This is a genomic window from Pseudoalteromonas sp. P1-11, from assembly GCF_001399995.1.
Taxonomy (GTDB): Bacteria; Pseudomonadota; Gammaproteobacteria; order Enterobacterales; family Alteromonadaceae; genus Pseudoalteromonas; species Pseudoalteromonas atlantica.
Genome location: NZ_LJSP01000002.1, coordinates 385,816 through 443,486 on the forward strand (window position 1 = coordinate 385,816; position 57,671 = coordinate 443,486).

General features: G+C 41.2%; 42 protein-coding genes, 4 tRNA genes and 1 pseudogene (1 of these 47 running past the window's edge). 11 read left to right on the forward strand and 36 right to left on the reverse strand.

Annotation, left to right across the window (positions count from 1 at the left end):
- Positions 1 to 251, forward strand: a 251-nt coding sequence (locus AN390_RS19855; protein WP_236695074.1) for a hypothetical protein, incomplete at its 5' end; no start/stop codon positions are given.
- A gap of 96 nt (positions 252 to 347) precedes the next feature.
- On the opposite strand, the gene AN390_RS04445 is transcribed toward AN390_RS19855, so the two are convergent.
- The 12 genes from AN390_RS04445 to AN390_RS04500 all read right to left on the reverse strand — a co-directional run bounded on the left by AN390_RS04445 (position 348) and on the right by AN390_RS04500 (position 21,185).
- Entirely contained in the window at positions 348 to 3,305 is a 2,958-nt protein-coding gene (locus AN390_RS04445; RefSeq protein WP_055253067.1) for a TonB-dependent receptor, read from the reverse strand.
- Positions 3,306 to 3,905: 600 nt separating this feature from the next.
- Entirely contained in the window at positions 3,906 to 6,953 is a 3,048-nt protein-coding gene (locus tag AN390_RS04450) for a TonB-dependent receptor (protein WP_055253068.1), read from the reverse strand.
- 78 nt (positions 6,954 to 7,031) lie between these two features.
- Positions 7,032 to 9,767, reverse strand: a complete 2,736-nt coding sequence (locus AN390_RS04455) for a poly(beta-D-mannuronate) lyase (RefSeq protein WP_055253192.1) — start codon at positions 9,765 to 9,767, stop codon at positions 7,032 to 7,034.
- A 523-nt stretch (positions 9,768 to 10,290) separates the two neighbouring features.
- A complete protein-coding gene (locus tag AN390_RS04460; protein WP_029772406.1) occupies positions 10,291 to 11,253 on the reverse strand; it encodes a class 1 fructose-bisphosphatase in 963 nt (320 codons plus the stop codon).
- Positions 11,250 to 12,332 carry a class II fructose-bisphosphate aldolase gene (gene fbaA, locus AN390_RS04465; RefSeq protein WP_055253069.1) on the reverse strand — a complete coding sequence of 361 codons (1,083 nt, stop codon included), beginning with the start codon at positions 12,330 to 12,332 and terminating at the stop codon, positions 11,250 to 11,252. Before fbaA ends, AN390_RS04460 begins: the two co-directional genes overlap by 4 nt.
- A 13-nt stretch (positions 12,333 to 12,345) precedes the next feature.
- Positions 12,346 to 12,963 carry a bifunctional 4-hydroxy-2-oxoglutarate aldolase/2-dehydro-3-deoxy-phosphogluconate aldolase gene (gene eda / locus AN390_RS04470; RefSeq protein ID WP_024034155.1) on the reverse strand — a complete coding sequence of 206 codons (618 nt, stop codon included), beginning with the start codon at positions 12,961 to 12,963 and terminating at the stop codon, positions 12,346 to 12,348.
- Positions 12,964 to 13,027: 64 nt separating this feature from the next.
- Positions 13,028 to 13,960 (reverse strand): sugar kinase, encoded by a 933-nt coding sequence (locus tag AN390_RS04475; protein ID WP_055253070.1) that lies wholly within the window; start codon positions 13,958 to 13,960, stop codon positions 13,028 to 13,030.
- Positions 13,961 to 14,018: 58 nt separating this feature from the next.
- Complete coding sequence (locus AN390_RS04480) at positions 14,019 to 15,326, reverse strand: MFS transporter (RefSeq protein ID WP_055020381.1); 1,308 nt, start codon at positions 15,324 to 15,326, stop codon at positions 14,019 to 14,021.
- A gap of 3 nt (positions 15,327 to 15,329) precedes the next feature.
- Complete coding sequence (locus tag AN390_RS04485; protein ID WP_004589273.1) at positions 15,330 to 15,674, reverse strand: cupin domain-containing protein; 345 nt, start codon at positions 15,672 to 15,674, stop codon at positions 15,330 to 15,332.
- A gap of 5 nt (positions 15,675 to 15,679) precedes the next feature.
- Complete coding sequence (locus tag AN390_RS04490; protein ID WP_408003167.1) at positions 15,680 to 17,899, reverse strand: heparinase II/III family protein; 2,220 nt, start codon at positions 17,897 to 17,899, stop codon at positions 15,680 to 15,682.
- Positions 17,900 to 17,901: 2 nt separating this feature from the next.
- Positions 17,902 to 20,160 (reverse strand): chondroitinase-B domain-containing protein, encoded by a 2,259-nt coding sequence (locus AN390_RS04495; RefSeq protein WP_055253071.1) that lies wholly within the window; start codon positions 20,158 to 20,160, stop codon positions 17,902 to 17,904.
- Between the two features lie 146 nt (positions 20,161 to 20,306).
- The gene (locus tag AN390_RS04500; protein WP_024034160.1) at positions 20,307 to 21,185 is read right to left on the reverse strand and encodes an NAD(P)-dependent oxidoreductase; all 879 of its coding nucleotides are present in this window, start codon (positions 21,183 to 21,185) and stop codon (positions 20,307 to 20,309) included.
- A gap of 939 nt (positions 21,186 to 22,124) precedes the next feature.
- Between AN390_RS04500 and gloA the strand changes: the two genes are divergently transcribed.
- Complete coding sequence (gloA, locus tag AN390_RS04505; RefSeq protein WP_004589277.1) at positions 22,125 to 22,523, forward strand: lactoylglutathione lyase; 399 nt, start codon at positions 22,125 to 22,127, stop codon at positions 22,521 to 22,523.
- A gap of 37 nt (positions 22,524 to 22,560) precedes the next feature.
- Here the strand turns inward: gloA and AN390_RS04510 are convergent, their stop codons facing one another.
- From AN390_RS04510 to AN390_RS04520, 3 genes are all read right to left on the reverse strand, one after another.
- Positions 22,561 to 22,827, reverse strand: a complete 267-nt coding sequence (locus tag AN390_RS04510) for a DksA/TraR family C4-type zinc finger protein (protein WP_024034161.1) — start codon at positions 22,825 to 22,827, stop codon at positions 22,561 to 22,563.
- A 504-nt stretch (positions 22,828 to 23,331) separates the two neighbouring features.
- Positions 23,332 to 23,407: transfer RNA gene (locus tag AN390_RS04515), tRNA-Glu, on the reverse strand.
- A gap of 36 nt (positions 23,408 to 23,443) precedes the next feature.
- Positions 23,444 to 23,519, reverse strand: a tRNA-Ala gene (locus AN390_RS04520).
- Positions 23,520 to 24,469: 950 nt separating this feature from the next.
- Between AN390_RS04520 and AN390_RS04525 the strand changes: the two genes are divergently transcribed.
- From AN390_RS04525 to AN390_RS04540, 3 genes are all read left to right on the forward strand, one after another.
- Positions 24,470 to 24,536: transfer RNA gene (locus AN390_RS04525), tRNA-Val, on the forward strand.
- Between the two features lie 344 nt (positions 24,537 to 24,880).
- A tRNA-Val gene (locus tag AN390_RS04535) sits at positions 24,881 to 24,956 on the forward strand.
- Positions 24,957 to 25,492: 536 nt separating this feature from the next.
- A complete protein-coding gene (locus tag AN390_RS04540; protein WP_024034162.1) occupies positions 25,493 to 27,133 on the forward strand; it encodes a response regulator in 1,641 nt (546 codons plus the stop codon).
- Positions 27,134 to 27,188: 55 nt separating this feature from the next.
- Here AN390_RS04540 and msrB read toward each other — a convergent pair whose 3' ends face one another.
- The 7 genes from msrB to AN390_RS04575 form a co-directional block, all read right to left on the reverse strand.
- Complete coding sequence (gene msrB, locus AN390_RS04545; RefSeq protein ID WP_004588868.1) at positions 27,189 to 27,629, reverse strand: peptide-methionine (R)-S-oxide reductase MsrB; 441 nt, start codon at positions 27,627 to 27,629, stop codon at positions 27,189 to 27,191.
- A gap of 341 nt (positions 27,630 to 27,970) precedes the next feature.
- The gene (locus AN390_RS04550) at positions 27,971 to 28,411 is read right to left on the reverse strand and encodes a hypothetical protein (RefSeq protein WP_055253072.1); all 441 of its coding nucleotides are present in this window, start codon (positions 28,409 to 28,411) and stop codon (positions 27,971 to 27,973) included.
- 11 nt (positions 28,412 to 28,422) lie between these two features.
- The gene (locus AN390_RS04555; RefSeq protein WP_004588866.1) at positions 28,423 to 28,929 is read right to left on the reverse strand and encodes a DUF2919 domain-containing protein; all 507 of its coding nucleotides are present in this window, start codon (positions 28,927 to 28,929) and stop codon (positions 28,423 to 28,425) included.
- A 9-nt stretch (positions 28,930 to 28,938) separates the two neighbouring features.
- A complete protein-coding gene (ligA, locus tag AN390_RS04560; protein WP_055253073.1) occupies positions 28,939 to 30,957 on the reverse strand; it encodes an NAD-dependent DNA ligase LigA in 2,019 nt (672 codons plus the stop codon).
- Between the two features lie 72 nt (positions 30,958 to 31,029).
- Positions 31,030 to 31,785 carry a cell division protein ZipA gene (gene zipA, locus AN390_RS04565; protein ID WP_004588864.1) on the reverse strand — a complete coding sequence of 252 codons (756 nt, stop codon included), beginning with the start codon at positions 31,783 to 31,785 and terminating at the stop codon, positions 31,030 to 31,032.
- 71 nt (positions 31,786 to 31,856) lie between these two features.
- Complete coding sequence (locus AN390_RS04570) at positions 31,857 to 35,252, reverse strand: chromosome segregation SMC family protein (protein WP_055253074.1); 3,396 nt, start codon at positions 35,250 to 35,252, stop codon at positions 31,857 to 31,859.
- A 67-nt stretch (positions 35,253 to 35,319) separates the two neighbouring features.
- Positions 35,320 to 36,051: an RNA methyltransferase gene (locus AN390_RS04575; protein ID WP_055253075.1), complete on the reverse strand. Its 732-nt coding sequence runs from the start codon at positions 36,049 to 36,051 to the stop codon at positions 35,320 to 35,322.
- Between the two features lie 162 nt (positions 36,052 to 36,213).
- Between AN390_RS04575 and AN390_RS04580 the strand changes: the two genes are divergently transcribed.
- The 3 genes and pseudogenes from AN390_RS04580 to AN390_RS04590 all read left to right on the forward strand — a co-directional run bounded on the left by AN390_RS04580 (position 36,214) and on the right by AN390_RS04590 (position 38,734).
- Positions 36,214 to 37,323 carry a YjgN family protein gene (locus tag AN390_RS04580; protein WP_055253194.1) on the forward strand — a complete coding sequence of 370 codons (1,110 nt, stop codon included), beginning with the start codon at positions 36,214 to 36,216 and terminating at the stop codon, positions 37,321 to 37,323.
- A gap of 9 nt (positions 37,324 to 37,332) precedes the next feature.
- Entirely contained in the window at positions 37,333 to 38,355 is a 1,023-nt protein-coding gene (locus tag AN390_RS04585) for a M48 family metallopeptidase (protein WP_029772728.1), read from the forward strand.
- A pseudogene (locus AN390_RS04590) lies at positions 38,342 to 38,734 on the forward strand (DoxX-like family protein). The gene AN390_RS04585 and the pseudogene AN390_RS04590 overlap by 14 nt, the downstream one beginning before the upstream one ends.
- A 53-nt stretch (positions 38,735 to 38,787) precedes the next feature.
- Here AN390_RS04590 and speB read toward each other — a convergent pair.
- Together speB and speA are read right to left on the reverse strand one after the other, a co-directional pair.
- Positions 38,788 to 39,711 (reverse strand): agmatinase, encoded by a 924-nt coding sequence (gene speB, locus AN390_RS04595; RefSeq protein WP_055253076.1) that lies wholly within the window; start codon positions 39,709 to 39,711, stop codon positions 38,788 to 38,790.
- 3 nt (positions 39,712 to 39,714) lie between these two features.
- On the reverse strand, positions 39,715 to 41,628 hold the full coding sequence (speA, locus tag AN390_RS04600; protein WP_055253077.1) for a biosynthetic arginine decarboxylase: 1,914 nt from the start codon (positions 41,626 to 41,628) through the stop codon (positions 39,715 to 39,717).
- Positions 41,629 to 41,879: 251 nt separating this feature from the next.
- Between speA and AN390_RS04605 the strand changes: the two genes are divergently transcribed.
- Together AN390_RS04605 and AN390_RS04610 are read left to right on the forward strand one after the other, a co-directional pair.
- Positions 41,880 to 42,743 carry an alpha/beta hydrolase gene (locus AN390_RS04605; RefSeq protein WP_055253078.1) on the forward strand — a complete coding sequence of 288 codons (864 nt, stop codon included), beginning with the start codon at positions 41,880 to 41,882 and terminating at the stop codon, positions 42,741 to 42,743.
- Positions 42,744 to 42,745: 2 nt separating this feature from the next.
- Positions 42,746 to 43,351, forward strand: coding sequence for a TetR/AcrR family transcriptional regulator (locus AN390_RS04610; RefSeq protein WP_029772734.1), 606 nt, complete (start codon positions 42,746 to 42,748; stop codon positions 43,349 to 43,351).
- Between the two features lie 43 nt (positions 43,352 to 43,394).
- On the opposite strand, the gene AN390_RS04615 is transcribed toward AN390_RS04610, so the two are convergent.
- From AN390_RS04615 to AN390_RS04635, 4 genes are all read right to left on the reverse strand, one after another.
- Positions 43,395 to 43,727, reverse strand: a complete 333-nt coding sequence (locus tag AN390_RS04615) for a YnfA family protein (RefSeq protein ID WP_055253079.1) — start codon at positions 43,725 to 43,727, stop codon at positions 43,395 to 43,397.
- Positions 43,728 to 43,846: 119 nt separating this feature from the next.
- Positions 43,847 to 44,716, reverse strand: coding sequence for an MYG1 family protein (locus AN390_RS04620; protein ID WP_055253080.1), 870 nt, complete (start codon positions 44,714 to 44,716; stop codon positions 43,847 to 43,849).
- Between the two features lie 268 nt (positions 44,717 to 44,984).
- Positions 44,985 to 45,455 carry a GNAT family N-acetyltransferase gene (locus AN390_RS04630; RefSeq protein WP_055253082.1) on the reverse strand — a complete coding sequence of 157 codons (471 nt, stop codon included), beginning with the start codon at positions 45,453 to 45,455 and terminating at the stop codon, positions 44,985 to 44,987.
- Between the two features lie 158 nt (positions 45,456 to 45,613).
- Entirely contained in the window at positions 45,614 to 47,878 is a 2,265-nt protein-coding gene (locus AN390_RS04635; protein WP_055253083.1) for an EAL domain-containing protein, read from the reverse strand.
- A gap of 386 nt (positions 47,879 to 48,264) precedes the next feature.
- On the opposite strand from AN390_RS04635, the gene cysZ reads away from it, so the two are divergent.
- Entirely contained in the window at positions 48,265 to 48,978 is a 714-nt protein-coding gene (gene cysZ / locus AN390_RS04640; protein ID WP_004588849.1) for a sulfate transporter CysZ, read from the forward strand.
- 40 nt (positions 48,979 to 49,018) lie between these two features.
- Here cysZ and AN390_RS04645 read toward each other — a convergent pair whose 3' ends face one another.
- The 8 genes from AN390_RS04645 to AN390_RS04680 form a co-directional block, all read right to left on the reverse strand.
- Positions 49,019 to 49,549: a hypothetical protein gene (locus tag AN390_RS04645; protein ID WP_055253084.1), complete on the reverse strand. Its 531-nt coding sequence runs from the start codon at positions 49,547 to 49,549 to the stop codon at positions 49,019 to 49,021.
- Positions 49,550 to 52,864 carry a PKD domain-containing protein gene (locus AN390_RS19580; protein ID WP_095206727.1) on the reverse strand — a complete coding sequence of 1,105 codons (3,315 nt, stop codon included), beginning with the start codon at positions 52,862 to 52,864 and terminating at the stop codon, positions 49,550 to 49,552.
- Positions 52,865 to 52,881: 17 nt separating this feature from the next.
- The gene (rlmM, locus tag AN390_RS04655; RefSeq protein WP_004588846.1) at positions 52,882 to 53,967 is read right to left on the reverse strand and encodes a 23S rRNA (cytidine(2498)-2'-O)-methyltransferase RlmM; all 1,086 of its coding nucleotides are present in this window, start codon (positions 53,965 to 53,967) and stop codon (positions 52,882 to 52,884) included.
- Positions 53,968 to 53,984: 17 nt separating this feature from the next.
- Complete coding sequence (locus tag AN390_RS04660) at positions 53,985 to 54,353, reverse strand: DUF423 domain-containing protein (RefSeq protein ID WP_024034182.1); 369 nt, start codon at positions 54,351 to 54,353, stop codon at positions 53,985 to 53,987.
- On the reverse strand, positions 54,350 to 54,985 hold the full coding sequence (locus AN390_RS04665; RefSeq protein ID WP_024034183.1) for an alpha/beta family hydrolase: 636 nt from the start codon (positions 54,983 to 54,985) through the stop codon (positions 54,350 to 54,352). Before AN390_RS04665 ends, AN390_RS04660 begins: the two co-directional genes overlap by 4 nt.
- 2 nt (positions 54,986 to 54,987) lie before the next feature.
- On the reverse strand, positions 54,988 to 55,884 hold the full coding sequence (locus tag AN390_RS04670; protein WP_004588843.1) for a transcriptional regulator GcvA: 897 nt from the start codon (positions 55,882 to 55,884) through the stop codon (positions 54,988 to 54,990).
- Between the two features lie 127 nt (positions 55,885 to 56,011).
- A complete protein-coding gene (gene kdsA, locus AN390_RS04675; RefSeq protein ID WP_024034184.1) occupies positions 56,012 to 56,866 on the reverse strand; it encodes a 3-deoxy-8-phosphooctulonate synthase in 855 nt (284 codons plus the stop codon).
- Between the two features lie 9 nt (positions 56,867 to 56,875).
- Positions 56,876 to 57,671 carry the 3' portion of a DUF819 domain-containing protein gene (locus AN390_RS04680; RefSeq protein ID WP_004588841.1) on the reverse strand. It continues 458 nt past the right edge of the window, so only the last 796 of its 1,254 coding nucleotides appear in the window; its start codon lies beyond the right edge, outside the window; it ends in the stop codon at positions 56,876 to 56,878.

Genomic DNA, 57,671 nt, shown 5'->3' on the forward strand with positions numbered 1-57,671 from the left:
TTACCTACATCCATGTAGGCAACAAAGAGTTTATCGCCCCTAGGCAGAACCCAAAGGGCAGCGCATGTTTGGCATTTATGCTACGATATCGCCTATTTATGGGGAATAACCACACTTCACAGGCTCTGCCTTGCCTAAAAACCAAACACACGGGAATGCGCTACAACCAACAAGTAATACAACACACACTTTATTTTTTGCAAACAGGTGCATTTTTCCCCCCAACACAAAGAACCACGGCCCATTATTAACCACCTAACTGCGGCTAATTTTAGGTAAAAAAAAAGCAAGCCATGTGGCTTGCTTTTTAGTGCCCGTTCAAAGGCTACACACTCTCAACATACTTTTTAAAAACGGTAACTTGCACCCAGTGTAATACGACGGTCAGTTAAACCTTGGAAACACAATAGTGCGCTTTCGTTTACACATGATTGGCTAATTTCAGATTCAGTAATATTTACTGCCTCTAAGCCAATATTAAGTTGCTCGTTCACATCGTAACTAATACTTGCATTAAGCTGGCCACGGTCTTCTTGTACCACTGGGAAACCCCAAGGGAAGCTAGACGTACTACCAAAGTCATTTGAACGATACCCTTCACGCCACGTGTAACGCATACGTGCTGATAGGCCAAATTTTTCGTAGTACAGCGTAAAGTTATACGCGTTTTCAGAAAGGTTAAGTAAGCCTTGAATTTCACTTACTTCAATACCTGGCGTACCGGTGGTTGCTGCAAATACATTACTTGCTCTTGAGGTTGCTGAATTTTCGGTTTCACCACCTGAGAACTCTTGAATTGTATAGTTAGCTAGCACACCAAAGCCAGATGCCCACCCTAGGTCTTTTTCAAAGCCTGATAGGTCATATTGAAAGGCAAACTCAATCCCTTTTTGGGTAGTTTCACCACTATCGTTTACTTTTGTTTCTGTGCCAACACATACGCCACGGCCATTCTCAGGGCCAAATACATTTATATCTGCAATGGGGTTAAATATACCGCCACCTTCACATGGGTCTGTTAAGTCGCGATACCCTGTTACAGGGTCTTCAACTGGCGAGGTTAGCTGATTTACGTGTAAGTCTTTACGTGTTTTATGAAAAATACCTACGCTAAATACACTTGCCTCTGCAAAATACCACTCTGCCGATAAATCGTAAGACAGTACTTCTTCAGGTTTCAGTGCTGGGTTACCAAATTCAACTTCGTCATTTGGGCTTGTGCTGTAAGTAATAGACGTTGATAAGTCGTTATAATCAGGGCGACGAATATCTTTACCTACACCAAAGCGCACAAGTACATCTTCTGATACATCAGCCACCAGGTTTAAACGAGGTAAAATAAAGTCATAGTCTGATTCATTGGTAATACGCGTTACCAGTTCATTACCACTACCATCTTGAGTAACCGAGTTACCGGTAGACTCTACGTCTGTTTGAATGTAACGCACACCAATATTACCGCGTACCATTTCGTACTCAAAGTTAGCTTGTGCATATAGCGCATGAGTGGTTTCTTCTATATCAAAAAAACCTGCAGAACTTGAAGTAGGTGCATTTAATGTTTTGCTTGAACCATGCGCAGTCATCGCTGCTTGTAATGTGGCAAGTACCGCATCAGGGTCTGAGGCCACAAGTTCTGGATCAATAAGTAAAAAGTCGCCTATGTATAACGAGCGGCCATCAGCTTCGTTAAAGTTATCTGGGCCTGCCACTAATAAGTCGGCAAATAAATCACCCGACGGGCTATCAGCCATGGTTCTTAAACCAATGCTTGAGGTAATTTCGTTTTGTTTGCTTTGTGATTTACTGTAGCGGTAACCAAAATCAATAGAGGTTACAATTGAGTCTGTGTAATAGGTTGAATCAATACGGAACGCATCTTCAGAGTTTTCAACGGTATCTTGACCAATATTTACATCACGTAGCACTACATTTGCAGGGTCTAGTAGTTGTTCAACCGTTGGCGCGTACTCTGCCCCCTCTGCAATACCAAATGCCAATGCGCCACCTGATAAGTCATACTCAAACGGCACACTATTATCATTACCGCCACCGGCATCTAACGGCACATTAGGGTTAATAAAGTTAAGCGTTGTATTAAAGCTAGGCGTAGTTGTATCTGAAGATGATGATGCAATTTCAGCACTAACAAACCACTTATCGCCTTGCCATTCGCCACCGAGTCTAAAAATATTACTGTCGGTAACACGCGAGTTTGTATCACTTGAAAAACGAAGGTTAGGATCGTCATCATCGTTTTCTAAATTAACCGGAATGACACCGCGTAAGGCCGCTTGAATAGACCCAAGGTTGGTACCGCCAAGTGAGCCTAAGTTTACGGTTTCAAATTCATCAGGAACCGAAATATCATTAAGCGCACTTACACCAGAAGCCTGTACACGAGAGCTTTCTTGGCGACGTTCTTGATCGTTAACCACAGCATCAAAATAAAACTTTGTGTTGTCGTTAGGCGCCCATTCAATGGTACCTACAAAGTTTTTAGTTTCGTATTCGTAGTTATCGTAATCTTGTACAAAAAATTGAATCGGTAAAAAGTCAAAAGACTGAGCGCTGGCTACACCGCTATCTGCAGTGATAATGTTATCTCTATCTGCACGTGGGCGAAACGCCGTTACATCTTGCTCTGCGTAGCTGCCGCTCACTAACACACCAAATTTACCGTAATCACCTTCCCAGTTATCAGCAAAAGTTCCAGAAAAACGTGGTTGCAAACCGCTATCAGTGCTTAAGCTACTGTGCTCACCTTGCACTCTAATAGTGGCTAGCTGCTCACCTAAATGCAGTGGGCGAATCGTTTTAAGGTTAATAGTACCGCCTACAGAGCCCTCTATTGTTTTCGCTTCAGGCGACTTTATTACCTCTAAGCTTGAAATAATTGACGCTGATACATCTTCAAAGCTAATACCACTTCGACCAGAGCCTGAGCCCACCGTTGATACACCGTTAATTTCGGTACGGTTAGCATCGGTACCACGAATTTGTACACCTGTGCCTACACCCGCTTGGCGTGTAATTTGAATACCCGTTACGTTTTCTAATACTTCAGCGAGGTTTTGATCGGGTAATTTACCAATATCTTCTGACTGAATAATTTCAACTAGGCTATCTGCAGAGCGTTTTTCAGCAAGTGCATTAGTAAGTGATTGACGAATGCCAGATACTTCGATGATCTCTACATCATCTTCTGCAATTGGCTTGGCTTCCTGTGCGTGTGTGGACATAGAAAGGTTTAATGCTGTGGCAGATATAACTGCTAGCGTAATTTTTGATAACTTGTGATTCATAGTTTTTCCTGTGTGTGTCAGTGCTATGTGTAACTCGCTATATATTTTTTATTAAACGCCTTACCATTTATCTAAATGGTTAACTTAATATTTACAGCAAAAGCACCAAAGGTCAACCTATTGGTAAACCATTTTTTGTAAAAAAAGCAAAAACTGTCATTACCAATAAAAGCCAATTCGGCATGACAAAAATACTTTTATTACTGACCATAATATAACCACTTGTATTTAATGTGCTTTTAAATCTCAATTAAGGTTAAATAACACACAAAGATAGATTAAAACTCCCTCAATCTCCCCGATATATTTTTTTTATATATACAGCGCTATTTTTATATTTAGCCGCTTTTACCGAATTAATTGGTCAACCAAGATAAAGATAGTAAACTTTTGACTAACTAATTCGCTGCCAATAACGCAGCGTTACTAAAACTGAGTTTAGTAATGCTGCGCTTTAGGTAAAAAGGTTTAGCCAAGATTTAGTTAAGAGAGTACGCCGCGATTCAAAAAGCTTAGGTTTAATAGCCCACACACATACAAAAAAACCCAATTAGCGGCATACGCTAATTGGGCTTTAAAGTGGGGATCACTGGTTTTCTGTTATAGCTTAAAGCTCATTCCTAAGAATAAACGTGGGCCGTAATCGTTTACTTCACCTAGGTTATCTTCCACAAAGAAGTCTTGTGACTTAGGTGCGCTAAACAAGTTAATGGCTTCAGCTTTAACTCTAAAGTGCTCGTTAATTTTATACGATGCACGCATTTCCCATACACCTACGGCATCAACATAACGTAAGCGGGTACCATTACTGGTATATGGTTGGAAGTATTCACTACGGTATTTATAAATAATGGCCGTATCAAAGTCACCAATTTGGTAATACAGTTGGCTGCTAAATACATGCTCTGAGAACCCCGGCACCGAACCAGGTTCAATAATACCGGCAGTTAATTGAGTAGTATTGCCATCTAGGTCGGTAACGTATGTATCGCCATATAAGCTATCTTCAAACTCAAAGTCAGTATCTGCAAAGTTATAGCCAAATTTTACACCAATACCATTATCCCAACGGTACGAGAACGATGCTTCTAAACCCAGTATATCGCTATCATTATCGGTTGTTACCGAATTTGTCACTGGTAATGATACCGTTTCACCGCCAACCACATAGTCTTCAATTACAGTTTGTTGCTGGAAGCCACCTTGGAACTGTTTGTAGTATAGGCTTAGTGCTAAAATAGAATCTTCATTAGGGTACCATTCAAAGGCTAAGTCGTAGTTCCATGACATTAATGGTTGAGTATCAGGGTTACCTGAACCATCTACGGTTAATAAGTCAGAAAGCGATAGCGCAACAGATTGATCGTCTGTTACAAAGTCGCGATCATAGCCTAAATCAGATGGGTCAGCACGTGACATACCACGGTAAATACCCGCACGCAGTAAAATATCTTCACTGTAATCAACTACTAAGTTAAAGCTTGGTAAGTATTTGGTATAGCCACCGCCGCTTTCGGTTCTTTCTAGTGAATCCCCTACATCGAGGGTTACAGCGCCTGTAGTTTCATCTACATCTACAGTGTAATTTGTTCTAAAGCCTACCGAGGTTACATCAGTATCAACTATACGTAGGCCGAAGTTACCACGAATAAACTTACCAAATACTTCGGTGTCGTAGTTTGCCATTAAGTACACTGAGGTGGTTTTTTCAGTAACATCTATGGTACCGGCATTTTCGTACTCAACATCAGGGTAACCAAATTCACCTGTATAATCAGTGTCTGTAGCCGCTACAGCTTGAGAGAAACACACGTTATCGTAGGTCGCCCACGAAGAACCTGTCCCAGAGCTTATTACATTACCGCTACTATCTACATTTGTTACTAAGTTGCCATCCGATACGCTAGATAAAAAATCAGATTCTGGGAAGTCAATTTGACAGCCTTGAAGTATCTCCAATGCTGAGTCATCGCCTATAGTATACTCAGTACGAGACCCATTACCTTGGCTACCACCAAACTGTATAAAGCTTAGTTCTGAGGCTCTAATACCCCCTTCAATACTGGTAAATATATCGCCCTCTAACGCGTAGTCAAAATCAATACGCGCCGATTTAACTACGTTTTCGCGAACGTTTTCACGATCTAAACGTGTACGTAAGCTATCTGTAAAGTTAGAAATATCAGTTACATCAAAGTCCGTTAACGTGAAGTGAGGAATTTCATCGCCCATATCCCAGCTAAACAAATTACGGTCTGCGGTTCTACCACGGTTAGAAATTTGTAGCTCTTCACGCTCAGTTTTTGAATACGCTAAATCAAGATTTACAGTAAGGCGGTCGGTTACCGTGTGCTCAATATTAATGCCATAACCTTGGTAGTTTTCTTCACGAGAGAATTGCTCGCCCGCCGATTCAATACGTTCTTCACCTTCCCAATGTAAAATTCCGCCTACATCGTTAGTAACAAGCGTTGGGCCTGTTAAACCAGGTGTTGCGCGTTTTTGTAAAAAAATTAAATCGTGGCGTGCTTCTCTTTGTATTCTGTCAGAGATTTGTGCATCAAAGTTAACATCCCACTCAGACGACGGCTGGTATTGCATTGCAATAAATACTGCATCACGCTCATCTGAGGTTTCATTTTGACGATAGCTGCGGCTACTGCCTGTCCATGCGTATGGAGTGCCATCGCTTTCGGCTTTGCCTGTTTCTGGGTCGATGTTTGTTTGATAACCTTGATTGTTACTGCCATTTACTTGGTCTTCACAATCACCTGCGCTGCTTCTGTAAAACCCTTCATTCGTATTAGTTGGGTCATTTAAACACGCCCAAAGTGAAGAGCCCGATGGGCTTGAGCTTCTGTACTCTGCTTCTGGTTGGCTAATATCTTGGCGCTGCACACCAAAAGACACACCCACTGCTTGGCCATTATCAAACTCAAATTGGTCAACATAACTAAACGTACCACGATAGCCTGTATCACTTTGCAGTGAGTTTTCTACATTACTTTCATCTGGGTTGTAATTTAGTTTTACTTCGCCTTGTACGCGTTGTTTGCCGTAATCTAGCGGGGCAATCGTTTCAAGTGCTATCACACCGGCTACGCCACCTTCAATCATTGAAGCATCTTGGGTTTTGTAAATAGCGACCTTTTTTACAAGCTCTGATGGAAACTGCGAAAAGTTAACCGAGCGGTCACCACTACCATTGGTAGCTTCACGGCCATTAATATGGGTTGCGCTTAAAAATGGGCCTAAACCACGAATGGTGATTTCGGTAGCGCCCCCGTTTTCACGGTGAGATGCGGCACCGGTAATCGACTCAAGCGCTTCACCAATTGACAGCGCGGGTAAATCACCAATATCTTCTGCAGATAAACCATCGACAACCGTTGTTGCCTCACGCTTAATTGCAATTTGATCTTGTATGGTTCTACGAGTACCTGTAACGCTGATGATTTCTACATCTTGCTCTACTTCAGTCACTTTTTCTTGGGCTTCTTGCTGAGCAAAAGCATTAAATGACAATGAGCCTGCCATACCTGCAAGTAAACTTGCTCTAATTAACTTAGCAGCAGGTGAAAGTGCAAAATGATTACAAACAGAGCTGTTTGTAGAATGTTGACGTCTTCGATCCATTTTTAACGACATGCCGCGTTCTCCTTTATCATTGTGTGTGTTGTGCGTAGTTTGCTATTTTTATAAGTATTAATAATGTGCAGTGTAGGCTTATTCATCTTGTGCCACCCACGTAGAGCCTGCACCTACATCAGTGCTTTGGATGTAGTATAAGTTTCTTGCACCTGCTAAGGCTTGTGCTCCATTTGAGTCAGTCTCAAGCAGCGTACTTGTAGCAGTGACAAACTCTGGGATTTCTTTACCATTTGCTTCTGGGTTTTGGTCAATAGCGCCATCGGTGTCGTATTCACCATTGCCATTTAAGTTTCTAATATCAACCCATAGGTCGCTCGCATCGCCCGACTCATAACTGTCACTAAAGCCAAAGCTGTTAGAGAACAGTGATTCAGTATGGTTAATTAGGTCACAGTCGTATTCAAAAGAGTGATCGCTCGACAGCTCGTTAGGGTAAAAGAAACCATAAACAAGCGCGCTGCTTTCAATGGTGTCTTCATCAGTTTGATCGCCCACCCCATTAGCATTTAAATTACCGTTGAAGTTAATTTCAAACGCATTTTTAGTTAAACCATACAGTACAGGGGCATTTTCTGCGGTAAGCTCATCACAATCTCCAACAGGTGCCTTTGAACCTATTTCTGTACTAAATACAAATGGTTGCTGTGAGTTAAGTACCGTATTGTTAGTAACATTAAGGGTAAAGTCGCCTGCGCCATCAAGCACAGCTTGGTTACCTCCATTTGGCACCCCGCCATCAGCTTGTGAAAATGGGTTAGCGGTAAATACAATACCACCGGCTTCTTTATTACCTGAGCGAATACCAGCGATGTAGTTATTGCTCACAGTGTGACCTAAAGGCGTAACTAGCACGCCAGCAGGACGATCGCTTGAACTTGCAATATCAGTGGTACGAATAATAATGTTGTCTGATACCGTATTAAATCCACCATCTTCAAGCGAAATACCGCCATTAGGATTTAAAATGGTATTGCCTTTAATCGTCGCGCCAGAGGTTTGTACGCGTATTAAACGTCGGCCTGTAACAAAGTTTTCTACTCGGTTATATTGAATAGTAAAGTTTGCATCATCAGCAGAGCCTATACCTGTTGTACTACCTGCGTTAATTAAGTGAAGACTAGAGTTACCAAAATTTGGGTTGCTGCTGGTACCTGTGAAAAGGTTATATTGAATAACGTGGTTAGTGCTCGATGAAGACATTTTTATCACCGAACCATTTTCTGCTTTATCGCGGTTGGCAAAGGTATTACGCTCAACCATTGCGGCGTCACCTTTAAGCATTAACCAATGGTAGGTAGAATTATTTAACGTCTCTGCTTCACCATCGATAGTATTTTGTGTAAAGGTGAAGTTGTCACCCTCAGAATAAATAACGGCATCTTCTTCGGTTTCACAAAAGCCACCCGATTTAGTATCAATATTTTTAAATGTAAGGCCTTCAATACCCGCGCCATCAACCCCACTGGCTACATGAATACAAAGCTCGCCACTAATTACCGGGCTTTGTCCTTCAACAGCTTTAAGTGTTGCTGCGCTGGTTAGCATAATGGCATCAAGATCGGCATATACACCGGTATTTAAACCAAGCACATCGCCATCACCAAGCCCTGCATTAATAGCACCTAATAGCGCATCCGCATCGCTTATCACTTGCGTGTACACTACTGTATCGGCGGCGCCCGTAATTGTGCTTGAAAAGCCATCGTTATCGGTATAACTCGCAGTGACCGATATAATCGCGCCAGCTTGATTAGTTGGCGTAAATGTTTTGCTGTTGGTATCGGCAATTGCTACGCCATCAGCAAGCCAAGTGTAGGTAACGTTTTGCTCATCTACCCCATTGTTATCGCTAATTTCAGCGGTTAATTCGCTAGTCACTAAATAAGGCGTAGCCCCTGAGATGGTGATACTACCCGCTTCATCTACAGCCTCTGCAGAAACAGCAATGGTTGCCTCAGAAAGGTTGTCTTCGGTAAAACCGTGATCGTCCGTGTAGGTAACCTGCACGGTAATAAATTGCCCTAATAATGACTCATCTACAACGTAAGTGCTTTGCGTAGCACCACTAATTGCAACCTCATCAGCAAACCACTGGTAAGTAATTGTGCCGCTTGCGCCATCTTCATCTGTTATTTCGGCTGTAAGTGTATTACCCACCGTAGGTGTGCCAACAATAGCCACCGACCCTTCTGAATTTGCACGCTCTACTGGCGCTGTGGCAGTTGATGTAGCTGACTCTGCAAAGCCTCTGTTATCTTCAAATGCTGCATTTACAGTTATAACTTTACCTAGTTGCGATTCGGTAATAGTGTAGGTTGCTAAGGTTTCATCGGCAATTTCAACATCATCTGCAAACCATGTATATGCTACAAGCGCCGGATCAAAACCATTTTCATCCGCTACATTAGCACTTAGTTCATTACCTATAATTGCATCACCGTTAATTTCTACCGTGGCCGCAAAAGGAATAGCTGACACTTCATCGGTGGGCTCACTTAAATGTGACTCATTAACACCGCTGTCATCTGTATAAAGTGCTTGTGCTGTAATTGCAAAACCAATTTGCTCATCTGTTAATGTAAAAGTTGCGTCATTAGCGCCACTTATAACTTGTCCGTCGGCGTACCAGTAGTAGCTTACTTCGCCAGAAATACCATCGGCATCATTTACGCTGGTCGACAATGTTTCGCCCGTTAACGCTGTGCCTGATAGAGCAATAGAGCCCAATGTGTTGTTATTATTATTTGAATCCGTGTCACAACCTATAATGGCAGCTGCAACAGCACATAATGCAAAATGTTTTAATTTCATCATGGCTCTATTCTCCTTAATTGTGTGGTTTAGTATTTAGCAGGTGTTATGTGTGATTTACCAAATACCCAGTGTGTTATTACCAAATTATTTTATTTTTACGCTTCATTGTTAACCAACTTGGTAATATAAGCATAATAAAAACACTTTTACCACTATATTCGTTCAAAATTCATCATATTTTATTAACTGAAAGTTAACTTACGTCTATACCCAATAACGCAGCGTTATTACCAATATTAATTTCACGAATAGATAAACAAACAACCTTTATGAACAATTGGTTTTACCGAAAGAATTACGCTGTATTAATACTTAGCGCGATAAGCACATTAAGAATGGAGGGTGGGGATACAGGTGTGAAGCTTTAGCTGTAATAGCCTATAGAAATGAATTTTTGATGTGTATATAAAATAACGTAGCCACTGCGTTTAACTCACTATTAGTCAGCAGTGGCTTACGTTTTATTTAAAAGGCGTAAGGGCACAATAACCGCCCTTTTGTACTGGGGCCTTAGTCAGATTTAATAAACCGTAGAATTAAAGTAAGTCACAGGTTCACTAGAGCCTAAAATAACAGGCACACGCTGATGCAGCTCATCGGGCTGAATATCTAAAATACGCATGCCTTTAGAGGTGGCTATACCGCCTGCGTTTTCAGTGAGCATTGCCAGCGGGTTAGCTTCGTAAAGTAAGCGTATTTTACCGTTTTCATTACCCGCGCGCGTATCTTGCGGGTACATAAATACCCCGCCACGGCATAAAATTCGGTGCACATCGCCAACCATGGCTGCATTATAGCGAATTGAGCTTTTAGCAAATTCTTCTGATGTATACAGTAATTTATCAAAGTAAACTTGTGTTGCTTCATCCCAGTATCGGTAATTTGCCATATTAACCGAGAACTCACGGCTTTTACTCGGTACTGCAAGCTCTGGTTTTGTAAGCAAAAAGCCACCGTGGGTTAAATCGTGTGTATAACAGCGGGTTGGCCCACCTGTACTCATTACTAGTAACGACGATGGCCCATACAGCACGTAGCCTGCACAAACCTGATTAGTACCGGGTTGATTGAATTGCTCATCACTATCGTAGGGCACATCTGCTTTAGCTGGGTAAATGGTAAAAATAGTGCCTATTTGCCCGTTAACATCAATGTTTGATGACCCATCAAGGGGATCAAATGCCACAATATATTTACCATCGGGGTGGGCGCCTACTGCATTATCTTCTTCTTCAGATGCCACTGTTTTTACAAGATCATCATCAATTAAGGTATCTTTTAACAGTTGATTGGCAATGACATCTAACTTTTTTTGCACCTCGCCCTGGATATTTTCGTTAAGGGTAGAGCCTAAAACACCCGCAAGCTCACCTTGGCTTACTCTAAACGCTATTTCTTTTGTGGTTGCTAATAGCGTGCGAATTAACATGATAAGGTCGGTTTCAACCCCATCTTGCTTTAATACTTTATTCAGTCTTTTCATGCGCTATACCTGTTCACACAATTAAGGTCGTCAAAACATTGGATCAGGCGAGCCACCATATGCTGCTCCGACTGACGTAACCACACACGTGGATCATAGTATTTTTTATTGGGTTTATCTTCGCCATCAGGGTTACCAATTTGGCCTTGCAAGTAGTCTTGTTTTTCTTGGTAGTAGTTTAATACCCCGTTCCAACTCGCCCATTGGGTGTCGGTATCAATGTTCATTTTTACCACCCCGTAGGTTAGCGACTCAGCAATTTTACTGTGCTCAGAGCCACTCCCACCGTGAAATACAAAATTAATAGCGTTATGCTCTAAATTAAATTTTTCAGCTACATAGGCTTGCGAGTCGCGTAATATGGTAGGTGTTAATACCACATTGCCAGGCTTGTATACGCCGTGAACGTTACCAAAAGAAGCAGCAATGATAAAATTAGGGCTTATTTTACTAAGTCGCTCATAGGCGTAGGCTACATCTTCTGGTTGAGTGTAAAGCGCAGAGCTGTCGAGGTGCGAGTTATCAACCCCGTCTTCTTCTCCGCCGGTACACCCGAGCTCTATTTCAAGTGTCATGCCTATTTTTGCCATCCGCGCTAAATAACGCTCACAAATTTCTATATTTTCTTCCAGTGGCTCTTCTGACAGGTCAATCATGTGCGATGAAAAAAGCGGCTTACCTGTTTGCGCAAAATACTTTTCGCCTTCATCTAATAAACCATCAATCCAAGGCAGTAGTTTTTTTGCTGCGTGATCTGTGTGCAGCATGACAGCAACGCCATAGTGCTTCGCCACGTTATGCACATACTGTGCAGCACTTATTGCCCCAACAACGGCAGATTGCTGGCCCTCTAGTGCTAAACCTTTACCACAAAAAAACTGCGCTCCCCCATTAGATAGTTGAATAATGACCGGCGACTTCATTTTTTTTGCGGCCTCTAAGGTGGCATTAATTGACGATGTGCTCACCACGTTTACAGCAGGCAATGCATACTGATGCGTTCGTGCGTGTTTATACACTTCGCTTACTCCATCGCCAACAACAACGCCTGGTGCAATGGTTGGGGCTAAATAATTCATTTTTTGCTCCTTGCTATTTTAAAGCCTCGATACAAGAGTCTGTAATGGCTTGCCAATTACCCTGCGTTACCCATTCTTTTTTAGCAACCCAGGTACCGCCTACTGCAAATACATTGTTTAACGACAAGTAATCCATTTTATTTTTTTCGCTTACACCGCCGGTCGGGCAAAAGCTCACTGCACGAAATACAGATGAGACAGCAGAGACAAACGGCGCACCACCAGCAAGTGAAGCAGGAAAGAGTTTTTGCTCTTCAAAACCATACTCAAGTGCCATTAATATATCGCCGGTATTTGATACACCTGGCAATACTGGCACATTACACTTAACCAGCTCACTTAATAGTGTAGGCGATACAGCGGGAGTAACTATAAAATCTGAGCCTGCTTCTAGCGCTTGCTTTAAAATTGTTTCGTTAATAACGGTGCCTGCGCCCACTTTTAGCTGTGGAACCTGTTCTTTAATGGCTTTAAGCGCATCAATTGATGCATCTGTTCTAAGAACAACTTCTACCAAAGTTAGGCCTGCCTCTGCCATTGCTTTAGCAATGTTTACACCTTGCTCTGGCGTGTCTGCTTGAATTATAGGTAGCAGAGTTTGCCCTGCCATTAGTTCAGAAAAGCGAGTCATGCGTTATTTCCCTTATTTTAAGTAATCGTGCTACTTAGTGTTATAAATTGAGTAAATTAGCCAGTTAGAGACCTGATTTGGCCATGGCTTGTTGAAAAACATCTTTTGGTGCAATAGCACCGGGTTGCTGAATAACAGCGCCGGCAGCCTGCGCGCCCAGCTTAACCGCTTCACTTATAGGGCGCCCATCTAAGCGCGCTCCTAAATACACGCCGTTAAAGGCATCGCCTGCGGAGGTTGTATCAACAACGTTTTTAACCGGCGTAATACTGTGGCTTTGCACTGTATTAGCCTCTTTTGTAATGACTGAATCGGGGCCGTTTTTTACTATAATTTCGTTAATGTTGTACGGACCCAAATAATCAATTACCGCTTCTACACTTTGCACGTTGTAAAGCGTTTCTAAGTCTTCAACGCCGGGTAACGTAATATCGGCTAAGCTAAATGCACTATGGTATTGCGCTTTAGTTTGCTCAACGTTATCCCAAAGTCGCGCACGGTAATTTGGGTCAAATACTATTTTTACACCCGCGGCTTTAAGTTGCTTTACTATGTCCCAAAACTGCGATCTTGCTTGCTCTTCTATTACGGCTAAAGAAATACCCGAAAAGAAAAACATATCACCCGATGACAGCTGCTTAACGAGCTCAGGGCTGATAAATTCAACCACCTTTTTGGCTGCTGAATCATCACGCCAGTAAATAAAACTGCGCTCACCTTGCTCGTCCGTTTCTATGTAATACATACCTGGGACTTTACTGTTATGAGCAAATACATAGTCTGTATTTAGTTGCTCACTTGCAAAACGCTCACGCATTTTTTTACTTAAGTTATCTTCCCCTAAAGCGGTAATAACTGAGGTGCTGATTTGTGGGAAACAACGCTTTAAGTAAACTGCCGAATTATATACGTCACCTGCAAATGACTGATGCAATGTAGAGGGAACAGTCGCTCTTAACTCAATCATGCACTCGCCAATAAAGTAAATATTTTTCATTATTATCACTTACCTTAGGTAGTAAATGGCTGTGAGAAACACAGCCATTGCCAACAAATTAGTTAGGCTTTTTCAATGGTTCAATTTTTGGAATTAAAATCCATACAGCTGCCATTGCAATAATCGCTAAAGACGCGCCTATCACAAACGCCGGTGTATAATTACCATCCGCTGTTAAAATAGGTACCAATGACGTAAGGCCTACAGCACCTAATTTTGCGGCCATGCCAGAGAAGCCCGACAACGTACCTACCGCTTTTTTACCCAGTAAGTCGCTTGGTAAGGTTTGCACGTTACCAATGGCGGTTTGAAAACCAAATAAAATAACAGCCATAATAAGTACCGCAATTACCGGCTCGCCTGGGTTTGCCATTGCAAGCAGCGCCGGCAACATAATTAGACACCCTAATGTGATGGTCAGCTTACGCGTTTTATCGGTATTCCAGCCTGCTTTAAGGCGGTTTTGGGCAAGTAAGCCACCAAACCAAGCACCAAACATAGCGCCTACATACGGAACCCAGCCATAAATACCAATCGATTTAACATCCATGCCATACACTTCGTTTAAGTAAATTGGTATCCAAAAAACAAATAACCACCAAATAGGGTCGATAGCTGCAGAGGCTATAATTACGCCCCAGCTTTGCTTACGAGAGAGTAACTCGCCTGTAGACGGGTTATATTCTTCTTCGTCATCGCTTGTTACATCGCCGTTATCATCAACGCGTCTTTGTCCGGTAAGAATGTACTCACGCTCTTCTTCACTTATCCAAGGGTGAGAGCCTGGAGGCGCTTTTACCAATATAATCCAAGGAACTAACCATAAAAAACCTAAGGCACCAACAAATACAAACACCATTTGCCAGCTAAAGTACACGGTTAAATAAGCAATAAGCGGGATAGCAATAATGCCACCAATGGCTGCGCCAGAATTAAATATACCTTGCGCTAAAGCACGCTCTTTTGTTGGAAACCACTCGGCATTACCTTTAGCTGCACCGGGCCAGTTACCAGCTTCGGCTACACCTAAAATTGCACGGAAAATACTTAAACTAAGCACCCCTTGTGCAAAAGCATGGGCAACAGTGGCTAATGACCACACACCAATTGAAAGCACAAAACCTAAACGCGTGCCAACCCAGTCAAAAATTTTGCCAAAAATAGCTTGGCCAAATGCATAAGCAAATACGAATACTATAGAAATATTAGCGTAAATTTGTTTACGCTCTAACGCAGATTCATCAGGGAACATTTCTTCTACAATGTCTGGCCATAAAACGCTAAGCGCTTGACGGTCGATGTAGTTAATAATGGTAGCAAGTGCAATTAGCACTATAACCCACCAGCGTAAGCCTTGAATTTTCATAGGTTATTCCTCAAGAAAGTCTTCGCGAGCTGGGCTAAAGGTATCAATCAGTATACCGCCAGTTGGGCACGTTGCACCGTGATCAGCAAAAGGAGGAATAAAACAGCTATCACCCGCTTTTAAGATTTTAGTTACGCCATCAATGTTAAAGTGAAACTCACCCTCAACCACATACGTTACTTGCGAGTGCCTGTGTGCATGGTTATAACCAATAGCCCCTTCTGAGAACCAAATTTTCACGGCCATTAGCTCTTCGTTATAGCCAAGCATTTGGCGTTTTAAGCCATTACCTAAATCTTCAATCTCGGTTTCGTTACCAAATGAAAAGTGTGCACTTTGCTTTTGCATCCTGTTTACTCCTGATTATTCTTCATCGCATAAACGCCAAGGCGGCCATTTAAGGTGAATGCTTTATTTTGATATGTGAATGTGTGTTTAGCTGCTTTATCGGCTTTGTTGACAGCAACCAAAAAGGTATTATTTTTTACTTTAACTTCAATTAGGTCTAAGTGCTCTTGCGCGTCATACTTAAGTGACGATACACGGCTAACAGCCTCTAGGGTATATTCTTTACTTGGGTTGTATTCACCGTGAGGCTCAAGTACTGAAATAAATTTATGCTGTTTTTTACCTTCTACACGGCGAATGTAGCCATTTTCGTTACGAAGATTAAAGTGTGGATCGTTTGCCCCTATTTGCGTAAATAAGAAAGACTCATCCCCTTTCACTAGGCTAGTTTGTGTATAAAAACGGCCGTTGTCGTTTAACCACGTTACCTTTGCTAGGCCTTCATCTGGTTGTGCCTGTGCTTTTAACCATAAATGTTGATAGCCATTTTTATCACCCAGCGCAGCTAAGCTTTTGGTGTTACCAAGTAACTCAAAGCTGGTATCAATTAATTGGCCTTTGTAATGCAGTGGTAAATCAATTTTATGGGAGGAATCTGCAGTCACATTAAAAATATCAACTGCAAGCGTGCTTTCAAGCATAGGTAAATTAATTAACGCTAACGTGCGTTCAAGCTCAACACCTTTGTAAGCGGTGCTTATTTGCCCACTTGACACCGTTCCGTATTGGTTTGTTTCAAAGAAATTAAGCGTAGGATGATTGTTATTACCCACTTTAACATTTGCATTAAAATGCGAGGTTTCATCAATCACAACCGTATTGTGTGCCACGGTATGTTTTGCGTAAGTTTCGTTTTCTGGTAGGTAACGGCCGCCGTATTTAGCCTCAACATTTAAAAAACGTGCAGCGCCATAATCAGATACAATTTCATTGCCATGATCGTAAAACTGCCAAGTTAATTTATCAAAATGTCCATGCCCTAAACCCTGTGCAGCAGGTTTAAATAAAAGTGCTTGGTCGCCACCAGTTTGCGTACGCATTACTACCAACGCCCCTTGCTCGCCATCGTTACCATCGCCAAATGCTACCGATTTAAATACATAAGGAGTTTGCTTATTTTTATCCAGTGCTTGAGCCACTTTTAGGCCATCACCAGAGAGTATTATTTGATTTTGCTTTTTAGCTATATCTAAGTAACCAGTATCGTGTGTTAAACCATAAGCGGCTGTTACACCGTGTACCAGCTCTATTGTGTCTATACCTTTACTTTTAATTGCATCGTTTATCGGGAAAAACAAACCGTTATAGCTTAGCTGAATAGTGGTATCAATGGCTTTAAGTAATATGCCATCGCGATATTCAAAAATGTCTCGCTGCGGTTCGTTGTTTTCAATTGCTTTAGCAAAGGTAACAAACGGAAGTAGTGCAAAGCGTTGATAATAAGGACCTTCGTTGTAATAGCCTTGTGGCGAAAACAGCATGTCTAGCTGCTTAATAAAGCCCCCCTCGCCCGATTTATCTAAATCGTAAAGGGACTTTTCGACCCACTCAGATTCATCTAATACATACCCTGCCATGCCTACACCGGCTGTAGCCCACGTACCATGGTTATGTACCTTGTTAAAAGTTGATGGCTGGCCTTGTGATAAAAATAACGATACTGGGCGCAGTAAGTCATTTTCGATGGTTTTAATATTAGCGGCGCTTAACGCATCATGCACTAAATCGTATGCTTGAATGGTATAAACAAGCCACATGGCCTCATTAAGGCTTTGCCAAAATAGTTTACCTGGGTTTTGCGACTTAACTTTGCGCTTAGGGTGTACATCAAGTGTTGGGTATAATTTGGCATACTCAAGCAACATATCACGTACGTAATGAGCGTATTTATCATCTTGGCTTAGCTGATAAATAACACCGGCGTTATACATAAGCTGATAATTTTTTTTGTGTCGTTCGTGGGTATACCCTCCCCCACCGTCTTTTGGTACAGGCACTGTTATAGGGCTTTTAATTTGCTCATCTACTTGTGCTTTAAGCGCTGCAAATGCGGTGGCAAACTTACCCTGTTCATTGTTGCTAATTGCTTGGCGCATTTGCTGTACATCATCATTGGTTATTACCAAATTTGGATGCGCTGCGTAGGCGTTTATCGATAAAACTAAGGCACTTACAGTAACACCCAGCGTTTTAAATAATGACTTATTTGGGGTTAAATTCATCATTGTTAGTTCACCTTATTTAAAACGTTGTTATTTTTAATCGTTGCCGTGTGCGGGCCCGCTACACGTAACTCTTTTACGCTTGGCGCTTGAGTTGCATCAAAGGTGTTATCTGTAATGGCTGTTATTGGCTCACCAACCGTGTGCTCAATTTTAATCGGTGCCGATTTTTCAAATACGTTGCTTACAATATTTGTGACTTGTCCACCGTGCGCATACACACTCGCTTTCGCCTTGTTACGCTTACCTAAACCTACTTTAGTTAGGGTGTTATTGGTCATTAATAAATGCGGACCAAAGGTGCTTTCATCACTTCCCCCTCGGTATAACTTAACGACGCCACCGGCTACCTCATTAAAGGTATTGTTTTTAAGTGTTACATACTCTGCGTTATAAATACCTAAGTCTTCTATTTCGGTATCAAGACGTAAAATATCGCCAGTTACATTTTTAAAGGTATTATTTACTAACGCGATTTCATCTGCCATCGCCCCTTTACCCGTTACAAAAAAGTGAAATGAGTGATTAATATCAAGATTAGTTAATTGTGAGTTGTGTATTTCAAAGCGGTAGTTATCAACCATGCCCCACTTTTTAGTACGTACCACACTATTATTAATGGCATCAGGTGCGTTTTCACCCGAGATAACTAAACCATCTAGCTTTAAGCTACCGCCATCATGAATTTCAAATAAGGTGGAGCGTTGGTAGGTCAACTTAGCTTTGCCAGTATGTTTAGCCTTAAGGGTAAGCACTTTTGTTATTTTAACGAGTTTAGATACATCGTATTGACCATCTGCAAGCTCTAATACATCACCCGTTTGGGCTGCATTGATTGCGTTAAGTAAGGCATCTGCAGTTGCTTTAACCTGGTGAGTTTTACCCGTATCAAATGCTACAACTTGCTCTGTTTTTGGATACCAACTAACGCCGGTATCGGCTTTTTTTAGCACTTTTAAACCGCGTTTAGCACCTGCACTAATTTTGCTTGATTCAGGATACAGTAAACCGTTACTAGCTCTGGTTAGTGTTACATTTTGCTGTTTAACACCGTAATTTAACTCTTTTAATACCTGGGTATTAGCTACATTTTTGCTAAATTTAATACCGCTTACATCATCAAAGGTTGTAAAAGGCTGCTCGCCATTTTGATTAATAATAAGGTTATTTTTCATTACGCTATTAATTGGCGCAGCGCTACGCTCGCTATCGCTACCTGCGCCAAGTTGTATATGACGCACATTTACATAGGTATTGTTTTCAATTGTCGCGTTTTCTACCTGATGGTAGCGATTTATTGGTGAGTTAGGTACGCCGTTCATAACCGTAAAACCACTGCCAAAACGGTAGCCTGTTAAACCTTCTAAGTAGTTATTTTTTACTGTTTGGTTTTTATTAATTATGCGAATACCACCTGTGTGATCCACACCGTTACCAAAAAAAACGTTCTCTTCTATAATATTGCCATTACCATGGCGCAACGTTAGTGTGCCGCGAGACTCAAAAAACACATTATTGCGGATTTGGTTTTTCCCTGATTTAACAGAGATTATTTCTACTTCGCCGTTAGTACGTTCAAAGTAGTTGTTTTCAACTACGGTAAATGAATCACTTAATGAATAGTGGCTAGTACCAATGCGCAGTGTTTCACCGCCGTTAGATCCAAAAGTAGGACGATAGCCAAAGAAGTTATGATCAATTTGATGGTGGTTTTGTTGGCTTTGCTCACTATTAAGCCTTACTGCAACCGTAACGCCTTTGTTACGTTTACCTACTAAGTGGCTGTGATCAAAACGATTGTGTTTACCATATAGAGCCACCCAATAGTCTGATTCTCGTTTATCGGGGTTATTGTAGTTATCGATAACGACTTGTGTTACGCGGGAGTGAGTAGCAAGCTCATCTTTATTTTTACGAAATTCAATAACGGCTGAGCTAGGCGTATAACCATTTTTAAATACAAGCCCTGACACTTCTAAATACGAACCCGCCAGTCTTAAATTAGATTGCCCTGATAAAATAACGTTACCCTTGGTTTGCGCTGTAAGCTTTATAGGGGCGTTTTTGGTTCCTTGGCCTTGTAATAAAATTTCGAAATTAGACCACGTACCGTCTTTGAGAGTTATTTTATCGCCGGCAACGAGTTTGTCAGAGATTTCTTGAAAAGCTTGTTTAGTGTCTACAAAATAATCTTTGGCTGCCAATTGTGTGGATGTGCACCCAATAAGAACTAGGCTAAGCTTTATTATATTAATTAAACGCATAGATAACTCTTTTTCAGTGTGACCGGAAGTAATCCCTTATCAATAGTAATGCTGCACTCATTGCACAAAGCAGGTTAAATCTAGCCAATTGATGTTGTGTGTGTTTTGGTGCTTTAACTACGTTAAAGCACCCAATGTTGTCGGTATTACTTTTCTAGAGTTTTAAAGTAATCAAAAATTTCTGGTACGTTGCCTTGCCCCATACCTGCATCAAATGCCGCTTGTAAGTTAGCAGATGAACCTTCAGCAATTTTTGATTCAGTCCCAAGGTCTGAAACCATTTGTAGGAAGTAGCCTAAATCTTTGTTTGCATTGGCAATTGAAAAACCAAGGTCGCTTACATTGTCTACCGCGTAGTTTTTACAAAATTGCATAAATGGAGAGCTAGAAGGCCCTGTCGACATAATGTCAAATAGTTGCTGGCGGTCTACACCGGCTTTGTCTGCTACAGCAAACGCTTGTGACATAGCACATACCGTGGTCATACCCATAAAGTTATTGATTAACTTAGTTGTATGCCCTGCGCCTAGCTCACCTAGGTGAAATACGTTTTCGCCTTGATCTTCAAGTACAGGTTTAACTTTATTGAAGGTGTCAATATCGCCCGCTGCCATAATATTTAATAGGCCGTCTTTAGCATGGGCTGGAGTACGCCCTAGTGGTGCGTCAATCATGCCTGCGCCTTTAGCGGCTAGATCAGCACCAATTTTTTTAGTAGATGAAGGAATTGATGTACCAAAATCAATTAATACCGCGCCTTCTTTAATACCCGCTAAAATGCCATCTTCTGCGTACACAATTTTTTCAACAACTGCTGATGTTGTTAAACAAAACATAATTATGTCTGCACCTTGTGCAAGCTCTTTTGCAGTGCTTGCTGTTTTTGCACCTCTGCTAACGCATGCAGCAACCGCATCTTTGTTTAAATCCATAACAATAAGCTCATAGCCTTTGTTCTGTAAGTTTTCGGCCATATTGCCGCCCATTAAGCCAAGGCCGATAAAACCGATTACTGGTTTAGACATGAATAACTCCTAAATATGATGGCGCGTGCTTTTATGAGTACGAGTAATGATTTACCCCATAAATAGGTACGCTGTGTCGTTTAATTCAATTTGCTAAAGTAACCCTGAGCATGTTCATTTGAATAGGTAACCCGCCGCGTTATTACCATTTGAGCGAATAAAAACAGAGTGATTACACGCTGTATATTATTGACCGGTTACGTATTTATTTCGTTATGCTTAGCATTGCTTTGATTATTTATTAATACCTTGGAGAAGCTAAAACCAAGCAACTTACCAATTGGTATGTAAAAACTGTATTACCATACACCAATCTTGTCAACCAATAAGTTAACTTTGTAAACCAAGGTAATTTACAATTCATTTCAAATTAACAAAATAACAATAATAAACAATTAGTTATAGGCAGTATGGAAATCAAATTAATTCCACTCACTTTTCCCTTCTTTGGTTAGAGCTTAATAAAAAATAGGTTGACCAATAAGTGCAACAACTTTATAAACTCGTATAAATAGCGTGGCTATAATTACATTGTGCACTAACCCATTGTTGGTAATACCACTAATTTAGTGTGCTAATATTATGGCAATGCGTGGTTGTAAATGCCTAGCCTTGCCCACATTTAGCTTAAATTGCCCGAACTCAGGTTAAGAAGTTTACTTACGTATTAAATCGTACTGATATTTTAATTTATTTCACAAGCCGAGGTTTTCAGTGAAGGCAAAGCCACTTGCGCGGCAATAACTGGGCTTATTGCACGTAAATTTGACGCAATGAGTGCGCAAATAGCTGGTTAATATAAACTTATTGTTCAAAGTTGAGGTAAAATAAGCCTCTCGGTATATGGCAGGCTCTGGCCTATGCAATGCGGTTATGAATACCCCATAAAGACGCTATGCTCCACACCTATTTAAATTTAAACTCACAGAGGTAACCTAAATGCGTTTATTACACACAATGTTGCGTGTAGCCGACTTAGAAAAGTCACTTTCTTTTTATACACAGATTTTAGGAATGAAAGAATTACGCCGTTCTGACAACGAAGAGTACCGTTATACATTAGCTTTTGTAGGGTATGGTGAAGAGGATAGTAATACTGTATTAGAGCTTACTTATAATTGGGATGAAAATAGCTACGATCTTGGTAATGCATATGGCCATATAGCTATTGAATTTGACGATATATACAAGGCATGTGACGACATAAAGGCCGCTGGTGGAAACGTCAGTCGAGAACCGGGGCCAGTAAAAGGCGGCACAACAGAAATTGCTTTTGTGAAAGACCCTGATGGCTATTCAATTGAGCTTATTCAGAAAAAGAAAAACAAAGCTCACTAGGGAATAAAATTTATCAAAAAGGTGCCTAGTCGCACCTTTACCTTAGTTGGCTATCTTTACTTGCTCGGCGGTTTACGCCAGCAACGCCTTTGCCTTTAGCCTCAAGCTCGCTTTGACACGCCACACAGTGCCTAACACCTGGCAGCGCTAACCTGCGTGCCTGTGGTATTTCACAATCACACTCATCACAGAATTCAGCACTCGCGCCTGAGATTAAATTTTGCCTTGCATATTGCACTGCGTCATTAACACTTGCATCGATTTGATCTTGAATTGCGCCATCACGCGCCCAACCACTTGCCATAATTAACTCCTAATAATAAGAAATTAAACTAAAAGGTTAGCAGCACAGCGCTTTATAAATGCTGAATATTTTGTACAGGCTTTATTGATTGAGCTATTTAAAGGATGAATAAATATGGTTAAGAGTAATTTGTAATTTAGTTGTGCTATCCATTTTATCTACACATGCAGTTATAAGTATGTATTTTTAACGCAGACAGCAAAAATTTATCACTGTAAATGAATAATTATTATTGCGGATCGGTCTTGAAATCCTAAGAAGTTATACGTAGGTGATTATTAATTAAATAGATAGGTTTTTAGATATTGAAGAAAATTAAAAGTGTAAAACTAAAATTTTAACGGATAAACAGTATAAATTAATGCGCTGGATAGCGCAGAGGAAGTTATAGCTTTATACACTACTAAAATAGTAAGTGGCGTCTCAATAGATTAGTACTCTTGATAACGTCGTGCATAGAGAGTGCGGTGTCACACTGCTTTATACATCACCTAAAATAGTAAGTGGCGTCCCCAAGGGGATTCGAACCCCTGTTACCGCCGTGAAAGGGCGGTGTCCTAGGCCTCTAGACGATGGGGACACAGAAAACTGCTACCCTAGGACATGCACAAAGATTTGGTGGAGCTATGCGGGATCGAACCGCAGACCTCTTCGCTGCCAGCGAAGCGCTCTCCCAGCTGAGCTATAGCCCCAAACCTTTTAATACCTAACGTGTTTAACACGCTGTGTATCGCTGAGTGCGGGGCGCATTCTATGCACCCCCCAAAATAAAGTCAACAGTTTTTTATGCCACTTTATTTAAATGGTTTAATTTTCAACAAACTGGCTATCAGACATGCAAAAAAATACAATTTCGACAAAATTTGGCCTGTACTTCATCTCACAGTACTATAAACAGGTTAATTATCTATTTATACCTCGTTGATGAAGTAATAATGTTTAACATAAAAGGTATACATTTATATGCAAATTGAGTTGGGGTTAAAAAAGTACTAAAACCAAGGCTAAACCCCGCATTTAAGTGTGTTATTAAAATGCGAGGGCTCTATTCGATAACCTTATTATTAAATGCTCAACCCTTCCCTTTTTAAGTTGCTTGTACACACATATAAAAATTGAAGTGAATTAGGCCGTCGTTAAAAGTGCTAGCAAATAATTTGTGCTGTTTTTAAACACTATGTTCCAGTTTGGGTAATAGGCTCTGTTTTGTTGTCATTGTGCCAAAACCCATGGTGTTAATTAAAGTTTATTCGCACTAATGGCAATACAGATAACTGCTTATGCCCTTACCTTTTAAAAAGTACCGTATACCAGTTCAATAATTTAAAACCTTATATAGTCATAAATCTTCTTTTTGATAAAACGTCACGCTTACTGTATCAATTTCAACATCGCCTTTTATTAGCTTATTTAAGCAATGCTTTTTATTGTAAGTAAAAATAAGGCAGCACTTAGTTCAGATTCAGCTGTTAATTTACCCTAACAACTTAAATTTGATGATAAAGTAAACGCCAACCACCCTGCGCTGTTTATAAAACCTTCATTCAGCACATTTTTATCATTCAAGTGTTGACACATTTGCAACTCTATCTATAATAGCGCCCCACAACAACGCAGCAATGTAATGTTGTTTAGATGTGGGTGATTAGCTCAGCTGGGAGAGCATCGCCCTTACAAGGCGAGGGTCACTGGTTCAAGTCCAGTATTAAGTGTACACATCTAAAATTATATATGAGTTGTTAGCTCAGTTAGAAAAGAGAGCGTCACTGCTTTAAGTAAAAGAAGGTGAGGTTCACTGGTTAAAGTCCAGTACTATTATTTAATAGTAGCGTTTTAATTTATATGTGGGTGATTAGCTCAGTTGGGAGAGCATCGCCCTTACAAGGCGAGGGTCACTGGTATCTATTATTATATTAATAGACGCGTTTTAAAATTGTAATATGGGTCGTTAGCTCAGTTACAAGAAAAGAGAGCATCACCGCTTTTTATAAAAGATGGCGAAGTTCACTGGTTAAAGTCCAGTACTATCTATACAGGTAGTAGCATGTAATATGGGTCGTTAGCTCAGTTGGGAGAGCATCGCCCTTACAAGGCGAGGGTCACTGGTTCAAGTCCAGTATCACCCACCACATATAAACACTTCTAAAGCATCTAAACTCTTCTGAAAAATTATTATTAAAATCCTATTTGGGTAATTAATCCAGTTGTAAAAAAAAGAGAGCATCGCTGTCATTTACAAATAATGGCGAGGGTCACTGGTTCAAGCCAAGTAATCACCTACCACATATAAACACTTCTAAAGCATCAAAACTCTTCTGAATAATTATTATAAAAATCCTATTTGGGTAATTAATCCAGTTGTAAGAAAAAGAGAGCATCGCCGTCCTTTACAAATAAAGGCGAGTGCCACTGGTTCAAGTCTAATATCACCCGCCACGTACAAACACTCCACAAAAACCTAGATTATTTTAACTATTATTTAGAGCTGCTTTTTACCTATTAATTAAACATTGATTTTAAAACGCTAAGGCAAGGATAATATGAAGCCATCTAAACGTATGAAAATAACTTAATCTTCTAATAACCTCGGCTAATAGTTAAATTCCCTTGTAAGCAGCTAAACTGTTGATTATAGTCTGTGATAAATTAAACAACATGTAAGCCAATGCCAACTAAGATCTACGCCAAAGCCAAAATACTGATAGTGGAAGAGCAGCCCCTCGCTCAAAGCTATATGAAACAGTCGCTAGAAAGGCTTGGCTTTCGGCAGTTGCACTTTGCCGATCATGCAATTGCAGCAAAAGAGCAATGTTTGGCTGAGCAATTTGATTTAATTGTATGTTCGTTTAATTTAAGCAAACACCAAGACGGCTACCAACTCTACGAAGAACTCCGTGTTAAGCAACTGATAAAAAACTCCACCGCGTTTATTTTTATTTCTGCAGAAACCAGTGGTGCGCTAGTGCATAGCGTTTTAGAGCTTCAACCCGACGACTTTTTGGTAAAGCCATTTACGGTACAAGAGTTAAAAACGCGGATTGAGCGTATTCTAAAACGTAAAAATGAGCTTCAGAGCATTTATACCTTAGTAGATGATGGCAACGACTCTAAAGCAATAAAAGTAATCGATGCCGCTTTAAATAAAAAAAACAATATATACAGCCCTATCCTCCTTCGCTTAAAAGGAGATGCATTGCTTAGGCTAAACCGCAGTGAGGAAGCTAAAGACTTTTTTACCTCGGTGCTAGACATACAAAAATTTGCCTGGGCCAAAGTTGGTTTAGTAGAAGCCCTGATTGCTAATAATGAGCATATTCTTGCTCAGCGCATGTTAAAAACCATGCTTGAACGCCATGAAACACGTTTAGTTGCACTGGATTTACTCGGCCGATTAGAAATAAAACTAAACCAATTTGAATTGGCGCAAGATTTTTTAAGCCAAGCAGTCGATATCGCGCCACGTAACATCCAAAGACAAAAATCGTTAAGCAATGTTTCGTTAATAAATCACGATTACGAAAAAAGCTACTTAACCCAAAAAGACATAGCCAGCTATGCGCGTCATTCTATTCATGACAGCCCCGACATCTATCTCAATGCAGCCCGTGCCGGTATAGACTTTGCTTTAACCACAGATCAAACAGACCAAATACAACGTATTTCGCGTCAAACTAATAAATACATAAATGATTTAAAAAAGCAGTTTCCTAACAACGCAAACCAATCTCAAATTGATGTACTTAATGCGCGTTTGCACTATTTAAAAGACGAGCATCAAAAAGCCAAGCGCTTGATAGAGCAACTCGACGATGACGATACGTTAATACGCTCTGTAGATGGGGCGCTTGATAAAGCAAAAGCGTTTCACGAGCTGGGTTTTCATCAAAAAGCACAAACATTATTTAGCCAAATAATTAGCCATTGTGAGCGCCACCCCAATATGAGTGATACAACTTACCTGCGTTACATTCAACAGCAGCAAAGTGAGCGTCGTGACATTAAAATGGGCCCTAAAGAGCTTAACAACCATGCAGTAACTCAATTTAATAGAGGGCAATTAAATACGGCGTTAGAGGCGTTTACGCAAGCATTTAGAGTAATGCCGCGTAACCCAAGCATTGCGCTTAATTTATTACAGTGTTTGTTTGATTCGACAAAACAAAAAGGCGGCACTTTTAACTTGGTTATTGCTAAAAAGTGTTACGCCCTTTTGAGTAACTCTACACTGCAGCCAGATCAGTCGCAGCGATTAGATAAAATTTTGCATATGGCAAAAGAAATGAAACTCGATATTCAATCCCCCTAGCGCTAACTAGCGGCTAGAAATAGCTGTTTATCTTGATTGAAAGCTAACTATATAATTAAAGCTTTTTCATTGCAGCGGCATTTACACAATAGCGCAAACCCGACGGTGCTGGCCCATCAGGAAAAATATGCCCTAAGTGTGCATCACACACATTACACACCACTTCAACGCGCTGCATACCATGGCTTAAATCGTTCACATAACCAATTGCATCGACAGTTGCAGGCTGCGTGAATGATGGCCAGCCTGTGCCGCTATCAAACTTTTCATCGGCATCAAAAAGTAAATTATCGCAGCATACACACGCGTATTTACCCGGTTCTAGTAATGTGCAACTTTGTGAGCTGTGAGGGCGTTCTGTGCCCTTTTTACGTGTCACATAGTATTGCTCATCACTTAGCATTGCCTGCCATTGCGCGTCTGTTTTTACAACCTTTTCGCGTGGCGTAGGATTGCCATTATTGGCAAAATTTATAACATCATTCCAAGTAAGCATAATAGCCTCCTTCGGTATTAATAAGTGATTAGGGTCTGTTGATCTTTTAAGGTTAAATTTGCAGCAGTCTGTTTGGTATTTAGGCAAGGCAGAGCCTATGCAGTGTGGTTATTCCCCATAATTGGGCGATAACGTAGCATTAATGCCAAACAGGCGCTGCCCAACGGGTTCTTCCTAGGGGCTATTTACTCTTTGTTGCCTACATGGATGTAGGTAAAGGGCGTGAGCAGGACGCGGAAGCTTTGCTCAGCTTTTACTTAGCCCGCTAGGTTACAAACTTCGCGCCGCGATTAAATAGCCCCTAGTTTGAACAAACTTTAATCCGCAAAGTTCAACAGCCCCTAACTAAAGCGAATAGTTTGCTTTTCGTGATCTGAAAGTATGCGCTTCATGTAGGCGTCTATGTCATTTTTTTGTGCGGGTAAACTTACACTAAATTGTCGCTCGTTATTGCTATGAATAATAAGCTCATCGTTCTTACTTTCTATATGTTCAATGTTGCCAATAACAAGCCATTGCGGGCCAAATTTTTTATCAAAGAAACCTGCCAAGCTAAATAACATTAAGTGCTGTGCATCGCGCTGAATAAAATTATCAAGCGTATTGCGCTTTTTAAAGGCGGGTGTCAGCCTGTAACAACACGAACAAAACACAAATAACCATAATCCTATTACGGCAGAAAACCAAATATGATCAATTAGCGATGTAAACAACACCAAAGCGCCTAAGATAATGCCAATACCAAGCACTACAATGGCAATTTTTTTATTAATGTTATCCATTTAGCTCCCTTTTATTTAGCGTTTTTATCATCTGCTTTTTCAGTAGGCTCTGGCCAATCGTTAAAAAACACCTGCAAATAACGACTCTTTGCCAAGTACCACATTACCCAAAACACAATCACCATTTGCACAGCTAAAAATAGTGAAAACCTGTAATGACTATGTGCAGCTTGTATTGTTAACCAGCTTAAGTCGGTTATTGCACACACAAGTAACGGCCAGCGCATGTAGCGCCACACCATCGCTAAACGCGCACTTTGTTGATGAGAGTCGCGCGGGCGTCTTAAGCAAAATAAAAAAGTGGGCACTATCGCAATAGCGCCAATCGAAATTGCGATAAAAAAATCGTTTTTAGATTTAAAAAATAGCGACATTAAATCAAGCTCAGGGCGGCGGCTCAGCGCCGCTATAACCCAAATAAAATACGCACGTAGTAACACCAATAAACTTAGATGAAATGCAATCGGCGTACGGTAGCTTCCGTATTTATCCCAGTACTCGGGTCCATATCGGCTCATTTTATTACCCTAAGCATTGTACTTATCAAACAGTGCAATTAAGTCATCTTCGCTAAGTATGTCTATGCCTAAATCTTGTGCTTTAGTTAATTTAGAGCCGGCTTTTTCGCCCGCCACCAATGCATCTGTTTTAGCCGACACACTACCGGCTACTTTTGCACCTAACTGTTGTAAGCGTGCTTTAGCATCGTTTCGGTTTAAAGTATTAAGAGTGCCAGTTAATACATAGGTTAGCCCAGCTAAGGGTTGCTCATCCTCTGAAGGCGGCGTTAGCGCTGGCCAATTAATGCCTTGTTCAATTAAAGCATTAACCACATCTACATTATGTTGCTCATCAAAAAAGCCACGAACATGAGTTGCTACAATAACCCCTACATCGCTCACTTGTGTAAGGCTTTCAATACTGGCTTGGGTTACCTTTTCAAGTGTTAAAAAATGATTTGCTAAGTTTTGCGCTGTGGCCTCGCCAACCTCACGAATACCCAGCGAGTATAAAAACTTTGCAAGCGTAGTTGTTTTTGAAGCTTCAAGCGCATCCACTAAGTTTTTAGCCGACTTAGGACCCATACGCTCAAGTGACTCAAAGTGACCTTGTTTTAATATAAATAAATCTGCGGGGGTTTTTACCAGCTCTCTATCAACCAGTTGATCAACTATTTTGTCGCCTAAGCCATCTATATCAAGCGCTTTGCGTGATGCAAAATGCTTTATCGCTTGTTTACGCTGAGCTTGGCACACTAAGCCACCGGTACAACGAGCCACGGCCTCACCTTCTACTTTTTCAACGTGTGAGTCACAAATGGGGCAACTGGCAGGAAATACAATGTCGCGTGCATCATCTGGGCGGCGCTCAAGTACTACTTGTGTAATTTGCGGAATAACATCGCCGGCGCGGCGTATAATTACTGTATCGCCTACCTTTACGCCTAAGCGGGCTATTTCATCGCCATTGTGCAGCGTTGCGTTTGATACCGTAACACCGCCTACAAATACAGGCTCTAAACGCGCTACCGGCGTTATTGCGCCTGTGCGACCAACCTGAAATTCTACATCAAGTAACTGGGTTATTTCTTCTTGCGCAGGAAACTTATAAGCAATTGCCCAGCGCGGTGCACGTGCAACAAACCCTAAACGCTCTTGTAAGGCTTTTTGGTTTATTTTAATTACTACGCCATCAATTTCATATTTAAGCTCGCTTCTGCGCGTTAAAATATCACTGTAGTAATCTAAAGCCGCTTGCGTACCTTCAACTAACTTTGTTTCTGGGCACAGCGGTAAACCCCAATCAGTTAATTTTGCCAATTGTTGGTAGTGATCCTCAGGGATTGAGCCATCGGCCACCAGCCCAGTGCTATACGCATAAAACATTAGCGGGCGCTTAGCGGTGATTTTTGAATCAAGCTGGCGTAGGCTACCTGCGGCTGCATTTCGAGGATTTACAAATACTTTTTCGCCACGTTTTTCGGCTTCGCTGTTTAGTTTTTCAAACCCAGCGCTATCCATAAATACTTCGCCACGTACTTCAAGCTCTGCGGGGTAATCGCCACGCAGCTTAAGGGGCACGTTACGGATTGTTTTTACATTTTGTGTAATATTCTCGCCAGTAAAACCATCGCCACGAGTTGCGGCCTGCACAAGCACGCCGTCACGGTAAATAATCGACACAGCCAAGCCATCTAACTTAGGCTCACAACAAAAAGTGAGCTCATCTTGGCTCATTAAACGCTCTTTAATACGGCGGTTAAAGGCGCTAAACTCTTCTTCACTAAAGGCGTTATCAAGCGATAACATAGGCACTTGGTGAGCAACTTGTTCAAATTTACTCAGCGCAGCGCCTCCGACCTTTTGAGTGGGTGAGTCAGGCGTTAAAAATTCTGGGTTTTCTCTTTCAAGGGCGCTTAACTCGCGCAATAGTCTATCGTATTCTGCATCAGGAATACTGGGTGTATCAAGGACATAATAATTGTAGTTGTGTTGCTCTAACGTACTACGAAGATGATTAATTTGCTCACTAATGCTGCTAGACATTTAAACCTCAAAAAACATAAAAAAAGCCACTTTTAGGTAAGTGGCTTAATAAAAATAATGTGTGCGTATAAATTACGCAGAAAATGCACGAACCTGCTCAACATATTGACGAACGCGCTCAACGGTCATTTCTTCACGCTCGGCATCTAAAATTTGTGCACCAAATTCATCGGCAATTTTCTTAGCTGCGCTATGTAACATATTAAAAGCAGCTAGCCCGTCGCCTTCACAAGGTAGAGTCATAAATAAGCTAACCCCTGCGGTGCTAAACTGTTCCATATTATCAATATCAAACGTACCTGGGTTATACATATTTACTAATCTAAATAACACTGGACCTTGCCCTGCAGGGTCTATGTGGCGATTAAAAAAGCCTTCTTCTGAATATTTAAATCCTAAGGTATTTACTGCAGGCAATAACTTACTGCCTTGCATGCTTAGTCCCTCAGGCATTTGAATATGCACAATAACAAAGTCAGACACATCTGCTGGCGCTTCTTTTTCGCTCTCTGGCTCTGGTTCTAGCTCTGGCTCTTGAACTACTTGCAGGTCGTCTTCAATGGGTGTTTGCGCCACGCTAGTATCTATTTGCGGCTCGTTTGCATCAAAGTTTAGCTCACCAAATTGCGGCTCATCTCGCTGGGCAACAACCGGCTCTTTAGGTTCAACTGGTGTATGCGAAGGTGTATCTTGCATTGGTTCAACCCGCTCTGAAGGCGCTACCTCTGGGCTGTCTTTTTTTCTAACTGACCATAAACCATGTACTAATAAGCCACCTATGACAAGTACACTGATCACAATTAAAACCAATCTTAGTTCTTCGGCCATCCCCTCACCTTTTATTATTTGTTATGCCTAAACCCGTGTATTAATTAACACTAATACGCTTAAATAAACTGTTATGTATGTGCAAGTTGCACTGCTTGTTCTATATCTACTGCTACCATGCGTGATACGCCTGGCTCTGCCATGGTAACGCCAGTTAAACGCCCTGCCATTTCCATCGCAATTTTATTATGACTAATATAAATAAACTGCACCGATTGTGACATTTCTTCAACCAAACGGCAAAAACGTACCACGTTAGCATCATCAAGCGGCGCATCTACTTCATCCAGCATACAGAATGGAGCTGGATTGAGCCTGAATATAGAAAACACCAATGATAATGCGCTCAGCGCTTTTTCTCCACCACTTAACAGATGAATTGTCGAATTTTTCTTACCTGGTGGCTGTGCCATTATACTAACACCACTTTCGAGTAAATCGTCACTGGTTAATTCTAAATACGCGCTACCACCACCAAATACTTTTGGAAATAGCTCGGCAAAGTCGTTGTTCACTTGATCGAAGGTAGCTTTAAAGCGTGTTTTGGTTTCGCTGTCAATTTTACGAATCGCCCCTTCAAGCGTATTTAGCGCTTTGGTTAAATCCTCAAGTTGATTATTCAGATAATCACTGCGCTCTTTAGCGTGTTCAAACTCATCTATTGCGGCTAAATTAACTGGACCTAGCTTATCTAATTGATGCACAAGCCCACTGATCTGATTTTGCGCTGCATTTAAACTCAGTGAATCAGGTAGTGTATCTAAAACACTTTTTAAACTTTGCTTTAATTCTTCAAGCGGCTCAAGTGCTGCCTGCGCTTTTATAATTAGGCTTTGCTCTTCAATACTTAGCTTTTGATGTTGTTCTTGCAAACCTGTCAGCTCACCTTGAGAGTGCTTAAGGCTGGCTTGTTTACTTATAAGTGTTTGCTTTGCCTCGTTAAGCTTTTTTTGTAACGCAACCAAGCTAGCTTCGCCCTGCTGATGTTTTATTAAAAGCTGTGCTATTTGCTCAGTGAGCTCTTGCTCGGGTATAAGCAACGCTTCCATTTGCGCTTGCAGCTCTTTTGCTTCTTCTTGCGCACTCATGAGTTCTTGCTCAGCATGATTAAGCTTTGTTTGACTAAGCTGCCACTCACTGTGTGCTTTTTGCTCTTTTAACGTGGCCTGATGCGCTTGTGTTTTATATTGCTCAAGTGTAGCTGCAGCTTGGCTGTATGCAGTATTACTGCGTGTGCAAGCGGCGTCGGCGCTTGCCAGTTCGTCAGCTAAATTACGTTGCTGTTGATGTAACACTTCAAGCGCACTGTTGTGCTCATCGCGCGTTTTTAAAAATTGTGATTGCTCAGTGGTTAATGCACGCTTTTGTTGCTGGTACTTTTCTAGTTGCTGTAAAAATTGTGCTACTTGCTCTTTTAGCATGTCGCTGCGCGTAGTGGCCACGGCAATGTTTTGTGCTAATTGATGAATTGCGTTTTTAAGTACCGCTAACTCATCACTCAGCTTTTGCTGCTGTGTTTTTAGCGCATTAAGATTCTCAAAATCCCTTGCGAGGGTATTTTCGGCCTCTACTAAGCTCGCTGTTTTTTGCTTTAACTGTGTGTGTTTTAAAAGTTGTGAGTTTTCGGCGTTTTTGTCTGCGCTACGGTGCCAGTTTCGAGCATGTAAAGCACCGCTTTTATCCATAACCGCAATATAAAACGTATCATTTAACGCAGCGAGTTCGGCGTTTTCGCTGTACGCAATACGGGTCAATAAATCTGGGTAAACACCCTCGGTAATCAACGCCGCAACGCTATTGACTGGTATTTCACTCTTATGCGGCCACACACTATTGTTGCTTTGCACATCAGCTACGTTTAGGTGCTCAAGCGTTTGCAGTGCCTGTTCAACTATATGTTCAAACCCTGGTTTTACCTGTAATTGATTAAATAAAGTGTGCTGCTTATTGTCATCTTCAATCCCTAAACTGCTTTTAAGCCCAGCAATGCGAGCTTTTAGCTCATTAACGTGCTGTAAGCTTTGCTGATGTTGCTGCTCAGCGTCATTTACTAAATCGGTTTGCTCTTTAAGCGCTGCGGTGCAGTGTGTTTGCGCCGTTTGCTTACTGGCAAGCTCTTGAGTTAGGATTTGTTTGTATTTTTGTTGCTCGGCTAGTTGCTGCTCTAATTGGCTACTTTTAATATCGTCAATTTGGCTATTTAGTTGGCTTAGCTGTGCGTTTACATGGGCTAAGGCTTGCTCTGTTTGCTTAACACTACTTTGCTGCGCCTGTACTTTATTATTAAGCGCGTGCTGTTGTTGATTAAGGCTTTGCCATGCGGCTGTGTGCTTATTTTTTTCATCAGCTAAATCTGCAAGTGTAAGGGTAAGCTCTTCAACTTGTTCGCTGCACTCTAAACTGTACTCGCTTATCTCTTGGTGGCTCACTGCTAACTGCTCACACACATTTTGCTGCTGTGTTTTTAGCGCTTCACTTTGCAGCTTTCGCTGCTCAAGCTTAACCACACTTTGTTTAAGTGTTTGCGTTTGCTGTTTAATATTAATGTGTTGTTGTTCGGCGCGGGTCAACTCTGTGTGGGTAACATGTTGCTGGTGCTGCGCATCGTTAACCGCATCTTGCTCTGCATTTACTTGAGCCTCTAGGCTTGCAAGCACATCGTCGTGGCCTGAGTGAGCCGTTTTAAAAAAGGCGATTTGCTCATTAAGCTTTTTGATTTGCTCACTTTTTTCAAGCTGTTGTTGATGCAGCTTTTGCCATTTTAATACAGCTACTTGGCCTTTTAAGGTACGCTCTTGCGCTTTTAAATCGCGGTATTTTTTCGCATCAACCGACTGCACAGCCAGTTTATCTAGTTGCGCTTGTAACTCTTTACGCACATCAAGTAAACGCTCAAGGTTTTCGCGGGTACTTTTAATTCGGGTTTGCGTTTCGCGGCGGCGTTCTTTGTATTTAGACACACCCGCGGCTTCTTCTAAAAATACTCGCAGCTCTTGAGGTTTGCTCTCGATTAAACGCGAGATCATCCCTTGCTCTATAATTGCGTAACTACGCGGGCCAAGCCCGGTGCCTAAAAATATATCGGTAATATCGCGCTTACGACATTTGCTCCCATTTAAAAAGTACAACGATTGGCCATCGCGTGTAACTAAACGCTTAATCGCTATTTGGTTTCTGTCGGCAAATGTATTAGGTAAATCACCTTGGGTATTATCAAAAATAAGCTCTACTGAAGCTTGCGAGATGGGTTTACGATTAGTTGAGCCATTAAAAATAACATCGGTCATGGCATCGCCACGTAAGTTTTTAGCTGAGCTTTCACCAAGCACCCATCGCACAGCGTCAATCACGTTTGATTTGCCACAGCCGTTAGGCCCAACAACACACGTCATTTGATCAGGAAATGGAATTTTAGTGGGCTCTACAAACGATTTAAAGCCCGCTAATTTAATAGTGCTTAAGCGCATCTTATTGTTATTACCGATTATTATTGTTATTACTTACAAACAATTTAACTCATAAACAGTTAAAAAGTTAAGCTTGGCGTTTAAAGTTATCTAAAATAATACCTGTGGCCATTGCCACATTAAGTGACTCTGCCTCACCAAAAGCCGGTATGGTTATTTTGTCGCTTACTAATTTTGCACACTGCTCGCGTATGCCATGCGACTCACTGCCCATAAGCAATACACCCTTTGCGCTAAAATCAGTTGTATGTACGCTTTGCCCATCTAAAAATGCCCCATAAATAGGCATATTTAATGTTTGTAAGTATTCAGGTAGCTCTACTTGGCTTACCGACACTCTGACAAACGAACCCATGGTAGCGCTAATTGTTTTAGGGTTGTAAGCATCGGCGCTGTCGGTACTTGTTACTATATGTTTAATGCCATACCAATCAGCAACTCTGATAATAGTGCCTAAATTGCCCGGATCAGAAACCCCATCAAGCGCCAATATTAAGCCGGTATTATTAGGTAAATCAGCCTTTGGCATATCAACCACTGCAATGGCCGCGTTATTACTTACTAAGGTACTGGCTTTAGTCAGCGACTCTTCTTCTGCTGGCGTAAAATCTACATGTGGAAACTGGTTTTGGTGAGTGTTTATAAACGCCTGTGTTGCAAATATATCAACCGCCTTTAATGGGCTGTTTAACAACTCAAGTACGTTTTTTTCACCTTGTACAAGGTATTGATTATATTGCTTTCGGTACTTTTTTTGGCCAAGTTGGCGAATAAGCTTGAGTTGGTTTTTTGAAATCATAACAGCCCCATAAAATTATCGCCCTAGTATACCAGAGATGATTTAAAGTGCAGCACCACATATATTAAAAGCAGCGCCATTGTAGGCTGTAAGGCTATTAAAGATTGAGCTTTGCACCAAATTTAGGTAAATTAACAAAAAAACAACATGGATATAATTTTAATGGAATCAATACACCCTACTCCCCCAGAAACCACCCCTGCAGTAAGTGAACCTGCTACCCCTATTTTTAGTGGAAAAGTACAATTTAGCGGCAAAGGCGGTGAGTTTTTTGGTATTTGGATAGTCAATATTTTACTGAGCGTACTTACTTTAGGTATTTACTCGGCTTGGGCAAAAGTGCGCACAATGCGATACTTTTATGGCCACACCCGCATTGACGGACACAGCTTTGACTACTTAGCCACCCCGATGCAAATTTTAAAAGGCCGTATTTTAGCGGTTATTGTATTTTTAATTTACTCCTTTGGTAGCAGCTTTTTTCCTCTTGTAGGTTTACTATTTGCGGTTGCTTTTATCTTTTTAATGCCGTGGATTATTAACCAAGGCCTGCGCTTTAATATGCGTATGACCCGTCATCGAAATGTACGCTTTGCATTTAAAGGCGATTACGGCGAAGCCTTCATTAACTTTATTCTTTTACCTATTGCCAGTATTTTTACCCTTTATTTATTAATGCCGTATGTTTTAAAACGTATCGACACGTACATACATAGCAATATTAGCTACGGTGACACGCCATTAACCGTAAACCTTAAAGGTGAAACCTACTACTTAACCGCCCTTATTTGCTTTGTGGTGAGCTCTATCACTATGGTGATATTTATGGCTGTATTAGGCTTATTTGGGCTTGATTTAATGAATGTAGAAAACCAACAAGCTGCACAAGATCCAGCCAAAATGGGCATTATGTTTGGTGGATTAATGATTGCTTACGTATTTATGATTGCGATAGTAACCGCTGTGTGGGCTGCGGCTATTCGTAACCATATTTTTGATAACAGTCAATTTGAAGACGTAGCATCATTTAAATCAGAGCTTAAGCCTATTCCTTTTGCCATATTACTATTAACCAATATGCTGGCAATCGTGTTTTCTTTAGGGCTTGCCTACCCGTGGACCAAAGTGCGTACATCGAGAATGCTTGCCGAGGTTACAACCGTTAATATTTACCCTAGTGCGCTAAATTTAGTGGATACCGCGCAACAAGAGCAGTCATCGTTTGCTGAAGAAGCAGCCAATGTATTTGATATTGACCTATCGCTAACCTAAGAGCTTATTATGCACGTACAGGGACATTACTTCCCCAAGGCATCAAGCAATTACCAGCAAGGTGTCGCTAGCATTAGCGACACCTGTGTTGAGATTAGCTACGATGACCAGCTTATTTCAAGCCATGCAATAAGCGATATAACTCTCACCTCTGGCCTAGCTGGGCTTGCTGATGAACTAAATTTTAATGATGGCAGCCGCTTTATTCCTACTGATGTAAATTATCGCTGGCCTTTTAAAGCAAATAAGCATGACCTACTAGAGCGCCTTGAAAAAAGTAAATGGGCTATTATCGCGGCCGTTATTTTTACACCGCTTTTTATGTGGTTAATGCTTTATAAAGTTGTGCCCGCTATTGCTGTTTACAGTGTTGATACTCTGCCGCGAAGTGTAGTAGAGCAAATGGGTGAACAAAGCTTTACCCTAATTGAAAAGCTCGCGCTTGATGACAGTGAGCTGCCTAATGAGCAACAAACTAAAGTACAACAACACTTTAATACCATGCTTAATGCGCTCTCGCTTGAGCCATCGGTTTATAGGTTATCGTTTTATAAATCAGAGGCCTTTGGAGCGAATGCGTTTGCAATGCCCCACGGGCGTATTGTCGTAACCGATGAGTTAGCAAATTTATTAGCCGATAAACCCAACGCACTAAAAGCCGTATTACTTCACGAAATTGGCCACGTAGTCCACCAGCATAGCGTACGCATGACTGCTCAATCGGCAGCCAGTACCATTGTACTTGCAGTTATATTTGGCGATTTAGAAGGCATAGCAGAAGTGGTACTTGGTACGGGGGCATCTTTTGCACAGCAAGGGTTTTCTCGTGATATGGAGCGCGAGGCAGATAGCTATGCACTCATTCAACTTGAGCATTTAGGGTATTCAAGCAACGACTTTGCCGATGCCATTGAAGCATTACAAGGCGCGCACACCAGCGAAAACGAACACCTTGAAAAGGTAAATAATTTGCTCGAATATTTATCTAGCCACCCAAGCGCACAAGAGCGAATAGACAATGCGAGGAAATAACCCCGGTTATATACAAATTGCTCGCTATATTGTGGGGCTGAGTTGGATATTCACGGCTTTTTTCCAAAGCTTTATCATATTGCCCCGCTTGAAAAACTAATGACTGGTAGTGCGGGTTTTTCAGCAGAAGTGTCTGACTTAATTACACGTTCTGCGGGGATTGGCGAAATTATATTTGGAGTGTGCTTATTAGTGTTTTATAAAAATAAGCACATCGTTATTTTAAATATTTTAGCGCTTGTAGGGCTTTTGTTAGCGGTTGTAGTAATGCAGCCACAATTACTCATTGAAGCATTTAACCCAGTAACCACTAACCTGCCGCTGATTGGGTTAAGTTTTATTTGGTTAAAAGAAATTACTAAATAATCGGTATCTTTAAAATAAAAAAGGTATGCCTGCGCATACCTTTTTTGTAGTGCTTAACTTATAGCGTTAATACTTATTTTTATGTGTCCACAGGTGTAATAATTCACTGGCAATTGTTGCTGCGGCAATAGCGGTAAGCTCGCTTTGGTCGTACGACGGTGAAACCTCTACCACATCCATACCCACCATATTTATGCCTTTGAGTGCGCGCAGTATTTTAAGCACTTTATCAGATGTTAAACCACCGCATACAGGTGTGCCTGTACCTGGTGCAAATGCTGGGTCTAAACAATCTATATCAAACGTTAAGTAAACGGGTAAGTCGCCTAATCGCTCACGTATTTGCGCTGCTATTTCATTAGCATGTAAATCGTTAGCTTGCATTGCATCAATCACTGCAAACTCATGTTTGCTTTGATCAAAGTCGGTACGAATACCAATTTGGATACTGTGCTCTACATCAATCAGCCCTTCCATGGGTGCATGATAAAACATAGTGCCGTGATCAAAGCGCGAGCCATTGCTGTATGTATCAGTGTGCGCATCAAAGTGAACCAGTGCCATTTTGCCATGTATCTTTGCATGCGCGCGCAATAGCGGAAGCGTTACAAAGTGATCGCCACCAAGGCCTAACAGCGTTGCCCCTTGGCGAAGTATTTGCTCTGCAGCCATTTCTAGCTGTGCCGTAAAATACTCAGGATCGCCTACCGGATAAGTAAAGTCCCCTGCATCTGCAACCGTTAAACGCTCAAACAAAGGAAATGTCCACGGGTATTTAGTGTCTTCCCAGGCTAAATGTACCGACGCACGGCGTATGGCATCGGGCCCTAAGCGAGCACCGGGGCGGCCCGATGTTGCTAAATCAAAGGGTAAGCCTAGTACAACGACATCTGCATCAATGGCATTAATGTTTTGCACCATAGGACGACGTAAAAACGTCATCCCGTTTGAATACAATGAGTGGTCAACATGACCAAACAAGCTAGACATTGCTTATAACTCTTCTAAATAAGTGTAGCCATTCAGGCCGCTTTGCAACTCGTCTAAAACGCTTTGCTGTTCATTTTTATCTATTTTTGCAGACACTAACTGCGCGTACGAATGTTGAAAGCTCTCAACATCTAAATGTACATAGCGCATCATATCGGCTACCGTATCACCTTGGTTTATCTCACTAATACTGGCAACGCCTTGCTCATCCATATTGATAATAGCGCTGTGCGTATCGCCAAATAAATTGTGCATATCACCTAAAATTTCTTGGTACGCACCCACTAAGAAAAAGCCCATTAAGTAAGGCTTATCTGCACTGTACTCAGGCACGGGTAATGTGCTTTCAATGCCTTGGCCATCAACATAGTGCTCAAGCGCGCCGTCTGAATCACAGGTAATATCAAGTAATACAGCACGTTTTTTTGGTGCTTCGGTTAAACCACTTAATGGCAATACCGGAAACACTTGATCAATCCCCCACGCATCAGGAAGCGATTGAAAAAGCGAAAAGTTTACAAAAAACTTATCAGCTAAACGTGCGTTCAACTCGTCAATAATTGGGCGATGGAAACGGTTTTTGTTATCCATGTGTTTGTTAAGCTCATAACAAATACGTAAGTTAACTTGCTCTGCCCACGCACGCTGCGTTAAATCTAAAAGCCCAAGTGCAAACTGGTTATGCGCCTCCGCTAAATCCCCTTGGCTGTCGTGGTAAATTTCAATCAGTGCGCGATCATCCGTTAAATCGGTTAACTGCACAAACGATGCCCACATATTATTTAATAAAAGCGGTGCATCTGCTGCTGGCGCTACTAACTCTTCTGGCGTGTAGCTTTCTGTGCCTATAACATTTGATATAAGCACCGCATGGTGCGCCGTTAGTGCACGCCCCGACTCAGAAATAATCGTCGGCATGGGCTGCGCGTACTGCTTACAGGTATCGCCTATGGTGTACACAATATTATTTGCATACTCAGCTAAGCTGTAGTTCATTGAGTTATGCGATTGGCTGCGGGTACCATCGTAATCAATAGCTAAACCGCCCCCTACATCTAAGCACTCAATGTTTGCACCTAATTTGCGTAGCTCACAGTAAAAACGCGCGGCCTCACTTACACCTAAACGCACATCACGAATGTTTGCCATTTGCGAGCCTAAGTGAAAATGCACAAGTTGCATTAAATCAAGTTGGCCTGCCTCTTTTAAACGATTCACTACATGCAAAACTTGCGACGCTGATAAACCAAATTTTGATTTTTCGCCGCCACTTGCTTGCCACTTACCTTTGCCTTGCGATGCTAAACGAACGCGAATACCAATACGTGGTTTAACATTTAGCGCTTTTGCTTGGCTAAGTACCATGTCGAGCTCAGAAAGTTTTTCAAGCACTATGTATACTTTGTGGCCTAGCCTTTCGCCAATCAGTGCTAAGCGCACATACTCTTTGTCTTTGTAGCCATTACATACAATTACTGCACTGGTTTTTTCTGCCATTGCCAAAACAGTTAATAGCTCTGGTTTGCTGCCCGCCTCAAGGCCTAATTGTTTTTTTTCTAATTCGGCTTGGCTTGCTACTATTTCTTCAACCACTTCGCGTTGTTGGTTTACTTTAATTGGGTAAACTAATAAGTAGTCTTTTGGGTAACCATAGTTTTCAATCGCGGTATTAAACGCGCCACATAAACTGTGCACACGATGATGTAAAATTTGTGGAAAGCGCACTAAAGCCGGTAAGCTTAAGCCTTTTTCTTCTAGCTGCTTTGCGATATCTGTAAGTGCAATAGTTTGCTCTGGGGCGTGAGCCTTTGGCGCAACATACACATCACCTTGATCATTAATTCCAAAAAAACCTTGGCTCCAATGACGAACATTGTAACTCGTGCGAGCTTGTTCTAGTGATGTTGTCTCTTTCATTTATCTTTCTCTTGTATTTTATGAATGCCGGTTCGGCTAGTTGCGCGCATTAAAAGAAAAATAGACTTTTAAGTCCAACAAGTATTTTTACTCGTAACGAGTGATTTTTAGTGTTGAGAGAAAAAACCCCTACACCTTAGCTTTTACAGCTAACCGCCTTTAGTAAAGCAAGCTGGTTATGCGGCTAAAAAATAAGTACAGCTGTACTTTTTTAAGATAAAATAGAACAACTGTACTTATTTGGTATAAACATGAAACAAATTTATTTTAATCAAAACAAGCCACCTAAATTTTCTAAAATAACAAAGGCTGCCACTTTTGGTCTGACCAAAACATTTCCTAAACTCAGTGCCCGCCTTGCCATGAAGGTATTTTGTAATCCGCATAGCCGACGCCAATACGAATTTAGAACATGTATACAGCCAATTAATATTAAACTTACAACCGAGCTTGGCGCTGTAAACCTGTACTATTTTAGCCAAGCCGAAAACGCTAAAACGGTATTTTTATCTCATGGCTGGGCCGATAGCACTAATCGGTTTACTGCTTTAATAGATGAATTGCTTGAAAAAGGCTTTAATGTTTACTCAATTGATCACATAGGCCATGGCTATTCGCACGGCAATACCTCGCACTTATACGGGTATATGCAGGGGCTAACAGCGGCTTTTGAGTACTTTAATGGGCAAAATATTACAATTAATAGAGTCGTTACACACTCTATGGGCGGTGTTGCTTTGTTAAACTTAGCGCCTCATTATTTAGAGAATAAAAAAATTGTGATGATCTCTGCCCCTGCACAAATATTTGAAGCCATGTTTGCTAAGGTCAGGCAAGTGGGTATTTCTGAGCTCATGCTAGAAAATATGCTTAATAGGGTGTCGGATAAATATGGTATTAGCTGGCAAAACCTTCACCCTGATCATTCTAAAAATAAAATTAACGAAAACATCCTGTTTATTCATGATAAAAATGACTCAGTGGCAAGCTTTGAGGCAATAAAATTATTAACTGAGAACACACCCGCAACACTTGTCGCCACACAAGAGCTGGGACACGTGCGCATTTTAAAAAGCCAATACGTGTACGACCAAATAACACGCTTTATGGATTAACGATGAAAAAAAGTGAGAGCACAAAACGCAATATTTTGCACAAAGGAATGGCCTATGCGGCTGCACATGGTTTATATAGCTTGTCGATAGGAAAAATAGCGGCAGTGACTAACATGTCGCGTACTGGGGTGATCTCACACTTTGCCAATAAAGAAGATATGCAAGTGGCTATTTTGGCCTACACCGAAGAAGAGTTTAGAAAACAGGTTGTTGATATATCTGCTGATGAAGATGCGTTAATTCATTTAAATAATTTTCAGCAACGCTGGCTTGAGTGGCTCAATTTTTTAGATACGGTATCGCCTGGTAAGCAGGCAAGTTGCCCGCTCATTAAAGCGTCGGTAGAGTTTAAAGCAAGCCCCAACTGTTTGGTAAGGCAGTTTATGCAAGACCAACACTTAAAAATGATTAACTACCTCACTAAACTTGCAGTTAACTGCCAAGCACAAGGCTACTTTAGCCAAGACAAAGAGCCGAGCATTTTTGCGTATGAGTTTTATGGCTTATATACCGGGCATGTTGTACAAACAAGCTTAATAGATAATCCAGCTTTAACGCTTACTTATAAAAAAGTAGTTGGCAATTTAATTGCGCGATATATGCGTTAACAGTGGCCTGTAAGGCGTTTTCCGCCTTAATAGGGCTTAATTTTTAAGCGCTTTTAGGTGCAAAAATAATAATAGCCATGCCCAGTAAGGCAACCGCCCCGCCCACTACATCCCACATTGTAAGCTTTACGCCATCAACTGCCCATAACCACAGTAAAGCCACGCATATGTACACACCGCCATACGCGGCATACACCCGTCCAGCGGCTGCGGGGTGTAACGTTAGCAACCATGCGAATAGCGCTAAACTGAATGCTGCAGGTATTAAAAGGAATATGGATTTATCTTCTTTAAGCCAAAGATAAGGTAAGTAACAGCCAATAATTTCTGCTAGTGCGGTAATAATAAATAGCGCGATAGTTTTTACTTCAAACATAAAACCTCACGTGATTTAAATAACGAGAGCATAATAAAGCTAAGTAACTGCAAACTAGTTACTTAGCTAAATAGTACTAATTTGGGTAAAAAATTTTTACCCATATTTAAGTAAAAAGGTTACTCAGCTAGGGCCGCGTCGGCCAGCTTCATTGTACTTTCGAACGATTTAGTACCGGCTATAAATAAGCCATTGTGGCAAAATACAGCGTCGTCTAAGCCTGTTTCAGCTTGAAACTCTTCATCAGATAAACCAGCCCACGCTTTAGGCAGTGACTTTCTGTCTTCAAACGAACCAGGCTCTACTGGTACAGTTTGAATAATCCATTGGTCGTTTTGCGAAGGGTAAACCATAAATAAAGCGTCGCTTGATAAATGGTGTACTGTTTTTTTCCATGGTGTGTATTTTTCTAAAATAATCACGCGGGGATCTTTTGCCTCTTCTATTGCTTTTGCAACAATATCTTTGGCGTTAATGCTTCCTTTTGCTGAGGCAATAAAACGGGTTAATAAACGCGCTGCAAACTCAACGGCTTCATCAAAGCATTCATCAAAGTTGCCTTCCTCTTCCCATGTTGGATTAAACATAGAAAGCGTTTGGCTAAGCGTTATGCCCTCAACCACACCTTTAACGTAGCCACAATCTATGGCATCAATTGTAGAGACTAAACCAGCGTCAACTCTATCAGCCACCGCTTGGTTATTATCACACAGCGCTAAACCATACTTTTTCCAAATTAAGCCAAATGACGAGTATGGCGTGCCATTTTCGCGCTCGCCTGCGCCGCCGCGTTGGTGGTGATCAAAGCGTCCTGTGTCAGGGTTGTATTCGCCACCTACATCAACAACAATATCGGCACTTTCTATTACTGCTTTATCGCGGGTTCGTACCAAGTTAAAGGCAGGCAATACATGCTTAAGTACCGCAATACTAAACACGTCATCGGCATGGAAATTACCACTGTGGGTTACTACTGTTAAATCGCTCATTGGTTTTGGGCTACTTTTAAAAAAGATAAAATTCTCACTTATGAAGTGCTAAATAAAGGTTTATACCCGTTTGCTTAATCAAGTAATTTATTTTGAAGCAAAAAAGCTTGTTTATAGCCAGGTTTTGCCTCTTAAAATCATTAAGTATTACTGTGCACAGGTATTAAATATACGTGGCGAATTTTATACGAAGATAGCAGTGAAAAACAGTGAAGTATTTTTTGCGCCTACAGAGTCAGCTATAGGCACACAGGAGTAAATAGCTTATTTATTCTGGCTCAGGGCTCAGGGCAAGCTCCATAAATACACTTTGTGGGTTATCTTGATACGAGCCAAAGCTTTCACAGCGCGCAAAACCTAAATCTTCATATAAACTAATTGATTCGGTTTGCTTTGGGCCTGTTTCTAATCGGATAAGTGGAATTTTTGTTTCGCCGGCGTAATGCAGTAGGTTTTGCATTATGCGTCTTGAAAAACCTCTACCACGGTAACTTGGTTTTACGTATAAACGCCTTATTTCGCCATATAGCGCGCCGTCATTTTGCTTAACAATAGCGCCACAGGCAATAATGCCATCTTCGTTTTTTAAACCAATTGCATAAACGTTGTCTTTGCTTAATTCTTCTAATTTGAGAGATTGGGCTGTAGCCACGGGGTATAAGGAGTTTATCAGTCTATCTATATCTGCAAACACATTAACTACATCAGGATCCTTAGGGGTTAATTCGACTAACTGCATCTCTTGTCGTCCATTTTATTATTTTGAATCGTTATAGTGACTTCATAATATATACTTAATACGCGTGTTCCTAGTGTTGTTTAAACAAAATGTTTTAATAAGGTAAAAATAGCTTTATTAAAACGTTAGCTTAATTTACAAAAACGACGCACAGCCTGCTAAGCACTTAGGCTTTGCTTTTTTAATTGATGGGCATGCCACTTAATATAATTACTGGCATTCATAGGTTTTGCGACTAAATAGCCTTGTATGCAATCTGCATTGAGCAAGTTTAGTAACTCAAATTGCGCCTCTTGCTCTACACCTTCAGCAACAACGGTAATGTCTAAACTTTTGCCTAGGCTTATAATCGTATTAACAATATTAAAGCCTTTGCCTTTATCTAAAATCTTATCGATAAAGCTTTTATCAATTTTTATTTCCTGTACGGGGAAAGCATTTAAATGAGCTAAACAGGAATACCCTGTACCAAAGTCGTCAATAGAAAACACAAAACCTTGTTCTTGTAGCTCCGTCATTTGCTTTATTGTGCTGTCAATATCGCCCGATAGCATGGTTTCGGTGATCTCAAGTTTAATATGCTGCGGTTTTATGTTGAACTCTTTAATTGTAGAGCAGAGCTCACGGGTAAGCTGCGCAGAATTAAACTGTATATGACTAATATTTATAGATACGCTAAAGTGCTCATCTATCATGTTTTTTTCATTAAGTTGATTAATAAGGCTGCATATATTGCGAAGCACTATGTTTTGCAGTTTTTGAATCAGCCCATATTGCTCTGCAATAGGAATAAACTGATTAGGCGCAATAACCCCTTTATTAGGGTGTATCCACCTTATCAGGGCTTCTGCACCTACTACCTTTCCTTGCATACTAATTTGCGGCTGAAAATACGCACAAAATTCGTTATTAGCGATTGCTCTTACAATATCCGTTTCTAATTCGGCTTGGTTTTCGAGTAAAGTTTGCAGTTTAGGGTCATAAAAGCTGCAGCTATTGCCACCTTTTGCCTTAGAGCGGTACATAGCTGTATCTGCAAATTTTAATATGTTATCGGTGGCTGTGTGCTCTTCGTTAATTAAGCAAATACCTATACTGCAGCTAACTTGAAATGCCAGCTCCCCTATTGCAAACTTATCATTAAACACGCCTTGTACTTTTTTAGCGACTATTTCGGATTCAATACAGGCTTGGTGATTATGCTCGCCAATGTATTCGAGTAAAATAATAAATTCATCACCGCCCACTCTAGCTAAAGTATCAGATGATCGTATTACGCCACCTAAGCGTTTTGCTAATTCTATTAATACTTGATCTCCGGCGCCGTGGCCTAATGAATCATTTATTCTTTTAAAGTTATCAACATCTAAAAACAACAATGCGCCCGTTTTTTTGGTGCGTTTAATACGCTCTACACACTTTGCTAGGCTGTCACTTAGCATTCGTCTATTAGGGAGCCCTGTTAGTGGATCAAAAAACGCAAGCCGTTGAACTTCTTGCTCGGCTTTTTTGCGAAGGGTTACATCTCTTGCCATCCACACTACGTGCTTAAGTTCTGGTTTTTCTGGCTGGTAGTTAGTAAGTGCAGCCGCTCTTCCTTCAAAGGTTATGTGGCCTTTGGGCACGGCTAAATCGTACTCAAATATTTGCATTTCATTGGTGCGAATGGTTTTTTTAATAATCCCCATGATCATGTCGGCATCTTTAACTGGGAACAAGTCTTGCACATTTTGTCCAATTAAATCGGTGGGCGATTCAAGTAATAAGTCACTCGAGGTACCGTAAATATCGGTATAGACGCCCTCTTCGTTCAAAATCAAAATAAGATCGGGCATCACTTGCGTAAATGCTTTAAATTTTTCATTACTTTTTTGCAGATCTGCCACTAGCTGCCTAGCTTTGAGCGACTCTGCGTTTTTTTCTAGTGCTATGCTAGAAAAATGTACAAAATAGTCAATGAGTTCTAAATCTTGCTGTGTAGGTGCTTTAGGGGTGCCGTGGTAAATAGCAAAAGTGCCTAATATTTCATTGGTGGTTGAAATAACCGGGGTTGACCAACAAGAATATAAACCGTACCTGTGCGCTAAATCTTTGTAATCTTCCCACAAGGGCGAAAGGTCAATATTTTGCGCAATAACTCGCTCATTTTTATAGGCCGCGGTGCCACAAGACCCTACATTAGGGCCTATAAACACACCATTAATGGCCTTTAAATATTCATCGTCAATATTTGGGGCAGCACGATGAAATAACTGATTACCTGTTAAAGACAGTATTGAGCATCTTGCAGAGCTGTCTTCAATAACTTGCTCTATAGCTAAACAAATATCTTGTAAAACATCGTCTAAGGCAATGCCTAACGCGATTTTAGATAATATATCCTGCTGGTGAGATAACAATTGTTTTAGTTTTGCAGTATTCATACTTCACCATGCATCTAGGTACTTTTATGTTGCTACGCACTTTAAAAAAGTGCAGTGCATCAACAAATTCCTGCTCTTAGTTCATATATTTAAAATGAGTATAGTTAATAAACTTACAGCGCGAGTTTTATTATTACGATTATGGAAATTGTTTTTTAATAAAATAGGTAAAAAACAACTTTAGTATGCGTTAAGCCTACATTATTTTGCAACAAAAAATAAACATCCATAACAAAAACAATCCAGCCAACACACTCTAAAACTTTTTAAAAATTTTGCAGGTTTAACACTTTGTTACTTAAAAAGGCTGTTCAAAATTATCAGTCTAATTATACTGCATGCAGATATGAGTCTTTTTTGAGGTTACTGTGCAGATCATACAAGGTATGGAATATTTTTTTTCAGGCTTTAAATTAATTAGCCAAAAAGGCCTTAAGCGCTTTGTGCTTATTCCACTTTTACTTAATATTTTATTGTTTGGTAGTTCATTATTCTTTTTATTTGGTTGGTTAAGCGACAGCTTTAATTATATAAACAACATGTTACCTGAGTGGCTAAGCTGGCTTGAATGGTTAATGTGGCCCATTGCCGTGCTTGTGGTGCTATTTAGCTACAGCATGCTATTTACGGTAATAACTAACTTTATTGCGGCCCCTTTTAACGGACTACTCAGCGAAAAAGTAGAGCTTTATTTAACGGGTCAAAAAATAAATGACGACGGTTTTGCTGATTTAGTAAAAGACATTCCACGCATGGTAGGCAGAGAGTGGACAAAGCTTTGCTATTACTTACCCCGCGCTATTGGCTTTTTTATTTTGTTGTGGATTTTACCCGTTATTGGACAAGTGTTATGGGTTTTATTTACATGTTGGATGTATGCTGTGCAATACAAAGATTTTGCCTTCGATAACCATAAAGTAGGCTTTAAACAAATGAAAGACGATTTAAAGTCTAAACAAGGTTTATCTTATGGCTTTGGCTTTGCTGTTATGCTGCTCACTGCAATCCCATTTATTAACCTAATTGTTATGCCCGTTGCTGTGTGTGGCGCTACCCGTTTGTGGGTAGATAATTATCGCTCTAAATACCGAGCGGGCTAAATAACACTACGGCAAATAATAAAAGCACCTTTTGGTGCTTTTATTTTATCTTAAGTGCAGTGTAATTTAGTCTTGCGCGCCTTGGCAGTGCTGCATTTTTTTCATCTTGTAAAGTAAACGCTGTGATCACTATCGAGAATAACTGCTTTTTAAAAGTAATGTTAATGACTTCGCCTATTTTAGTTTTATAAGTGTGTTGCTGATTAAACAATTTAAGTTCACCGTTACCTAATTGCTCAACATACAAATAGGGGGTGTGCAAAGGCAGTTTTAACCTTATAACATTTAAACTGCTTTGCTCCTGTACAGCAATCCACGCCCCATCTTTATAAAGCGTATAAAAACGCGTTATGCCCTCGGGCTGAAGTACAGAGTCGTTTTGTATTAAACACGTGCTACATCCGTTTACTCGCCTTTGCTGCCAATTTACTGGCTTGTTATTATAATAAAGCGCATCAGTTAGTAACCATTCACTACTACTGGCTTTATTAATAGCGCCTTGGCTACAGGCAGCAACTAAACAAATAATAGCTCCTTGTAAAAGTGCAGCTTTTATAAATCGGTAGCTCATTTAGCGCTCTTTAATAGCTTTAATTTGGTTAATTATAGCCTCGCTTGGCGCTGCTTCTTTTATATAGCTAGGCAATGAAGTAGAAACAGCTTGAACACGCTGCTGTTGATACAGCTTATGGCTCATCGTATTTGCCACACCAAATCGGTTACCTGCAGTTTGTGAGTAAAACTGTAAGTTAATCATGCTCCACTCATCGGTATCCGTTAATACAGTAATTTGCGAGTCTTGGTTTGCATCAAAGTTAGTTAATGTATCGCCTAAAATTGCATTACAATTATAATCGACCGCCTCAGAGCCAGGCCTGTTTAATCCTGCGCTTTCATCAATAGCACTTTCATTTATATTTGCAGCGCTGCCGTTTGAATAATCAATGATAAAATCATCCGTTGATCCTGTTTGATTATTAGTATTTGGCACAAGGTCGCAGTTAATGTTGTTGGTATAAAACCGGTCGTAATAACGGTCACCTTCGTTATTACCTATGCTTGCAAGCCCCGTTAATTGATATAGATAATTCATAGAGCTTAAATGATTTGGCTTAAAGTTCACTTCTTCGTCGCCGCCATGATAAAGCCCTAAATTATGTCCCAACTCATGAAAAATAGTAGACGCTTGGTAATTATTCGTCACATTTTGTGATGTTTGATCATCAACCGATAACCCCCATCCGCCCATAGTCAGCATTAGGTCATTACCATTTATTTCAGCAATGCCCGAGCCACTAATGCTGCCATCTTCGTTACCACTGTTTGCCATTAATAAATAATGAAAAATTGGGCGGCGCGTTGTATCGGCATATTCCATTTTATAGGCAAATAAATTAGCAGTACCTTGGTCATATTCAAAGGGCGTGTAGCTGTTAAACGGTACGGTTGTACCGCCTCCTAAATCAAAGTTAGCGGTGGAAATACCCGTGCTTTGGTCAAACAAATCGCCTACATCAAAATGCACTGTGTAGCCGTTACTTGCAAATACGCTTACTACTTTTTCTAATGCTGTACGCTGTGGCGTAATACCTATATCGGTACTGTCCATATAATCAATTTCTATAAATATATCTTTTTGATTTTCCCGTGCGCCCCATTCATATAAAGGCAGCCCGCCAAATGTTGTGCCTTCTTGCTCACTGCAATCAGGGATCCCATCTAAATCTGTATCGGTATCACAGCTAATATCATTTTGCCCTGCCGGCGTATTAAACACTGAGTAAACCCAATCACTTGCTTGATTAGTATCTGTTGCATTAAGCGCACGTTTTAAGCTTGAGCCTTGCTCGGCCTGCATTTGTGGTGCGTTATCGCCTTGCCATTGCGTGGCACTAACCGGTTGCTGGGTAGAATTACCAAATTTAACAAAGTCGATTGTTTGTGTGGCGGCGCTATTTAATAACTCTGCAAAGCCATTTATATACCAGTAAGGACGTAGCGCATCGCTTTGGTTACCCACCAGCACAATTTTAGGGTTATTAAGTGCCGCGCTTGCTAAAAACTCATCACCAAAACGACTTTGCAGTAAAATATAACTGCCGTTTTCTAATACTTTGTTGGGTAATGTAAATACTTGCTCTGCGCTCACTGAGCTATCAAGCATATTAATTGCGCGCGTTTTTAATGAATAGTTTTGTAAATTAACAGCCTCTCCTGTGCCGTTATAAATCTCTACCCAGGGCGTATCATTAGTAAATTGGACCGATATGAGTTCGGTTATTTTTAAATCTTGGGTTGAGGTGGTAAATTCACTCACTTGGCCTGCTGTCGCAGCAGTACCAGAAAAATTAACTAATTGATCATTTACACGCACTTTGTAAAGCGTGTTTTCTGAAAAATCAGCGCTTAAGTTAACGTTTTTAAAATAGTCACTCGTCTCATCAGGCGCACCAGATACGCTCTCTACATTAAGTGCAACGCAGCTTGCAAAATCATCACTTGATACCTGAACACTGCCTTCACAGCTCCCCGCACTACTATTTAAGGTTAACGAACTGCTCAGCATCACATCTGAAAACGTAATGCTAATGGGGGTGTCAACCAATACCGGTTCTTCTGCCCCATTAGGCGTTATTTCTGTCACCGTTGCAGCGCTGGTATCAATAATTGTCGTATTAAGTAAAAAGTTGGTGCTGTCTTCACCATCACTAGCAGTCAGTGTGTAGCTTTTTACAGAAATACTATTTACAGGCGGTGTATAGCTAAAACGCAGCGCTTGGGCATCAATAACACTCACCTGAGCCCCTTCTAGGTCATTTGGAAAAGTAATTTGTACCGTATCGCCATCGGCATCATTTACCGTCAAATTAAACTCAGCACTTAAGTTATATTGCACCTCAACGGTTACATCGTCTGCCACAGGCGGATTGTTAGGCGGCACCACAATCACCGTTTTTTGGGCGCTATTAGTTGCATCGTCGTTATCTCTAACGGTGGCTAAAAAGGTAATATTGGTATTTTGAGCAACCGTTGGGGCATTAAACGTAATGCTGGAGTCGGTTTGCGTAAATTCGACCACGGGGCCGTTTGTTTGCTGCCAGCTTAGCTCGCTAATGGTGCCATCGCTGTCCTGCGCTGTAGCTGTTATTGTCACTGACTCATTTTGCATTGCCTCGTCAGGCCCAGCTAGGGTAACACTAGGTGCGCTATTTAATTGCGTAATAAGTACCGTCGCACTGCTTTGTACAGTGCCCCCGGCATTGTCGGTTACAGTAACACTAAAACCAAGCGTTTCACTTTCACTTACATTTGGGGCGGTAAAGCTTAATTCACCTTCAGTTTGGCTAAATTCGATGGAGGAGCCAGCAGATTGTACCCACACTATGGTGCTAATTGTGCCATCTATGTCTTGTGCATTAGCAATTAAACTCACTTGGGTATTAGCCAGTGCACTGCTTGGGCCTGTAATATTAACTGTGGGAGGGGTGTTTTGAACCGTGATAGTACCAGAAAACACTTGCTCTGTAGTTGCGCCGTCATTATCGGTTACTAGCACCGAAAAACTAAAATCAGTGTCGCTCTCTACACTGGGGGCCGTTGCTGTGAGTATGTTGCCATTGGCAGTAAAGGTAAATTCAGGCCCCGACAGCTGCTGCCATTGATAACTAGACACCTGCCCGTCACTATCGCTTGCCTGAGCCGTAATAGTAAAGGTTTGGTTAGCAACAATAACGCTGCTGCTTACATCAACACTCACAGTAGGGGCGGTATTGCCAGTTGAGCCACTATCGGTGGCGTCACTATCGCTGCCACCGCCGCCGCAACCGGCTATTAAAAGTGATAAAAAAAGTAATCCTAGCCATTTATAAACATTATTTAATACCACTTTTATGCCTCTATGATTTAGCTATACAAATTTTGGGGCACCTTAACAACGTTTAAATGAACGGTGATTTCCTCACGATCATGATACAAATGCTTAGCTTGCAACTCATAGGTTATACCGTACTTAGTAAGCTCTTCTTTGATCATCGTTAGGCATTCATAAACACTATCAAAGCGTTTTTTCATAGGCAGCTTTAAATTAAATATCAGCTCTTTGGCGTATGCGTTTACTGCCCAGTCAATCATTAGATTAGTCACTTTGGTTGGTTTTTCCACCATATCGCACACTAACCAGTTAATATTTCTTTTTTCTGGGCGGTATTTAAAACCATCGGCTCTAAAGTGTTTAACTTGGCCTGTTTCCATCAAACTATCGTTCATTGGGCCATTATCTATTGCGCTAACAAACATGCCTCTGCGTACTAATTGATAGGTCCAACCGCCTGGGCAAGCGCCTAAATCAACCCCTCGCATGCCTGGTTGTACTCGCGCTTCTCGCTCTTTTTCAGGGATAAAAACATTAAAGGCTTCGTCAAGTTTTAACGTTGAGCGGCTCGGTCCGTCACTGGGCATACGTAAACGTAAAATGCCCATAAAAAACGGCGAATTATTATAACTATACGAATACCCTACATATGCGGCATTGTTTGCTAAAAATAGTACATGCATTACCGGGCGGTTTGCCTTTGGCTCACGTAATACCGTGTTTTGTTTTTCGAGTGCTTTTTTTAACGGCGTTGATATTTTTTTACAAAAGGTAAGCAGCTCTTTGCCTTCGTTAGTATCGGGGGTTTCTACGCGCAATTCACTACACAAAGGAAAATCCTTTGCGGCTTCTTTTAATGCAGTGACCCTATCTTCTACCGGCATATTTTCGATTAACGTGCCAGCAAACCACTGGCGCGCAAATACCATATTTTTAAAGTCGACCTTTTTGATTATTTCGTCGCTGTGTTGCGCTTCAAAACATTCATAAATCACGTAGCCGGTATTTGGTTTGGCTTTTACATAGCCGGCAAAACCTTGCTCGGCAGCATGAAACGTTATTTCAGCAGCCGCATCGTTTTCAAAACCACTACGACAATAAATCACAACACTAGACATATTAACCCTTAAACTCTTTAAAACTTAAATCGTGCAACTTGCACTAAAATAACAACCCAACCAATTATAAAACATAACCCACCTAATGGGGTTATTGGGCCTAACCACTTCATGCCGCTTAGGGCTAGTAAATATAAACTGCCACTAAAAAGCAGTGTACCGGCAATAAAAAAACCTCCCGCCACGGTTAAATTAATACCCCACTTAATAAGAATCGCCACGGCTATAAGCGCTAAACCATGCACCATTTGATACTCAGCTGCGGTTTTAAATACCCCGAGAGAATACTCCGTTAAACGGCTTTTTAAGCCATGCGCGGCAAATGCCCCTAACATAACCGACAGCATGCAAAAAAAGCTGCCCGTGAGTAAAAATAATTTAATCATAATTGCTCCACTCTATTGGCTATAAATTTACTTGCTTCAAGCGCTGCAGTTTCACGGTTTTGCAGCTCGCTCACACCACTTTTTTTGCGTGGTTTGAGTGAATGGTCGCCATCGCTAAGCCATACATAGCTTGGCTGCTTTGGCATAGAAAGCGTTTTAAGCTCTTCACGGGTGCCAAAGGTATCTCGCTCGCCTTGTAAGACTAAAAACGGGCAAGGTATGTCTGCAAAATGATCGGTGCGCAGCTTATCGAGCTTACCGGGCGGATGAAACGGATAGCCAAACGCTAATACACCTACAATCGGTTGTGTAGAGCTACAAGCAAGCATAGACGCCATACGCCCGCCCATCGACTTGCCGCCAATAAATAACGGTAAATTAGGCTGCGCATTTGTTAGTACTTGCTCGTAATAAGCTAACAGTTTAGGGGCTCGCTCTGGGGGTCTACGTTTTTGTGTTTGTTTAGCAATTTGCATGTATTCAAAATCAAATAAACCTACATCAATACCCTGCGCACTGATGAGTTTAGCCATATGCTGCATAAAATCAGAATCTGATCCAGCTCCGGCACCATGCGCAAATATAAACTGTGCAATAGCAGGCTGCGTTGCGCTTTTAAACCATTCAATCATTATTAATACTCTTGTTCTTGTTCAACTAAGCTCAGCATCCAATCTTTAAACGAGACTATTTTACCCAGCTCTGTTTGCGACTCTCTAATCACTAAGTAATACGCGTTTTTACTCTCTAAGCTGTGGCTAAATGGGATCACTAAACGGCCCGCGTCAATATCGGGTTTGGCAAGCACACTATTGCCTATTGCTACACCTTGACCGTGCACCGCGGCTTGGAGCACCATCGATGAGTGGCTAAATATAGGACCTTGATTCACTTGTACATTACGTACACCTGCCGTTTTCATCCAGGTTTTCCAGTTACGGCGCGTGGTATCGTGCAACAAAGTGTGCTGAGCTAAGTCACTCGGTTGATTAAGCGGTTTATGCCCGCTTAATAACAGTGGGCTACATAAAGGCACTAAATACTCGGTGTGCAATTTGTAAGTTTGAACCCCACTCCAGTGCCCTCGGCCGTAGTAAATGGCAATATCTACATCATCGGTTAACGAGTTTTCGTCTTGGTCTTGCGCTTTTATACGCACATCTATTTCGGGGTGGAGTTCGTTAAATAAACTTAATCGAGGTACCAACCACTGAATTGCAAAACTCGGGGTTAAACTTACGGTAAGCGAGCCTTTTGCACCGCGAGCAAGTAGCTTTTCGGTGGCATCTATCAGCTGGGTAAAAATTTCTTTAATATCTAAAAAGTAGCCTTGGCCTTCTTCGGTTAATAATAACGAGCGATTTTTACGTAAAAACAATTTCAAGCCTAAATGCTCTTCAAGTGTTTTAATTTGATGGCTCACTGCCGCTTGCGTTACATACAGCTCTTCTGCTGCTTTAGTAAAGCTTAAATGGCGTGCCGCGGCTTCAAAAGCTTTAAGTGCGTTTAATGGGGGGACTCGTCTTGACATAGTAACCAAGCTTAGAATTAGTTTTTTTTATGCGTAAGATTATATACAGCATCGTTGTGTGTGTATATTAATGGAAGAAAAAAGCGACCTAAGTCGCTTTTTAACTATTACCTAAATAGGTGTTAAATTATAAATCGCTTGCGCTTGTATCAAGTGGTGCAAAGCTTTTAATTAAGTCATCTACCGCTTTCATTTGCGATAAGTACCCTTCAAGCTTGCTAAGTGCTAATGCACATGGGCCATCACACTTTGCTTCATTAGGGTTAGGGTGCGCTTCAATAAATAGGCCCGCAATGCCCAGTGCCATGCCGCTGCGAGCAAGCTCGGCAGCTTGTGCACGGCGTCCATCAGCAGAGTCAGCACGCCCGCCTGGGCGCTGTAGTGCATGGGTGGCATCAAAAATAACCGGTGCCATGGCTTTCATGTCATCCATACCTAGCATATCAACAACTAAGTTGTTGTAGCCAAAGCTTGAGCCGCGCTCACACAGTGCAACATTATCATTACCTGCTTCATTAAATTTAGTAATGATATGACGCATTTCGTGTGGGGCTAAAAACTGTGGTTTTTTCACATTAATAATGGCACCCGTTTTAGCCATAGCTACCACTAAATCGGTTTGGCGTGCTAAAAATGCAGGTAACTGAATTACATCAACCACTTCAGCAACAGGCGCTGCTTGGTGTGGTTCGTGCACATCGGTTATAAGCGGAATGTTAAAGGTATTTTTAATCTCTTCAAATATTTTTAAGCCTTCTTCCATACCAGGGCCGCGGTATGAATTTATTGATGAGCGATTCGCTTTATCAAACGAGGCTTTAAATACATAAGGAATATTTAATTTAGAGGTTACTTCTACATAGTGCTCTGCAATGCGCATTGCTAAATCGCGCGACTCTAAAACATTCATACCACCAAATAATACAAATGGTTTGTCGTTTGCCAGCTCAATGTTATTAATATCAATTACTTGGTTGTTCATTTAAATTCCTTACGGTGCAACTGCTTGCATCATTAATCCACAAATGTAGGCCATATATGTACCTACACCATACCCTAGTACAGCTAATAAAACGCCCACTGGCGCAAGCGAAGGGTGAAACGCAGAAGCCACCACAGGCGCCGACGCAGCGCCGCCAACGTTAGCTTGCGAGCCCACCGCCATATAAAATAACGGGGCTTTTATTACTTTGGCTACAATCAGCATTAAACTTGCGTGCGTTAGCATCCAAATAGCCCCAATTAAAAATAACCCAGGGTTACTAAATATAGCGGTAACGTTCATATGCAAGCCAATTGATGCCACTAAAATATATAAAAAGCTTGAAGCAACTTTTGATGCGCCAAACGCTTCTATTTGCCTTACTTTAGTAAATGATAAACTAATACCAATCGTGGTTGAAATAACAATTAGCCAAAAGAATTTACTGTTTAAACTGTACTCTTTAGCCCACGCATAATTGTTTGCAAAAAACGGCCCTAAAAAGTCGGCACAAAAATGAGCAAGCCCCGTTATACCAAATGCTATGGCAATAATGGTCATGTAGTCATTGAGTGTCGGCATGCGGGCATGCTCTGCATGGTATTGCTCAACACGGTTTTTTAAATCTTCTATAGCGGTTGTATCAGCCCCTGTTGCGGCATCAATTTTTTTATGGTTTGCAGCCATGAGTAATAAAACAGCCATCCAAATATTCGCCACAATCACATCAACGGTCACCATAACCGAGAATATATCGCCGCCCACTTCAAACATTTCTTTCATTGAGGCTTGGTTTGCACCGCCG

What these genes read in the sequence shown, in the direction of transcription:
- AN390_RS04445 (WP_055253067.1), bottom strand. Translation starts at nt 3,305, where the DNA reads ATGAATCACAAGTTATCAAAAATTACGCTAGCAGTTATATCTGCCACA.
- AN390_RS04450 (WP_055253068.1), bottom strand. Translation starts at nt 6,953, where the DNA reads ATGTCGTTAAAAATGGATCGAAGACGTCAACATTCTACAAACAGCTCT.
- AN390_RS04455 (WP_055253192.1), bottom strand. Translation starts at nt 9,767, where the DNA reads ATGAAATTAAAACATTTTGCATTATGTGCTGTTGCAGCTGCCATTATA.
- AN390_RS04460 (WP_029772406.1), bottom strand. Translation starts at nt 11,253, where the DNA reads ATGAAAAGACTGAATAAAGTATTAAAGCAAGATGGGGTTGAAACCGAC.
- fbaA (WP_055253069.1), bottom strand. Translation starts at nt 12,332, where the DNA reads ATGAATTATTTAGCCCCAACCATTGCACCAGGCGTTGTTGTTGGCGAT.
- eda (WP_024034155.1), bottom strand. Translation starts at nt 12,963, where the DNA reads ATGACTCGCTTTTCTGAACTAATGGCAGGGCAAACTCTGCTACCTATA.
- AN390_RS04475 (WP_055253070.1), bottom strand. Translation starts at nt 13,960, where the DNA reads ATGAAAAATATTTACTTTATTGGCGAGTGCATGATTGAGTTAAGAGCG.
- AN390_RS04480 (WP_055020381.1), bottom strand. Translation starts at nt 15,326, where the DNA reads ATGAAAATTCAAGGCTTACGCTGGTGGGTTATAGTGCTAATTGCACTT.
- AN390_RS04485 (WP_004589273.1), bottom strand. Translation starts at nt 15,674, where the DNA reads ATGCAAAAGCAAAGTGCACACTTTTCATTTGGTAACGAAACCGAGATT.
- AN390_RS04490 (WP_408003167.1), bottom strand. Translation starts at nt 17,899, where the DNA reads ATGATGAATTTAACCCCAAATAAGTCATTATTTAAAACGCTGGGTGTT.
- AN390_RS04495 (WP_055253071.1), bottom strand. Translation starts at nt 20,160, where the DNA reads ATGCGTTTAATTAATATAATAAAGCTTAGCCTAGTTCTTATTGGGTGC.
- AN390_RS04500 (WP_024034160.1), bottom strand. Translation starts at nt 21,185, where the DNA reads ATGTCTAAACCAGTAATCGGTTTTATCGGCCTTGGCTTAATGGGCGGC.
- gloA (WP_004589277.1), top strand. Translation starts at nt 22,125, where the DNA reads ATGCGTTTATTACACACAATGTTGCGTGTAGCCGACTTAGAAAAGTCA.
- AN390_RS04510 (WP_024034161.1), bottom strand. Translation starts at nt 22,827, where the DNA reads ATGGCAAGTGGTTGGGCGCGTGATGGCGCAATTCAAGATCAAATCGAT.
- AN390_RS04540 (WP_024034162.1), top strand. Translation starts at nt 25,493, where the DNA reads ATGCCAACTAAGATCTACGCCAAAGCCAAAATACTGATAGTGGAAGAG.
- msrB (WP_004588868.1), bottom strand. Translation starts at nt 27,629, where the DNA reads ATGCTTACTTGGAATGATGTTATAAATTTTGCCAATAATGGCAATCCT.
- AN390_RS04550 (WP_055253072.1), bottom strand. Translation starts at nt 28,411, where the DNA reads ATGGATAACATTAATAAAAAAATTGCCATTGTAGTGCTTGGTATTGGC.
- AN390_RS04555 (WP_004588866.1), bottom strand. Translation starts at nt 28,929, where the DNA reads ATGAGCCGATATGGACCCGAGTACTGGGATAAATACGGAAGCTACCGT.
- ligA (WP_055253073.1), bottom strand. Translation starts at nt 30,957, where the DNA reads ATGTCTAGCAGCATTAGTGAGCAAATTAATCATCTTCGTAGTACGTTA.
- zipA (WP_004588864.1), bottom strand. Translation starts at nt 31,785, where the DNA reads ATGGCCGAAGAACTAAGATTGGTTTTAATTGTGATCAGTGTACTTGTC.
- AN390_RS04570 (WP_055253074.1), bottom strand. Translation starts at nt 35,252, where the DNA reads ATGCGCTTAAGCACTATTAAATTAGCGGGCTTTAAATCGTTTGTAGAG.
- AN390_RS04575 (WP_055253075.1), bottom strand. Translation starts at nt 36,051, where the DNA reads ATGATTTCAAAAAACCAACTCAAGCTTATTCGCCAACTTGGCCAAAAA.
- AN390_RS04580 (WP_055253194.1), top strand. Translation starts at nt 36,214, where the DNA reads ATGGAATCAATACACCCTACTCCCCCAGAAACCACCCCTGCAGTAAGT.
- AN390_RS04585 (WP_029772728.1), top strand. Translation starts at nt 37,333, where the DNA reads ATGCACGTACAGGGACATTACTTCCCCAAGGCATCAAGCAATTACCAG.
- speB (WP_055253076.1), bottom strand. Translation starts at nt 39,711, where the DNA reads ATGTCTAGCTTGTTTGGTCATGTTGACCACTCATTGTATTCAAACGGG.
- speA (WP_055253077.1), bottom strand. Translation starts at nt 41,628, where the DNA reads ATGAAAGAGACAACATCACTAGAACAAGCTCGCACGAGTTACAATGTT.
- AN390_RS04605 (WP_055253078.1), top strand. Translation starts at nt 41,880, where the DNA reads ATGAAACAAATTTATTTTAATCAAAACAAGCCACCTAAATTTTCTAAA.
- AN390_RS04610 (WP_029772734.1), top strand. Translation starts at nt 42,746, where the DNA reads ATGAAAAAAAGTGAGAGCACAAAACGCAATATTTTGCACAAAGGAATG.
- AN390_RS04615 (WP_055253079.1), bottom strand. Translation starts at nt 43,727, where the DNA reads ATGTTTGAAGTAAAAACTATCGCGCTATTTATTATTACCGCACTAGCA.
- AN390_RS04620 (WP_055253080.1), bottom strand. Translation starts at nt 44,716, where the DNA reads ATGAGCGATTTAACAGTAGTAACCCACAGTGGTAATTTCCATGCCGAT.
- AN390_RS04630 (WP_055253082.1), bottom strand. Translation starts at nt 45,455, where the DNA reads ATGCAGTTAGTCGAATTAACCCCTAAGGATCCTGATGTAGTTAATGTG.
- AN390_RS04635 (WP_055253083.1), bottom strand. Translation starts at nt 47,878, where the DNA reads ATGAATACTGCAAAACTAAAACAATTGTTATCTCACCAGCAGGATATA.
- cysZ (WP_004588849.1), top strand. Translation starts at nt 48,265, where the DNA reads ATGGAATATTTTTTTTCAGGCTTTAAATTAATTAGCCAAAAAGGCCTT.
- AN390_RS04645 (WP_055253084.1), bottom strand. Translation starts at nt 49,549, where the DNA reads ATGAGCTACCGATTTATAAAAGCTGCACTTTTACAAGGAGCTATTATT.
- rlmM (WP_004588846.1), bottom strand. Translation starts at nt 53,967, where the DNA reads ATGTCTAGTGTTGTGATTTATTGTCGTAGTGGTTTTGAAAACGATGCG.
- AN390_RS04660 (WP_024034182.1), bottom strand. Translation starts at nt 54,353, where the DNA reads ATGATTAAATTATTTTTACTCACGGGCAGCTTTTTTTGCATGCTGTCG.
- AN390_RS04665 (WP_024034183.1), bottom strand. Translation starts at nt 54,985, where the DNA reads ATGATTGAATGGTTTAAAAGCGCAACGCAGCCTGCTATTGCACAGTTT.
- AN390_RS04670 (WP_004588843.1), bottom strand. Translation starts at nt 55,884, where the DNA reads ATGTCAAGACGAGTCCCCCCATTAAACGCACTTAAAGCTTTTGAAGCC.
- kdsA (WP_024034184.1), bottom strand. Translation starts at nt 56,866, where the DNA reads ATGAACAACCAAGTAATTGATATTAATAACATTGAGCTGGCAAACGAC.